A 54,964-nucleotide genomic window follows, 5' to 3' on the forward strand; every position below is an offset into this window, starting at 1 on the left:
TGCTTGGCGACCATAGCGTTTTGGACCCACCTGACTCCATTCCGAACTCAGAAGTGAAACGAAATAGCGCCGATGGTAGTGTGGGGCTTCCCCATGTGAGAGTAGGACATCGCCAGGCTTTTAATTTAGACTTAGGTCTAACCAGTGCGGAGCGGTAGTTCAGTTGGTTAGAATACCGGCCTGTCACGCCGGGGGTCGCGGGTTCGAGTCCCGTCCGCTCCGCCACTTATTTGAAAGCCCTGCTAGAAATAGCAGGGCTTTTGTCGTTTTAGGCTGTCATTTTCCCTTCCAAGAGAAGTCATACCAACCTTGAAAATTAACTGGTTAGGTCTATCCATTTTTACGAATGCATTTTGGTGACTCTTTTTGAGCTATCCAAAAACCGATTCCATGCATCACAGACTTTGGAGATGATACTGTCGTAATCAGTAAAAGATTGGTGGATAAATCGCGTTGCTTCAACCAACTCCAGACTTGTTCGATAGAGTATAGCTCTAGAGAATAGGACGGAAGTTTGATGATACTGACATTTTTAAAGTCATTGGCTTTTCTTGTCGTCCTTCCTGCCCTTCTTCAAGAAAGGTTTGAACCTACTTATTGACACTGGTTCGGCTTACCTTGAGAAACCTGGCAATTTGTGTGCGTGAGTGTCCATTTTTGAAATGAGCAAGGGCCAGTGGTCTCATTTTCATCTGAATGGATTTTTGCTGACTTGCGAGTTTTTTAAAGTCGATATTATTGAGGCTGTCCATAGCGAATCAGTTCTGTTGTTGGACAGCCTCAATTGGATCATGTTTTTACTTAGATTGGTATTACTTGTCTGTTGAGTGGTGCTCATTGGCGCGGGTGGAGAAAAGCCAAAAAACGATAAGGGTCAAACGGTAGCGAGTGGTTTAAGAGAGGGGGGCTGGGTTTCTAGTTAATTTAATACGTGTTGATGGTTATGGATAAATGGTAGGCAATAAAAAAGCCGACAGTAAACTGTCGGCTTGATAATGTTGTTACTGGTTAGTCGTGCTGAACCAGCATCAGAGCTTTACGAGAGACTTCATGAGCTGCTTTGGTTAGATTTTGCTTCTCTAGTGTGTCTGCTAGGAAAGCATAGTCAGATACGTCTGAGCGAAGTTTTAGAGCTATTTCAAAGTGCTCCTGAGCTTGTTGCCATTTCTCTTGACGGAAGTAGAAGTGTGCTAGAGCGCTGTGTGCCGCTGCGTTGTCAGCTTCTTTCTTTACTACGCCTTCTAGGAAGACTACTACAGGATGGATATCTGGTAGGTTTAAGTCTGGCAGTAGTCGGTAAAGTTCTGGTTCAGGCTGCTTTTTCAGTGCTTCTTTTAGTACGGTAAAGGCTTCGGTATCGGCTTTACGAGCAATAAGCTCACGTGCAAAACAAGCAATAAGATGCGTGTCTTGCTTCACTTTACGAGCCAGACTGTTCCAATGAGAAATTAGCCCTTCGCTACCTTGTTGTTGCGCGACTTCATGCAGTAAACCACATTGTGCTTTCTGAATCAGTTCTGCTTGCTCTTCTTCCGTTACTAGCTTTGCTTTCGCCAGTTGTGGCATTAGGTCAATCAATGGCTGCCACAATGTAAGCTGCATGTAAGTTGTTTTGAGTAAGTTCAAGACAATCGAGTTATTTGGGTATTGGCCTTTTAGCGATTGCAGGGTATCGAAAGCGGCTTCGAACTCATTATCACGAATAAATTGCTTGGCTCGAGTCAGTTCGACAGCGAGATGAGCATTCTCCTGTTGGCTAGCTAATGCAAGATAATGATCGCGTCTTGCTTTATCACCTTGACCTTGGGCTGCTTCAGAAGCAACGAGGTAGCAAAGTAGTGGCATATCGTGGTGATTTGCCCAACGAGTGACTTTCTTTTCAGCACCTTTCCAATCACCTTCAAGGAGCTTGATAATGCCTTCATTGGTGTAGCGACGAGAACGACGCATTTTACGTACGCTGAAGTAGTTCCAAGTGCTTGAGCTTGCGTAAACCAACTTTTTAATCAGGTATTCAAGGAGGAAAAGACCAGCTAGCGCAGCGATAACGAAGATCATCAAAGTGGTTACGCTCATTTCGATGGTCTTGTTTGCTATTGAGATCAGTACATATCCTTGTTGACCAGAAAACTGAGTACCGGCAAATAGACCTGCACCTAGAACGACAAATAGGAAAATAAGGCGAATCATTATTTATCCCCCGTACCTGTCATTGTTGTGACTTCACGACGTAGTCGCTCACGAATCACATCCGATAGCTGAGATTGGCTTTCCAGTTTTGCAGGGTACTCAACTTGAATATTTTGTTGGCTTAATTGGTTGAGTGCTTTGTTGAATTCTTTCACCGCATTGTCGTCTTGATTGAAGAAAGCCATCGCCCACTTGTCAGCTGTCGTTAACGAAGTGGTGTAGATTTCGCCTTGCTCTTGGTAAACCGCTTTGATTGCTGTTTCCAGTTTGGCCTTGATGTTTTCTTTTAAATAGAAATGCTGCTCTGGAGACAATAATGGGATGACGTTGCCATCGCGAGTACGGAAAGTAATAAAGTTCTCAGAGAAGTCTTTCAGAGAGGTCATCAAATTATCTTGCCAGTTTGAAATGTCTTCTGATACTTCATGTTGAGCAACGACTTGGGCTTCCGGCAGTAGTGCATTTGCTAGAGGCAACTTATCTACTTGCTGCTGTAGAGCGGTTAAACGCAGAACAAGACCGTCACGGTCAATCAATGGGACAGTGCGCAGTTTGGTAATGTCGTTTGCCATCGCTTTACGCAGTTTAACTAAGCTTGGATCGTTTAGCGCGGCAATACGTTGGTCTGCGCTTTCCATTAGTTGAGTTGCGCTTTCTACGTCATGCTCTAAGAACAGTTTACGACCAGCCAACTTCACAAGGTAATCCGCTTCTGCCAATAGCCAGTCGTTTGGACGTCGGCCTTTCACATCTGCGACGGCGAGTTGTAAACTTTCAATGCTCTTTTGTTGTTGACCAAGCACCACTTCTGCTTTGTGCGTTACTGTGGTCGCTTTCTCGATGGTTTCTTCTTTAACTTGGTTTAGCTCTTGCTTCATCGAAGCTTGCGCTTTTTCTAGTTGGTTTTGTAGCTGAGCGATTTGGGTTTGGTAATCGGCTTGTTGCTCATGAAGTTTATAAGCGAGACCGCCACCGAAGATGATTGAAAGAATGATCGCTACGGTGCCGAGCTTGACGCCACGTTTGCCTTGCTTCTCTTCAAATTCAACCTTTGTTGGCTCTGCTGGTTTTGCAGGCTCAACCGGTTTAGAGGCTTCCTTTTTAGATTCAGCATCCTTTTTCGGTGCGTCTTTTTCAGCTAGCGGTGCCGATGAGGTTTCTTCGGAAAGGTTTTTATCGTTATTTTTTTGGTCGTTATTTTTACTTGTCATGCCTATATCCTGTGTAGCTAGGGCTGGAGAGCAGCCAGTAATTCTTGGTTGGATGCGCTTCCTGTGCACCTCACCCGAGTGAACCCCCTTTGAATTGCAATGTCAGCGATGCGCTGGCTGGGGATATACAACTCTTGTTGATTAAGCCAAGTCAATTGCTCTGACGTCAATTGGCTGCACAAATAATCCAGTTGTTCACCACTGGTGACGACGATCTGGTCAATTTGTAGGGTTTTCCATAGTGAGACACAGCTTACTGGATCGAATGGGATGAATTCTCTCTTGTAAGTCTCACTATAGTGAACTTTTGCTCCGCGTCTCACCAATGCATCTTTGATCAGTTCTCTTCCTCCGTTACCACGAAGGATAAGAACCTGCTGCTGTTCTACATTCTGTAACGCTGGAAGTCGCAATAAGTGTTCACTATCACTGACTTCGGGATAGTGTACTTTCTGTTGGGTGCATTTGCTTAAATAGTGTGCTGTTTTTTGACCAACGGCAAGGTATACCGCTTGTTTCGGCCATGATGCGCCATTGCTGGTTAGGATTTGCTGGGCGCATTGCACGGCGTGTCGGCTAACGGCGATAACTATTTGAGCTTGATGGAGATGAGTCGTGAGGTGCGTGTCCGTGAGATCGGCAACAATGTCGATCAGCGGATGGTGGTGTGCGGAAATGCCGTGCCTTTCGAGCAGAGAGCAAAGCGCGCTGCCTTGCTCTCCCGGCCGAGTGACCAACACTGCCATGATTAATCGTGGTCTGCGTACAGCTTGGTTAGAATGTCGCGGGCACCGTTATCAAGTAGCTCGTTAGCCAACTGGATACCGAGCGCTTCTCCATCTTTACGGTGACCACGCACTTCGCCACGCACAATTTCGCTGCCATCTGGTTCTCCGACGAGCGCGCGAAGCCAAATTTCATCACCTTTAAGTAGCGCGTAGCTACCGATAGGCACCTGACAGCCACCTTCAAGAGTTAGGTTCATGGCACGTTCGCACAACACGCGATCGGCGGTGTCTTTATGGTTGAGTGGCTCCAGAAGTTTGAGTAAGCGTTCGTCGTCTGCGCGGCATTCAATACCGACTGCGCCTTGGCCAACCGCTGGCAGTGATTGTTCTGGTTCGATAAAGCTGCGAATTCGGTCTTCCAATTTCAAGCGCTTTAGACCTGCGGCTGCAAGAATGATAGCGTCGTACTCACCCGCATCCAGTTTGCCAAGTCGAGTCCCCACGTTGCCACGCAGTTCTTTGATAATGATGTCTGGGCGGTATTCTTTCAGTTGGCATTGGCGACGCAAACTGCAAGTACCGACGACCGCACCTTGAGGGAGTTCATCAATGTTGCTATAGGTATTAGAAACGAAGGCGTCGCGAGGGTCTTCGCGCTCGCAAATGGTCACGAGGCCAAGGCCTTCAGGGAAGTCGACAGGTACGTCTTTCATTGAGTGCACGGCTAGATCGGCGCGGCCTTCAAGCATGGCAACTTCAAGTTCTTTAACGAACAAGCCTTTGCCACCAACTTTAGCCAGCGGTGTATCCAAAATCACGTCACCTTTGGTCACCATGGTTACCAACTCGACTTCCAAGCCAGGATGAGCGGCTTGAAGAGCGTCTTTAACAAAATGAGCTTGCCATAGTGCAAGTGGGCTTTTTCGAGTTGCAATGCGAATTGGTGTGGATTGGGTCATGATCTTCTCAATGCTGTTTGGATTTGGCTTTATCCTACCATTCTCATAAAGAAATGCTTACTGTTAGTTAGTTATCTCGTGGGGCTAAGGAAGGATTTACATAAGGTTGTGAAAATAGTGTGACTGGATTCTCAATTAGACTAAGGACTATTATTAGTTAGAGGCGATTACAAGCGACACTACCGCGTCTTCATTTTTGTGACTAAAGTATGGTTTTACGTCCGGTGCGAATTACGGGTGGAAAACTTTACCAACTCCAATGAAAGTGTTAAATTGATCACGTTTTTAGGCCGTTTTGGTTTAAAACATCAGCAGATGTCCGTGATTGTTCAACCAAGGAATTACCCTTGCAGGCTTACACCTATACCATCATTCAGCGATTAGACAATTTGAACCAGCAGCGTATCGATCGCGCGCTGGCGCTTATGGATTCGCAAAGCCAGCAAGTTTTCCACTTGATTCCTGCCTTACTGAACTACAATCACCCAGTCATTCCGGGCTACTACGACGCTGACGTTCCATTCGGCGTACACGGGCTTGAACTCAATCCTATCCAACAGCAATTCATCGACGACATACAACTCGCCATTGGCCAGCCACTCAAGACGGCAGAAAAGCCAGCGATCTTGGGCTTATATACCATGGGTAGTACGTCATCGATTGGTCAAAGCACTTCCAGCGATTTAGACATTTGGGTATGTATTTCGCCAGAGATGGATTGCGACGAACGTGAACTGCTCACCAACAAATGTTTGCTGATCACCGATTGGGCGCAAAGCCAAGGGGTGGAAGCGAACTTCTTCTTGATGGACGAAGAGCGTTTTAGAAGTAACCATTCTGAAGAGATGACGGGTGACAACTGCGGTTCCTCACAGCACTTGCTTTTGCTTGATGAGTTCTATCGCAGTGCGGTGCGTATCGCTGGTCAGCGCTTGTTATGGCAAATTGTGCCACCAGAAATGGAAGAGTGTTACGACGAGTACGTTTCTCAATTGTGCAGCGATGGCTACATCGACTGTAGCGAGTGGATCGATTTTGGTAAGTTGAACCGCATTCCTGCCGAAGAATACTTTGGTTCGAACTTGTGGCAACTGTACAAAAGTATCGATTCGCCATACAAATCGGTATTAAAAGCCATTCTGCTAGAAGCTTACTCGTGGGAATACCCGCACACACAACTGTTAAGTATTGATACCAAGCGTCGATTCTTTGCCCATGAGCCAGATCTCTATGGCATGGACGCATACTACTTAATGTTGGAAAAAGTTACGCGCTATTTAGAACGAATCCAAGACGATACACGTTTGGATTTGGTGCGTCGTTGTTTCTATCTCAAAACCCATGAAAAGCTATCGCGTGAACCCGATGTCGGTTCGGTGGCTTGGCGTCGTGAAGCGCTGAGCGACATGATTGCGAAATGGAATTGGGATTCCAGCGTGGTTGCCGAGCTCGATGACCGCCGCAACTGGAAAGTTGAACAGGTGAAAGTCGTGCATCATGCGTTGCTTGATGCGTTGATGCAGAGCTACCGTAACTTGATTCAGTTTGCGCGTCGCAACGACATCACATCCGCGATCAGCCCGCAAGACATCAGCATTCTTGCGCGTAAGTTGTACGCTGCGTTTGAAGTGTTGCCGGGCAAAGTGACGTTGCTGAACCCACAAATTTCCCCTGATTTACATGAACCAGATTTAAGCTTCATCGAAGTTAAAGAAGGTGGGGTGAACAAGTCGGGTTGGTATCTCTACAAGCAACCATTGATCGCACATCGCATTCTTGGTCAGCCATGTCTTGAGCATCACGAGTACTTGAGCAAACTGGTCTCGTGGGCTTTCTTTAATGGCCTCATCACTGAATCTACGCGTTTGCATGCCGTGGTGCGTGAAGCACAGCTAGATATCGATAAGTTCTACCAAATGGTGAGTGACTTACGAAATACCTTTGCACTGCGTAAACGTCGTCCGACGATGCAAGCGTTAGCGAGCCCGTGTGAAATCAGCCAGTTGGCGATGTTCATCAACTTCGAAAATGACCCTACGTCAGAGCTGTCCGGGCGTTCACTGAAGGTGGATGTGAAAAACACCGATATCTTCAGCTTTGGCCCTGAGCATAAGAACTTAGTCGGCAGTGTCGATTTGGTTTACCGCAACTCCTGGCATGAAGTGCGTACACTGCATTTCAAAGGCGAAACGGCGATGTTGGATGCGCTAAAAACCATTTTGGGCAAAATGCACCAAGATGCGTTGCCACCAGAATCGGTTGATGTGTTCTGCTACGCGAAAAACATGCGTGGAGTGATGCGTAATATGGTGTATCAGCTTCTTGCGGAATGCATCGACTTGCGTTTGAAGCCGGTGGAGCAAGAAAAACGCCGCCGCTTTAAAGCGATGCGTCTTGGTAACCAAACCTACGGATTGTTCTTTGAACGCCGTGGTGTGTCGGTGCAGAAGTTAGAAAACTCCATCGATTTCTACCGCAGCATTTCTACCAATAAGCTAAAAGGCTCGCCGCTGTTAATGCTTGACCGTGAGCAAGAATACCAATTACCAGAAGCGGTGGATGGTTTTGCAAGTGAAGGTTTGGTGCAATTCTTCTTTGAAGATAACGAAGACGGTTTCAACATCTATGTATTGGATGAGTCGAACCAAGTGGAAGTGTATCACCAGTTCAGTGGCTCAAAAGATGAGATGATCGCCTCGGTCAACAGCTTCTACACTTCGGTTAAAGACGACAGCCGCGTGGCGTCTAAGTTTATTAACTTCAACTTACCGCAGTACTATCAGATCATTCACCCTGAAGAGGGTAACGCTTACATCATTCCTTATCGCAATGATGGGTGCTCACCGCACCGTCCTACTAAAGCGGTAAACGCGTAACGCAACCATATCCATAAACAAAAAGAGCACCGAGGTGCTCTTTTTGTTTTGGTGTTCATTGAGAGGATTTACGCCCAATCAATCTCTTCGCCAGCGTGTTTTTCACACTCTTGCTTCACCATTTCAAACAGTTCCATACCCGTTTTTGAGCAGGTCCATTTGTCTTCCACTAACTTGAAGTGGAAACCACCCGATTTTGAGGCCAACCAAATCTCATGCATTGGCTCTTGGCGGTTGATTATGATCTGGCTGCGGTCTTCAAACTCTAATGTCATTACGTTGCCAGACACCTCGTAATCAATGTCTGCGCCTGAATCATCGATGGATTCTTCGATGATTTGCATCTGCGCATCCACCAGTTGATGAAATTCAGTATCGTTCATCCGTCTATCCTATTGCTTTTCCTGAGTGTGGTGCGATTATAGGGGGCATTGATTCAATAATCACGATATGCCAAATGAAAAAATTAGTAACTGTGTTGTTTGTGATGGCTGCCGCGATGCTGGCAGGGTGTGGCCAATCTGGCTCGCTGTACATCCCAGATGACGCACAACAAAACGAGCAATCACAATAAATAACCGCACCTTAGGGTGAAATTAGGGTTCAGCAGTCGAATTAAATAAGGGAAGCGAATTTTGGATTACTTCAACTATCAGGATGATGGCCAACTTTGGGCCGAAGACGTCCCACTTCAAGCTCTTGCCGAGCAATATGGCACTCCTCTTTACGTATATTCTCGAGCCACGCTAGAGCGCCACTGGAAGGCGTTTGATAGTGCTGTGGGTCAACATCCTCATCTTGTGTGCTACGCAGTAAAAGCCAACTCAAACTTGGGCGTACTGAACGCGCTGGCTCGTTTGGGTTCGGGTTTTGATATCGTATCTGGTGGTGAACTAGAGCGTGTGATTGCTGCGGGCGGTGATGCGAAGAAAGTCGTGTTTTCTGGGGTGGGTAAAACGCCAGCAGAAATGAAGCGCGCACTAGAGCTTGGCATCAAGTGCTTCAACGTTGAATCTGAGCCGGAACTCGAACGCTTGAATAAAGTGGCGGGCGAGCTTGGTGTGATTGCGCCTATTTCGCTACGTATTAACCCAGATGTTGACGCGAAAACTCACCCTTATATTTCGACTGGTCTTCGTGACAACAAATTTGGCATTGCGTTTGACCGCGCGCCAGAAGTGTATCAATTCGCCCAGAGCCTACCTAATCTGAATGTGCAAGGTATCGACTGCCATATTGGTTCTCAGTTAACGAGCATTGACCCATTTATTGATGCAACCGACCGTTTGCTGGCTTTGATTGATGACTTGAAAGCACAAGGCATCAACATTCGTCACCTCGACGTTGGTGGTGGCTTAGGCGTGGTATATCGTGATGAATTACCGCCTCAGCCGTCTGATTACGCGAAAGCGTTGTTGGGGCGCCTTGAAAATCATCAAGACCTAGAACTGATTTTTGAACCAGGCCGTGCGATTGCAGCAAACGCCGGTATTTTGCTCACCCGTGTGGAGTTCCTAAAACACACTGAGCATAAAAACTTTGCCATCATTGATGCGGCGATGAATGACTTGATGCGTCCAGCACTGTACCAAGCTTGGCAAGATATTGTGCCTGTTTCCCCTCGCAATGGTGAGCCACAAACTTACGATTTGGTTGGCCCGATTTGTGAAACTGGTGACTTCTTGGGTAAAGATCGCGCGCTCGTTTTGCAAGAAGGTGATCTACTCGCGGTTCGCTCAGCAGGTGCCTATGGTTTTGTGATGTCTTCGAACTACAATACTCGTACCCGAGCGGCAGAAGTAATGGTGGATGGTAATCAAAGCCACCTTGTTCGCCAGCGTGAAGAGCTGACCAGTTTGTGGCAGCTGGAACAGATTCTACCGGAGTAACACACAACAAATGCATTTCCACTTTTCCAAAATGCACGGTTTGGGCAACGACTTCATGGTCGTCGACTGCATTACCCAGAACGTGTTTTTCTCGCAAGACTTGATCCGTCGTTTGGCGGATCGTCACACTGGCGTCGGTTTTGACCAATTGCTTGTGGTAGAAGCACCTTATGATCCTGAAACCGACTTCCACTATCGCATTTTTAATGCCGATGGCAGTGAAGTGGAGCAATGCGGCAACGGCGCGCGCTGTTTCGCGCGTTTTGTTCGTTTGAAAGGGTTGACCAATAAATACAGCATCAGCGTGAGCACCAAGAAAGGTAAGATGATTCTTGATGTGGAAGACGACGGTGAAGTGACGGTCAACATGGGTGTGCCAGAGTTTGAACCGAACAAAATTCCGTTCAAAGCGAAGCAGAAAGAAAAAACCTACATCATGCGCGCGGGTGACAAGACGCTGTTTTGTGGCGCTGTCAGCATGGGTAACCCGCATGTGGTGACAGTAGTGGATGACGTGGATACCGCAGATGTGGACACTCTAGGTCCGCTGCTTGAATCACACGAACGCTTCCCTGAACGTGTGAACGCTGGCTTTATGCAAGTGGTGAGTCGTGACCACATTCGTCTTCGAGTTTACGAGCGCGGCGCAGGTGAAACACAAGCTTGTGGTAGCGGTGCATGTGGCGCGGTGGCTGTGGGTATTTTGCAAGGACTTTTGGATGAGAGTGTGAAAGTATCGCTACCTGGTGGTGAGCTGCATATTTCTTGGCAAGGCCCGGGCAAACCACTCTTTATGACCGGCCCTGCTACTCACGTATTTGATGGTCAACTGTCGTGCTAGTCAAAGAAAAAGGAAACGGAAACGGTTTGTCTCAAGTTGAAGCTGACGCATTAACGGCAGAAGTGGTGGCTGAATACCTAAAAGATCACCCTGATTTTTTTGTTGAGCGCCCTGAGCTGGTGGATCGTCTGTCTTTTCCACATTCGGATTTAGGTACGGTTTCGTTGGTGCATATTCAAATGAATCGCCAGCGTCAGCGTATTGAAGAGCTTGAAGAAGAGATCACCACGTTAATGTCGCTTGCGGCAAACAACGATCGTACCTTCTACGAGTTCATGGATTTGCAGGGCTCGATTCTAAAGTGCGGTGACTTCAAGCAAGTTATTAGCGCGATAGAGCTAAAAGCCAAAGATCTCGGACTGCGTGCGTATGTTCGCTTGTTTAGCCAATGTGATGCATCGACGCAACTTAGCAAAGAACATTACCAGCGTTTTGCGACCAACCACCTCAATGGCAAAGAGGCTTATTTGGGCCGCTTGCGTAAAGTGGATCGTGAAGCGTTGTTTGGCAATATGGATGTGCCAGAAATGGGTTCCTATGTGGTACTGCCGCTGGTGAAGAAGCAGACGCTTGGCGTGCTTGCGTTTTCTAGCGAAGATGGCGGTCATTTCCAACCAGATATGGATACCTTGTTTTTGCGTCACCTATCCTTAGTAGTGGCACATCTTGCTCAAACATTGGTATGGCAAAGTTACGATGACGACAACACCCAACACTCCTCTGCCAAATAGTCTTCAAAAGCCTCTTGAACGCTTCTACGAATTCTTGCGAAGCGAAAAGGGGCTCAGCTTGCACACTCAACGCAATTACAAGCAACAGTTGGAAACCATGGCGCAGCATCTTGCCGAAATGGGATTGAAAGATTGGTCTCAAGTTGATGCTGGCTGGGTTCGACAACTTGCGGGTAAAGGCATGCGAGAAGGCATGAAGGCCAGCAGCTTAGCTACGCGCTTGTCTTCGCTGCGTAGCTTTTTCGATTTCTTGATTTTGCGTGGTGAGATGTCAGCCAACCCAGCCAAAGGGGTGTCTGCACCTCGTAAAAAGCGCCCGCTGCCAAAAAACCTCGATGTGGATGAAGTGAATCAACTGCTCGAAGTGAATGAAGATGACCCATTGGCGATCCGCGATCGCGCAATGATGGAGCTGATGTACGGTGCCGGCCTGCGTTTAGCCGAGTTGGTCAGTGTGGATGTGCGAGATGTGCAGCTGCGCAGTGGTGAGCTTCGTGTTATCGGTAAAGGTGACAAAGAGCGTAAAGTGCCTTTTTCGGGGATGGCAACGGAATGGGTTGGTAAGTGGCTGCGCGTTCGTGGTGACTTAGCAGCGCCAGGTGAACCTGCATTGTTTGTGTCTAAACTCGGAACCCGTATTTCGCACCGCAGCGTGCAAAAACGCATGGCCGAGTGGGGGCAAAAACAGTCTGTAGCCAGCCACATTAGCCCACATAAATTGCGTCACTCATTTGCCACGCACATGCTGGAGTCGAGCAACAACTTACGTGCGGTGCAAGAGCTTTTAGGTCACGAGAACATATCGACGACCCAAATCTACACACACTTGGATTTCCAGCATCTAGCGCAAGCGTATGACCAAGCCCACCCACGCGCCCGCAAAAAGAACGGGGAGTGAGCCAAAGCATGAAATTTTACCGCCGTATCGAGCCGATTAAGGCCATGACATTCGATCTAGATGACACGCTGTATGACAACCATCCAGTGATTGTCCGTATGGAGCGCGAGTTACTGACCTGGTTGCAACAAACGCATCCTGCAGTGGCGCACATGGAAAAGGCCGATTGGTTGCAGGTAAAAAAACAGGTGCTCCAGCAAAGTCCTGATCTCAAAAGCGATGTGACGCTTTGGCGACTAGTGCAGTTAAAGCATGCTTTTCTATCCGTTGGCTACGATGAAGCGCAAGCTCAAGTTGCAGCGGAAGAGGGCGTGCAACTGGCGTTGGAATGGCGCAGTCAGTTTGACGTGCCGCAGCAAAGTCTCGATGTATTGGCGGAGTTGGGAGAACGCATTCCTCTGGTGGCGATCACCAATGGTAACGTCGACTTAGATAAAATCGGTTTGACGCCATACTTCCAATGCGTATTAAAAGCGGGCCCTGACGGTCTCGCCAAGCCTGCTGCTGATTTGTTTGTCAAAGCGCAGCAGTTCCTCGATTTACCTGCCGAAAACATTTTGCATGTTGGTGACCACCTCACGACGGATGTACATGGTGCAAAGTTAGCGGGTTTTGCCGCATGCTGGTTTAATGATATGAATAAAAATGTCATTAGTCATTCAAGAACACGTACGTTACCTGACATTGAAATCAATAGTTTGCAGCCGTTACTCACACTTTTTTAATTGCTTTCGCATTAATCCATTCTAAAGTCATTTTGTGCCTAGAAAAGCATCAAAAAGAAACGTAAATTACTAAGCCTAAAGTAAAAATAACGACGCCACTCATCGTGGTGAAAATAGTGTTACGGCAGTAGTAGGGTACATGCGAGCTTTTTCCAAACGGGTCCACGATGTAAGTCAGCTTAATGACTTTTTAGTCACTTCTCAGTTGCACCCAGATAAACAGTATTTGGTGCAAATTTTGTCTACGCAATCGCGAGAATGTGCGGCTGCGCTCGCCAAAGCGGTTTTGTCGATGTTGCCCAATGCTCATGTCATCGGTCACAGTACTCGCAATGTAATTTTGGATGGCGACATTTTTACCTCTGGCTGCCTCATCAACCTGATTGAGTTTGACCAAACCAAGCTAACGTCTGCCGTCCAAGCGTATTCTTTCTCTCCCGATATAGACGGTGGCGAGCTCAAACGTTCGCTGCAGTTACAAAGCAACTCTCAAGTCATCATCAGTTTTGCCGTGCAAATCGAACGTCGTGATTATCCTTTGTATCAAACTTTTGCGACCGAAAACGTGCGAGTGTCTGGTGGATTAGCGCAGACCATAGAAGACGGCTGTTGGGTGCTCTATCAAAACCAGACATACGACAACGCCGTAGTGGCAGTGGCTTTGCACAGTGATACTTTGAAAACTTGGACAGACGCGTATTCCGAGTGGAACCCAATCGGCATGCCGCACAAAGTGACGCATGCGAAAGGCACGCGCTTGTATTGCTTAGGAGAGCGTAAAGCCCTCGATGTTTATAAGCATTATCTTGCCGACGGTCACGACGTGACGATTAACCAATTACTCAGTTTCCCGTTGTATCGAGAAACGTTGGGGCGCAAGGAAGTTTGTACCGTCACAGAACTTCACGCCGATGGAAGCATGAGTTTCGATAGGCCGTGGTGCCTCGGTGATGAGGTTCAGTTTTGCTATAACCATCCTTCTCTGACGTTAGAACAAGTGCGTCATGGGGTGGTTGAACTTGCCATGCATCAGCCTGAAGTAGTGATGATTTACAACTGTGCCTCGCGGTTGGATTTTATTGATAGCAGCGATGAAGTGCAGGCGTTTATGGATATTGCCGCGACCTTTGGCAGCTACTGTATGGGTGAAATACATGGTGACATTGGCCAGCCAGAAATTCTTCACCACAGTTTGACGTACCTTGCGATGCGCGAAGGAGAAGAAGTGCAATCGCTGAATTTGCCTAAACCGCAAGTGAGTGCTTCGATTTCACCGCTGTTTAGCTTAATACGTAATGCGATTGGTGATTTGAACCATATGAACGCTCACATGGGCTATCAACTTGATCGTCAAACTCGCAAGCTACAAGAAAGCTACCGTCGCGACAGTCGCACGGGGCTGCAAAATCGCGTGGCGCTGCAAGAGCGCTTAAGTTACATCGATAGTGACGAGCATTTGTTAACGCTTAAGCTACTCAATTTCAGCCATATCAACGAAAAGTACGGGTATCGAGTCGGAGACCAGCTGCTCAAAGATCTGTCGATGCATTTTACCAATCGATTGAGAAAGCGCTTAGGCATGCCAGCGGCGCTGCAACTGTACAGCATTGGTGTAGGTGAGTGGGCTTTTGTGTTTAAGGCTGAACAAAGCAGCGAGACGATAAAACAGCACTTTACTCGTTTTGCTGATGCGGTTGAGCAAACTAACTTTGAGCCGCTCGGCCTGCGCGAAATTGATTACCTGTCTATTTCCTTGTGTGGTGGCTTGGTTAGCCGTCGTGATTTTCCATCGGCTTCTCCTGATGAGCTCTTATTAAAAGGCATAGAAGCGCGTCGTTCTGGCGTTCGCAGCAACACACATATTTGCAACGCTAAAGACATCGAAGTCAGTGAAGATGTACGTAAAGAGCAACTAGGGTGGTTGAGTTGCGTCAGCCGCGCGATTCTCAAGCAGAACATCATTACGTATAGCCAACCGATTGTGCACGCTTACAGTCATCTTCCTGCCAGCCAAGAATGTCTGGTGCGGATTTTAGAAGAAGATGGAACAGTGATTGCGCCGGGGCGATTTTTACCGATCATCTCAGACACGCATTTGTACACCAGATTGAGTCGTCACATGATCCGCTCGACGCTGCATTACATGCGAGATAAGAAAGGAGATTTCTCGATTAACCTGTCTCCGCAAGATTTGTTGAGCGACAAAACGTTGATGTTGCTGGAGCATGAAATCAGCCAGTTGAATGACCCGACGCGGATAGGGCTGGAAGTACTGGAGTCTGAACAGATTAAAGATTACGGTCGTATGATAGAAGTGTGCAGCCATTTCAGAAAACTGGGTGCGCGCATTATCGTGGACGATTTTGGTTCTGGATACTCCAATATTGATGAGATCTTAAAGTTAGAGCCGGAAGTGATAAAGCTGGATGGCAGCTTGATTAGAGACATCGATAAGGATTTAAAGCAGCGCAAAATAGCTTCTCAGTTGGTGCGTTTGTGCCAGGTGTTTAATGCAGAAACGGTCGCAGAGTTTGTGCACAATCGAGAGGTGTGCAAAATCGCGCAGGATATGGGCGTCGATTATCTGCAAGGCTACTACTTAGGTGAACCTACGCGTCTGTTTTAGTCGTGTTTCACGTGAAACAATGCCAATAAAAAAACGCAGCCTTGGCTGCGTTTTTTGTTTCGTCGATTGGGTTTATTCGAGAGAGCGTGGTGACGGCTTGAGAGCATGGCCACTTTTCTCAGCTTGGAACAGCGCAAGGTAGTGAGCAAAGAACGTATGCATTTGCTGTTGGTTATCTTGTTCACCAAGTTGACCTAATAAGTGGGCAGCAACCTCAAAGGTGCACAAGTTGCCTTGTTGCTGATTACGTCGCAGTTGATATTGAGAATCGGCGAGTACGGAAAGTCCCATGGTAGGGATACCTTCTAACCAGCGACTCTTATTGATCATCTTGCGTGCTTCTTGCCAAGTGGCATCCAAAATAATGTACAGCGGCATTTTGGCTTGTTGCTGGCTTTGCATTTCCACATGTTCGAGTGTGACGCTTTCTTCACTTGGGAATAGAATTACCGGGTACAGCGAAGGATCAGCCAAGCGAGTGAGCAACTCTGCTGGTGGTTGTTTGCGATCCCAGATTGCTTGCTCGACGTTGAGTTGGCAATGCTGTAACAGCTGGCCCGTATTGGTGTCACGAGTTAGCTCATTTGGGTGCATCAATAGCAGTATTTCGTGCTTGCTGGTGAGTTTCGGCACCAGCGAGCAAATACAGTTGAACTGAAAGCCGCAATGGGGGCACGGTTGTGACATTACAGTCGAACCCCTTCACGCACAGGGCTAATACCATCCGAGAACAGACGAACACCACTGATTTGTCCTGGTGTGGCTGTTGGTGCCATGCTCGGGTTCAGAGGGTAGCTTACGCCAGTGTATTGCATGACATGTTTTGCTGGTGTTGCGCCGCCGCCACTAACATCGAAAATCAGGTCGCGCCAACCGTGCGACGTTTGTTGGCCGAGCATCATTGGGCTTCTTACCAGTGTAATTCGACTGTTGAAGCGCCATTCTTTTTCATGGTTTTCGAACACCAAGAGCGTACAACCGCCTGAGCCGCACCAATCCAATTGAACCAGCAGTTCTTCATTACCATCACTATTGAGATCGTACGTTAGCCAGCGGTATTGGTTATTGCTTGGGTCGGTTTGATGGATGAAGAAGTAGTTACGTACCGCAGCATCGACTTTGGAATCGAAATCGGCACTGGATGGGATGTCAGCACTGCCGATAGGTTGGTCTGCACGCTTCGCCGCCGGTTGTTGAACGCCTGCGTCACGAGCGGTTGCTGGGTAAAGCACTAAGCCACCATCGGCGATCGGGTACACCATGCTGCCCACTTTTTCCTTGGTGGCTTTGAGTTGGTTACCTTCGCGCGTAAAGAGTCGCTCAGACATCAAACGTTGTTGCTGGTGGTGGGTCATCACAACTTGAACTTGCGACGGGCTCAACTGTTGCCAGAAACCGCGTTCCACTAATGGGTCTTGACCGTTTGAGTAGCTGTATTTCGTCGTGGCGCTGTGGTCAGGGTTTAAGGTCATTTGCACCTCAAAACCTTGTGATTGCGTTGAGGTGGCTACATAGGTATTTGCCCAGCCAAGCGTTGCATCAACGTTCGCTGCCATGCCACACCCTTGGTAAGTGTTTCCATCGTGTTTGAGAGTTGCTTTCCAGCCATATAAAGAGTCGCTCATGGTGTCTGAACAGAGGTTTTCCGTCATGCGCAGTTCGCCATCATCAAGCCTATAAGTGCGTTGGCGTGGCTGCAGTTGACTGCTTTTAATAGACAGCATTTCGGTGGTTTTACCCATTTGTTGGAACTTAAGCGCATTGGCTTCAAAACTGGCTGCCCAAGACGGCTCGTTGCCAAATACACGCGTTGGTTTTTGCGGTTGGCTGCAACGATTTGGGTTTTCGGTAGTGAGGAAGTTCACTTGCTCAACCACAAAGTTGGCGTCGAAATCCGCAGAGAAACCATCAATGCCCGGAGGATTAAGATGACCGATGACTTCGCCATACATGGTTTGGTAGGGTTCGTTGCCGAGCTTAATGGCGCGTTGAATTTGTTGTGGTGACAGTTGCAACCAATATTGTTTGTCGCTGCCGCAAGGCATGATGTATTGGCTTTCATGGCCGATGATTACTTTGCCGCGCAACATAAAAGTTTGAGGTTGAATAGTTTCAGGCTTATCTAATGATGCTGGTGGAGAGGTTGGTGTTTCCGCGCCAGATTGTGGCGGTTGCGAACTACATGCTTGCAGAACCAGCAGAGTGGCGAGTGCCACTGGGTTTTTCAAAGCCTTCATGTTATATCTTCCTCATTATTGTTACTCAATCGGCATCGGATGGCATTATGGCATATTGGTTATTTAAAACAGAACCAGATACCTTTTCTATTGACACGCTTAGAACCCAAAAGGTTTCATGTTGGGAGGGAGTTCGTAATTATCAGGCGCGCAATATGATGCGTGACCAAGTAAAGGTGGGCGATTTCGTCCTGATTTACCACTCTTCCTGTAAAAATGTTGGCGTGGCGGGGATTGCCAAAGTCGTGCGAGAAGCCTATCCCGACCATTTTCAGTTCGACCCAGAAAGTGATTATTACGACCCAAAATCGGACCCAGATAACCCTCGTTGGATCATGGTCGATATTGAGTTTGTGCGTAAAACCGCGCGGGTGATCCCTCTGTCGGTCATGAAAGCGATGCCTGAACTTGAGAACATGCCGCTGGTGAAACGCGGAAATCGTCTTTCGATCATGCCTGTGACCGAAGATGAGTGGGAAGCGATTCTTGGCAAAGAGAAGTTACCAAGCCAGAGATAAAAAAAGGGCTGCAAATTGCAGCCCTTCGTGATTTTGTTGTTAACCCAAGGGTTAGAGCAGGTGATCTTGCAGGTAATGCGCCACGGCATCGTCTGCGTTGCTGCCAATCACTTCATTGTTTGGCAGCGCTTTCATCACTTTCTCGTGCGATGTGCCCATTACTAAGCCTTTGCCTGCCATTGATAGCATTTCGACATCATTCATGCCGTCGCCAAATGCAATGCAGTTTTCGAGCGCTAAACCCAGAGTTTCTGCGACTGCTTGTAGCGCGTGGCCTTTCGAAACGCCCGCACTCATTACTTCTAAGCACCAAGGAGTAGAAAACGCGATATTCAATTTATCGCCAAACTGTTCACGCAGTTTGTTTTCAAACACCACCAAACGTTCATGATCTTGCGCTGGATGGGTGAAGAAAATTTTCGCAATGCCGTCGGTTGGCGCTTGGTCTTCATCGAATAAGACGTATGTGAATTCGTCATGGAAATCACGCAGTGTTTCGTCGTCTTTGTTCATCAGCCAACTGTCGTTTTGATACATGTGGATAAGTATCTCGTGATCATGTTTGATCGTGTCGATCACGCCTTGAACCAAATCCGCAGGTACGTTTTCACTGTACATCAGTTGATCGTTTTGGTCATGAACACGCGCACCGTTTGAGGTGATCATGTAAGCCGGAATGCCCACTTGGCGACGAATGCTTGCAACGTCTACGTGGTGGCGACCCGTTGCAAAGACAAAGGTGTAACCCTTTTCATGCAGCGCTTTTAGCGTCTCTTTTGAGTAAGCACTTAGCTGATGGTTTGGTGCCAGTAACGTGCCATCCAGATCTGAGGCAACGATTTTAGTGATCTCTTTGCAAGGTAGCGATGTGCTCATGAAGCCCTCGTAAACGGTTTGGATAGAGTGGAACAGGTTGATTGCAAACGGAGTACAGTAGACTGACTAGATCATACTGCTCCGAATGCGGGGGAACTTAATGCTGCCTGCTTTCCTCGTTAAACGTGCGAGGTGGGCGAAACAGACGCAAGCAGTGTACGCCAAAATAAGGATGAAAAAGAGGGTAAATCGTTTGAGAGACATTTCCTCTTTAATCATTGCGGTGAAGTGGTCGCCTACAACTCTTATTGCATTTTTTCGTCTGACGACGAAGTAGGGTCATCCATAAAGCGGAAGATCGCATCGAGCGCTTGATTGCGGTACTGGTCTGTTTCGAACAAGATTTCATGCTGTGCGCCTTCAATAGAAAGCAATGCCGCATGAGGATTGGTTTTACGCAGCTTCTCGATAAAGCGTTTTTGCGCGAGATTGCTGACGATACGATCATTGCCGGCTTGAACCAGTAGCACAGGCACTTTTACTTGGCGAGTTAACAAAAAGCACTGTTTCGCTGCCATGAGTCCTTGCCATACCCAGCGCGTGCTTGGTCCGCCGACTTGCAGTTCCGGTTTTTCTGTATAGAGATTGCGAAACCACTGGTAGCGGCCTGCGCTTTGGCTGAGAGGATTGTCCTCAAAAGGCTTGGGAAAGTACGGCTTGTGGCCCGGCGCATAACGCGGCAGTGGTGACACGGCAGAAAGAATTTGCGTCACTGGGATAGCGATAGGTGATAAGTACCACGGCAAGTTAATGCCAAACATGGGTGCGCTTAAAATCAAACCAGTGAATGGGTGCTCTGGGTGGGTTTGCAGGTAGCGCGTCGCGATGGCACCGCCCATGGAGTGCGCGATGATAAAGCACTGCTGATATTGTTTAAGGTCGTGTTGTTTGATCACCACGTCCATATCATCAATATAGTCAGTAAAGTCATAGACGTGACCCATATCAGAGTCAGATAATAGGCGATCTGATAAACCTTGTCCTCGGTGGTCAAAGGAATACACATCGTAACCTTGGCGGTAGAGATCGTAAAACAGCTCTTGGTACTTCCAGGAAGATTCGATGCGGCCATTGACGATCAGCACGGCTTTTTTGTGTTCAGGGTGGGTGAGTTTGCACCAGTAGATTTTCTTTTTCTCTGTCCCTTTAACAAAGCCCTCTTGGCGAGTTTGCCAAAGTGCTGCGATCGGACCACCAATTGTTTGCTCAAATAAAGTCTCTTGAGTATAAGTCAAAGGTGAATGGTTAGTAGCCATTAGTCGATTACCTGAAGATACATTGTAGACGCGATGTATCATCGAAGAATTAGTGAGGAAATGCAATGGATACCCACGTTTGGTTGGCCTATGTGGTAACTGCAATCGTTTTTAGTTTGGCTCCGGGTTCTGGCACGGTTAACTCAATCAGCAATGGCTTGAGTTACGGTACGCGTAAATCGCTTGGCGCGATTGTTGGTCTGCAAATCGGACTCGCGATTCACATCGCCTTGGTTGGCGCTGGCATCGGTGCGCTGGTGGCGCAATCGGCAACTGCGTTTACTATCATTAAATGGGTAGGTGCGGCTTACCTTGTATGGTTGGGTATTCAGAAATGGCGTGATACTTCCGGCTTGATTGCCAATGAGAGTCACAAAGAGATGTCAGGTAGCGCATTATTGTATAAAGCCGTTTTAATTAACCTGACTAACCCTAAATCGATCGTCTTTTTGGTGGCGTTGTTCCCACAGTTTATCGACCCTGCAAAAGACCAACTGACGCAATTGTTGGCGCTAGGGGTGACGACAGTGGTAATTGATGCGTGCGTAATGTTGGGTTACACCACGTTAGCGGCGCAGATGGGACGCTTTATCCGTTCAGACAAGATCATGGGTAAAATTAACAAAGTATTCGGTTCAATGTTTATGGGTTGTGGCGCATTATTAGCGGCTGCAAAATCCTAAGCCATTTATAGGTAGTTCTATCGCATGAATACAACGTATGTCGCTCGTCAGCCGATTTTTAACCGTAAAAGACAGACGCTGGGTTATGAATTGTTATTTAGAGATGGAGAAAGCAACGCCTATCCCGCTCATATCGAATCAAACCGAGCGACATACCGATTAATCGTCGAGAACTTTCTATCACTGGGTACTAACCCAGTGATTGCGTCTTCGCGATGCTTCATCAACTTTCCTCATCAGAGCTTGGTACGCCGTTTGCCTCGCAGCTTGCCAAAAAACAAAATCGTCGTAGAAGTCTTAGAGACTTGCCAACCTACCGATGATCTTCTCGATGCAATTCGCGAGTTATATCGAGAAGGTTATTTGATCGCGCTGGATGATTTCACCTTAACGCCGGAGTGGCGTCGCTTCTTACCTTATGTGCACATCGTTAAACTCGATATCATGGCGATGGGGCTAGAAAAAGCGTGTGAACTGGTTAAAACCCACCTCGCCAAGCGCGTCAAATATCACTTTTTAGCGGAACGCGTCGAAACCGCAGAAGAGTTTGAGCAAGCCAAAGCGGCGGGCTTTAAATTCTTTCAAGGCTACTTTTTTAGCAAGCCATTGGTGTCACAAACCAAATACGTCAGTCCGGAGCAGGTGTTAGCGTTACAACTGTTTCGGGAAGTCTGCGCGCCAGAGCCGGATTTTGACCGCATTGAAAGCATCATTACGCAAGATGTGGCCTTGTCGTACAAGTTACTGCGTTTTGTGAATACCCAGATCACCACATTAGAGGTGGAAATCAGCTCGTTCCGTCAGGCGCTGATTTACCTTGGTCAAGACAAGCTGAAGCAATTTGTCTCTTTGGTGGTGGCGTCTTACATCTCAAGCAACAAACCGCGTGAGTTGTACAACCTCTCTTTGCAACGTGCCCAGTTCTGTGAGCTGATGTCGCGTTACCAACCTTTTTCTCATCTTAATGAGCAAGGCTTTATGGTCGGCTTATTGTCGATCTTAGATGCCATGCTCGACTTATCGATCGAAGCCTTGGTGAAGCAACTGCCGTTGAGTGATTCTGTGCAGCAAGCGTTACTGCATCGCAAGGGTGAATACGGCGTGCTGATCTCGCTAGAAGAATGCTACGAGCGAGCTGATTGGCATGGCGTCGAAAAGCTCTCGGGTCAGTTGGGTTTGTCATTCGATGAAGTCAAAGCCTCGTTAAGTGAAGCGGTTCGCTGGAGCCAAAGCGTCGTCACGGTCTAATTCTCTCAATTAGTATGAAACTTTTATGAAGGCAAGGGCGAGGCTCTTGACGCCTTGGCACAATTAAATAAACATATACGCATATCCATATATAGGTATGTTAACTATGCTTCCACATCAGTTTTTCAAGCTTTTATCTGACGAGACTCGTGTGCGCTGCTTAATGCTGGTGGCCCGCGAAGGAGAAATTTGCGTAGGTGATTTGGCGTTTGCATTGCAAGAGAGTCAGCCGAAAGTTTCTCGTCATCTTGCTCAGTTAAGATCGAGTGGCATTTTAGTCGATAAGCGTCAGGGACAATGGGTGTACTACGAGTTATCGCAGCAATTGCCAGGATGGATGCGCAAGTTGATTGAAGACTTAGTAGCATCGAATTGCTTGAAGCAAGAATACCAAGACGACATTACACGCTTGCACGATAAAAGTCGTGAGGCTTGCTGTTAACAGCGAACAAAGATTCAAGGTTGAAGATTAAAGGGTAAGACTATGACGATTAAAGTTGGGATTAACGGGTTTGGGCGCATTGGGCGTTTGGCGCTGCGCGCGGCATTCGATTGGCCAGAATTGGAATTTGTGCAAATCAATGATGTTGCGGGCGATGCAGCAACGTTGGGGCACTTATTGGAGTTCGACTCTGTTCAAGGCCGTTGGCACCATGAAGTGCAGGTTGAGGGAAATGAACTCGTCATCAATGGCAAGCGCATCGCGACGACGCAGCATCGCGACATCGATGCAGTGAATTGGTCTGGTTGTGATGTTGTGATTGAAGCGACAGGCGTGCACCGCAAAACATCGTACCTTGACCAATATCTCGATCAGGGCGTGAAGCGAGTGGTGGTTAGCGCACCAGTGAAAGAAGAAGGCATTGCGAACATCGTTGTTGGCGTGAACGACCACATTTTCGATCCTGACAAACATCGTATCGTGACAGCGGCTTCGTGCACGACCAACTGCATCGCACCAGTAGTAAAAGTCATTCATGAGAAATTGGGCATTGAGCAATCCTCTTTCACGACGATTCATGATTTGACCAATACGCAAACCATTTTGGATGCACCGCACAAAGATCTGCGTCGTGCCCGTGCGTGTGGTATGAGTCTTATCCCGACCACCACGGGCAGTGCGACTGCGATTGTGGAAATTTTCCCTGATTTAAAAGGCAAGATTAACGGCCACGCAGTGCGTGTCCCGTTGGCGAATGCGTCACTGACAGACATCATCTTCGATGTGAAACGCGATACCACCGCAGAAGAAGTGAATGCTTTGCTGAAAGAAGCGTCAGAAGGTGAGCTAAAAGGCATTCTTGGCTTTGAAGAGCGTCCGTTGGTGTCGATCGATTACAAAGGCGATCAACGCTCAACCATCGTTGATGCACTCTCAACAATGGTCGTTGGTTCTCGCATGGTGAAGATTTACGCGTGGTACGACAATGAAATGGGTTACGCAACGCGCACCGCAGAACTGGTTCGTAACGTTGGTTTGGCTTAATAGGAGTTCACAATGTCTCATCCTACATGGCAATTAGATTTGGACTCTGGTGCATTAGTCCTAACACCGTGCCCGGGTACGAAAGGCGTTGATTTGCAAACGTCTTTACAGCAATTAAAAGAGCAGGGTGTTCAAGCGGTGGTTACGGCATTGGACAATGCTGAGCTAGCATCGAAAGACGTCGCGGATTTGGGTGAAGTTACCCAACAACTGGGCATGAAATGGTTCCAGATCGAGATTGAAGATGATTGCGCACCCAGTGAGGATTTCGCGGTGAAGTGGCAACAAGCTAGCCCTGAACTGCATGCGATTCTTGCTCAAGATGGCAAAGTTGCGATGCACTGCATGGGCGGCTCGGGTCGCACTGGTTTGCTCGCAGCTCACTTACTGCTAGAAAAAGAATGGACGCTGGACGATATCGTGCGAGAAGTTCAGGCACTACGCCCAGACGCGTTTACCAAACCAGTGCAGCTTGAGTACATCGAACGGGTGGCAAAAGACGCGTGATCAGCTTAAATAGCTTTTGGAACATCATGATCCAAAAGCTATTGTCTGGCTTTTATAATGGAATATAGCTCAGCGATAAAGCGGAAGGTGGTAATTTAACCTTTTGTTTTTATTGATTATTAATTTTAAATTATAAATGCCAGCGTGTTTGTAAACTTGAACTAAGGTTGTATCGCCTTATGGCTGGTGTGCAGGTTAATCAGTATTTAGAACATGATGATCTAAATGCGTCTATCGCTGTACATAAGAGGTCAATATGATTTCTCAATTGAGCAAAAGTATTCGTCAGTACATGTTAGTGACGTTTAACTATTGGAACTTTACCGTAACCGACGGAGCGCTGCGTATGCTGGTGGTGCTCTATTTTCACGACTTGGGTTATTCAACGTTAGCCATTGCCTCGCTCTTTCTTTTCTATGAATTTTTTGGCGTGGTGACCAATCTGATTGGTGGTTGGTTAGGGGCCCGTTTAGGCCTGAACAAAACCATGAATATTGGCCTAGCGATGCAAGTGTTTGCGTTGTTAATGTTGGCTGTGCCCAACGCTTGGCTGACGATTCCTTGGGTGATGGCTGCGCAAGCTTTGTCTGGTATCGCTAAAGATCTCAACAAGATGAGTGCAAAGAGTGCGATTAAGACGCTAGTACCAGATGAGCAGCAAGGCGCACTTTACAAATGGGTGGCGATTTTGACGGGCTCGAAGAACGCACTCAAAGGGGCGGGGTTCTTTGTCGGTGGCTTGTTGTTGTCTTGGGTGGGTTTCCAAAACTCGATGTTTATTATGGCGAGTGTGCTCGCGGTAGTGTTCATTTGCAGTATGATCTGGCTAGAAGCCGACATGGGTAAAGCGAAAAATAAGCCTAAGTTTAGCCACATTTTTTCTAAGTCTGAATCGGTCAACATTTTGTCCGCAGCGCGTATGTTCCTGTTTGGTGCGCGGGATGTCTGGTTTGTAGTGGCTTTGCCGATTTATCTCGGCAGCGTATTTGGCTGGGATCACTTGTGGGTTGGTGGCTTTTTAGCATCATGGGTGATCGCGTATGGCTTTGTGCAAGGTTTTGCACCGCGTATTACGGGTAAAGCGCAAGGTCGCGTGCCTGATGGAAGTGCGGCATTAGTGTGGGCGGGGATTCTTGCCTTAATCACGGGCGGGATTGCTTACGGAGTACAAATTGGTTGGCAGCCGGAAATCGTGATTGTGGTTGGGCTGATGATTTTTGGTGCGGTCTTTGCCATTAACTCTTCGCTGCATTCGTATCTGATTGTGAGCTATGCCAAAGGCGACGGCGTCTCGTTGGATGTCGGTTTTTACTACATGGCCAACGCCATGGGACGTTTGATTGGCACGGTATTGTCGGGGTGGATTTACCAAGAAGCAGGACTAGCGGCGTGTTTGTGGGTCTCTTTCGCTTTCTTGGCGCTGACAACGTTGATTTCGATTAAGTTGCCTAAAGCTAATATCGCCACGGCTTAGTTCTGATGAATGTGATGGGTTGAACAGAACATTGTGAATAAAAATGGCTCCAATCGGGAGCCATTTTTTATGTCTGCATATTATGAGCAGAAGCGTCCAAGTTTTGCAGGTTGCGTCATCTTGATTTCGTCGTCTAACGAGCGGTAGACAATCGTATTCCAGATTTCGCCATTATCCATTTCAAATTCAATCGCGTAATTCATGCCGCTTACCACCTGAGTGCGAACACTGAGGATTTGCTTTAACTTAGCGGAAGTGTTCATTTGCGCGAGTACCACATCAAGCAATGGTTGAGCTTCATCGGTCATGTCACTTTGCGACCATCCGCCGGGCAGTTTTTCTAAGTTACAGATTGGGTTCGCTTCCGGTTGCGATTGGGCAGGTGCCTCGGTCTCTTCCTTTTGATTACATCCAGCTAAAGCCACTACACATACGAGTGACGCCAATAATGTTTTCTTCATAACAAGACCTTTCTTTGTAATGTGCTCAGTATCCTAGGAGGTTCTGTTCATTATATCTATTTCATATTCGAGAAAGTGTTGGTCACATATCGCTTCGTTTCAATTGATTCTGTTCAGCAGTATTTATCGGTTAAATACAATTAACAGGTCATTGTTGGGTTAAAAATAAGCAAAAACAGATTGTTAACTATTTAATTGAGTGAAAATTGCCCTATGCTATAAACGATAAGCGATCCAAGGTAGGAAAGGATATGAGAGAAAGGGTTCTGTTTTTTGATTTATTGCGCTGCGTCGCCGCAGTGGCCGTGATCGCTATTCATGTCTTGGCGCCTTATCGAAACGAGTTGGGCGTGATCCCAATGGACCAATGGCTCACCGCCGTTGGAGTGAACAGCGTGACCCGATGGGCGGTGCCGGTATTTATTTTGATTACGGGCGCTCTGATGCTCAGTGATACACGTCCTTTTGATGGTAAGTATTACGTGAAGCGGCGTTTGGGGAAGGTGTTGGTGCCTTTTCTGATTTGGTCGATGTTTTACGCGTATCTATCGGGTTGGACGGCACACGGATTCGATTTTGAAACCGTCAAAGAAGTGCTGAGTAATAGTCCGTTTCATGCCACCTATTACCATTTAGGCTTCTTCTATTACTTTATTCCTCTGTATTTCGTGATTCCTCTATTCCAATGGATGGCACGTAATGTCGATGACAACGTCCTCTATACCTATCTGGCTTTTTGGATGTTCACTAGCACGTTATTCCTGTTCAAGATTGATGGGCCATGGAGTAACCAAATGTGGCTCTATATGGGCTATCTGCCTTTGGGTTATGTACTGTTTCAAAAAGTGCCACTAAATCGCTCTATGGTGACGTTGTTCACTGGGTTTGGATTGGTGGCGTTAGCCGTGACATTCACCATGGTGGTGACCAACAGTTTGGAAGCGGAGAAATACACCGTGGGGCGTTGGTTGTCATACAAAACATTGAACGTGATTTTGGCGGCATCGATGATTTTTATGCTGTGTCGGTATTTTGGGGAAGGGTTGCCGAAGAACGTGCAGAAAGTGGTGAGTTTTATCAGCCAGCACAGCTTGGGCCTTTACTTACTTCACCCAATCTTCTTATGGCCGATGAAAGAGTTCGGTTGGTATACCGGTCATCCGGTATGGGTGATCCCTGTGTGGATTGTGTTAAGTGGGGCGGGAGCCTTGGCGATGAGTTATTTGTTCTCGAAATCAGCCAAGACTCGTTGGTTACTGCCGTAAGTTAGCGTTTGATGGCGAAATGTAGGAATTTGTCGCCGCAGTAGGTCAGGGTGCCTTTATCGCCTGGATTAAGCGCGTGGTAATAGTGCACGCCAATTTGGAATTCTCGTTTCGGGCCGATTGGGCCACGTTGCACATAAATCCAATATTCTTGGTCGTCCTGTCCCGGCTGCGCATCCGGCACATCGATCGCTTGTTTGTCTAAAATCGTGACTTGAACACTTTGTTCTGGCGCATCTTCACCAACGTAATGTTTGCTGTAGAAACGAAAGAACACCCATGCGCCAAGGGCGATGAGGGCAAAAATGGCCAAGATAAGTGAGATTGGCATGATAACCTCCAATGTTTCATTGGGCCCTATTCTACAGAACTCCCTGATTAAACTATGAGTTGAGATAAACTATTCGTGATCTAATAAAAGGGGTGTAGATTTTATTCGGCGGACTTCACAGTTTATATGCGTGCAAGGGCACAATTTGAAAGGAAAATTGCACTTAACCGCTCGAAAAAGCTCTAAATTTATAGAAGAATGAAATGACTAACGAAGGGAAGGTCAGTAAAGGAGGGTTACGATGTCAGATATCGAAAAAGTAGTCATGCGTACCCGAACGATCGAAAAGCTTTTGCGTACTCAATATCACGCAGAAGGGAAAGGGTTGCACCAACTTATCAGCAGTTGTGAAGAGCGCTTACCTCATGATGTGATCGCGAAATTGCGTTTTATCGCCACTGTGCGTAATAAAGTTGTGCATGAGGACAACTATAAGCTGGATGATCGAAAAGGTTTCATGGCAGCGTGTGATGACTGTGAAAAAGAGTTAACGCCAAGAAGTTCCCGTTTTATTTGGCGAACCGCTATTTTGCTAATGGCGCTAATCACACTCGCTGCACTCGGTTTTTACTACATGCATTGGGACATCTTGTCAGAGCACATACAGTAAACCTAAAAATTGAGAAATAAAAAAGGACGCGAAAGTGTCCTTTTTTATTTTTAATCAGTGACTTAGTACATCATTGGCAGTGTCATTAAACCCACAACCACTGCAATCATAACCAGCCCTTGTTTTTGAGAAGATGAAATCATAACACTACCCCTTAAATCTTTGATGAACTCGATGGGATAAATATAGCACTGTTTTTGGCTGTTGATCAACGTATCTGTAGAAAACTTTTCAAAACTCATACTTAACTTGGCTGTTTTTACTTTAAATTGACCAATAAAACAGTGTTTTTTGGGCTGTATTCAAAGTGTTCGCTTTGGGGTTTAATTATACTTTTTTGTTTTAAGTTGTTGATTTTTATGTGTTATAAATGGTTAATAAGTGGCTGTTATATTGTTTTTTGTCTCAGTTTGGTGGTTGATTTAGTATTTAGTCTGTATTTCTCAAAAGTTGAGAAAAGTGAGTGTTGTTCTATGGCGGTGGTTAATGAAGGCACTAGGATGGTGCAAGAATTTCTTATCTGATGAGAAAATCTGGCAAGGAAGTATGATTGGTGAGGCGTGGAGCGGCTAATGGTGTTTTTGCCCTCATTAACGTTAATGTGTTTTTATTTATCATTGGGTTACGTTGTTTTAATGATATTTTTAATACAAACAAATCTACTTGGAGAGTGATGTTTAGATGGGCTTATCATGGCATTCTTTCCCATATCAGGATGAATAGGGGTAACCAGACTTTTTGTGGTTGATGTTTGTCCGTGTTGATGGTCATACACACAAGTTGGCTTTTTTACACACACTATGAAATCGTGTGAACACTAACCACGAATTCCAATCCACATCATTTTTGCTAGCGCTAGAGAGGGTTACAAAATGTTTCGAATCGCTAGCGAGATCCAACTTTCGTAGATTGTGTCTTTACATCAAAACTGGTCTACCTAGACTAGCGGCGAGTTTAAGTAAAAGGTATGTACGGCATGTGGAGTTGGCTGGCGATAGGGTTATCAGGTATGTATTCCGTGTTGGGTGCAAAGCAAGCGAACCCGACACAATCCTTAGTGTTTAAAATCTTTACGCTATTACTTCTTCTTATTTTGGTGCTAACCCAAGGGCCGTCGGCCGATCACAGCTACTGGATTGCTGGTGGTTTGGTGGTTTCTATGTTCGCCGATACGCTGCATTCGTTTAAAACTCGCAAGCTGATCTATTTTGCTGCCTATCTCGCAGCGCAAGTGTGCTACAGCAAATCTTTTTGGGTTCAGCTCAATGGCGATATCGTGTGGTGGTTGTTGGCTTTGTTGCTTGCCGCCAGTATCGTGGCGTTTTTCCTTCTTTTACCGCAGTTAGATTCGCTCGTTTTTCCCGTTGTGACTATGGGCATAATGCTAGTGCAGCTCGCTTGGGCGGCGGGTGAGGTTTGGCTACAAACGCCTAGCTACGCGAATGCCATTGGCTTTAGTGGCACCGTCATCATGACGTATTCCGCGCTCGCTTACGCCATACACGGATTCCGTAAACCAATGAAGCGCGCGTATGTTTGGGTAAGTGGTAGCTACTTTCTTGCTCATGCACTCATTGTTGCTTCTATCATTTACTAACGTAAGTCAAAGCAGTGCTCGACGATTTCAGTACACTGGTCGGGTTCTATTTGCTAACTGGAGTTAATGATGAGTGGCATTCATGCTCACAACTTACTAAACCTACTACGTGAAACCCCAATGAGCCGCGACGAGCTCGCACAACATTTTGGCGCAGACGTACGCTTTCATACCTGTAAGTTGAATGATCTAGACTTAGATGCATTGCTAACCTTTTTATTACAGCGCGATAAGGTTCGCGAACTCGAAGGCAAGTTCGTCGTCAACATGGCGCGTATTTGCAACCATTAAGCGGCGTCTGAGGTTGTTTCGGTAATCGGGGGCGAATTATCTGATTTCGCCCTTAGCCGTATACTCGCGCAATCTCCTTACTATACACTGGTCGCCATTTTTTTCGTCGAGGCCAGAACATGGATATTCTTTCTGCAGCGACCATGCTGTTTCTTATCATGGACCCTCTTGGCAATTTGCCCATTGTGTTGTCCATTCTTAAACACATCGATCCCAAACGTCGTCGTAAGGTGCTCATCCGCGAGTTGATTTTTGCCTTATTGATTTTGATGTTGTTCTTGTTCGCCGGACAAAGCATCCTGAGCTTTTTGCACGTACAGCCGGAAACCTTGAGTATCTCTGGTGGCATCATCTTATTTATCATCGCAATTAAGATGATTTTCCCAAGTGCAGGGAGCATCACCGGGTTAGCGGCGGGTGAAGAGCCGTTTATTGTGCCGATGGCGATTCCAATGATTGCCGGCCCATCAGTGATTGCCGCGTTGCTTCTGCTTTCTTCCCAGCATCCCGACAAACTGGTCGAACTCTCAGCGTCAGTGGTGATTGCGTGGGGCGCGACCTTCTTTATTTTGATGTTCTATGGCTTTTTCAATCGTCTGTTGGGCGAACGCGGCCTGAAAGCGGTGGAACGCTTGATGGGCTTGTTATTGGTGATGATTTCCACCCAGATGTTCCTAGATGGTGTGAAAAGCTATTTGGGATAAATCAAAGACAACAAAAAGCCGCTCCAGTGAGCGGCTTTTCTTTATAACGATGTTTACATCATGTGTTTACGACGAATGTCGAGCAGGGCAAAAATACCAAAAATCAAGATGGAATACTTTTCCCAACTGCTCATCTGAATCTTATCGCCAAATGCACCAATGAAGATTGCCATTTGCAAACCGTGCATGATGAACAAGAAGGCTGTCATGATGTACAACGCAATCGCAGCATTACCTGGAAATGGCATCACAATATTCAGAATCAAAACCAGCCAAACAAAGGCAATCGCCGCTTTAGCTAGGATAAGTAGTGCTTTCATTTTAGTGTCCTTTTAAATCGAGGCGTTAGGCTGAGGTACGTTCATACAGACGGTAACTGACTTGGCCTGCGGTTTTTTCTCTGTGCAGGTGCCAATTTTCCGGAAGCCCAGCAATGCTCAGCTCTTTTTCCGTTTCAATATAAATCATTGCATCTTCTGCAAGCCAACCGTTTTGCTCTAACAAGGTCACGGTTTCATCCAATAATCCCTTACGGAAAGGTGGATCGATGAAAACCACGTGATGTGGTGTGCCTGGTTGTTTCAGAAAGCTCAAGGCATCGGTGTTCACCACTTGGATATTAGTGGCTTTCAACGACGCGACGTTTTTTTGTAACTGCTGAAAAGCTTGCGGGTTGAGCTCAATCATGGTCACGAGTTCTGCTTGGCGTGAAGCCGATTCAAAACCCAAACCACCAGAGCCAGCAAATAAATCGAGGCATTTTGCTTGCGGCACATCTTGTGCTAACCAGTTAAACAGGGTTTCTTTCACGCGGTCAGTGGTTGGACGCAAACCTTCAGCGTCATGAACAGGGAGTTTTCTGCCTCTCCATAAACCACTAATAATGCGAACAAAGCCCGTTGTTGGCTTTTTTTGTGATGTGTTTTGCTGGCGACGTCTTACCATAGATTTTTTGACCGCTAATAAAGTGATACTATACCCAATCGCCCAAGCTTTGAGCTTGGATACAGCCCAGAAAATTCAAGATGACAGAGTGTAACACTAATAAGATTAGAATCACCTAATTGGAAAGTTTTCACAACTTTGTCATTAGCCTTTTTTAGACAGATAATAATCTTGTCCAAAAAGAGTCATTAATAGATATAAAGACAATCTAGGATAGCCCCAGATGACGGAAAAAAAGAAGCGCGGATTACTTTCGTGGCTAGGTTTTGGTGACGAAGAACAAAGCCCAAAACCAAAAACTGAAGAAACAGTAACAGAAGAAGCAGTGGAAGCGCCTTCTGAAGAGCAGCAAACCGAAGAGGTTGCTGAGCAAGCGCAACAAACTCAAGAGCTTGAACAAGAGCCAGAAAAAGCTGAGGCTGCCCCAGCAGAAGCAGAAGCAGAAGCAGAAGCAGAAGCAGAAGCAGAAGCAGAAGCAGAAGCAGAAGCAGAAGCAGAAGCAGAAGAGCCACAAGTATCGGTTGCGCCTCGTATTCAAGAGCAAGAAAAGCCGACAGAAAGCTTCTTCGCTCGCCTTAAGCGCAGCCTAAGCCGTACGAAAGCAAACATCGGTGCTGGTTTCTTTGGTCTGTTCAGCGGTAAAAAAATCGATGACGACCTATTTGAAGAGCTAGAAGAGCAACTGCTCATTGCCGATGTGGGCATGGACACCACCACAAAAATCATCAACAACCTGACAGAAAAAGCCTCTCGTGGTGATCTGAAAGATGGCGAAGCCCTTTATGGTCTGCTGAAAGAAGAAATGGCGGAGATTCTATCTAAAGTAGAACAGCCTCTAGATATCGACAGTAGCAAAACACCTTATGTCATCTTGATGGTTGGTGTGAATGGTGTGGGTAAAACCACCACCATCGGTAAACTTGCGAAGCAGTTCCAAAGCCAAGGCAAGAAAGTAATGTTAGCGGCAGGCGATACTTTCCGAGCGGCTGCAGTTGAGCAGCTACAAGTGTGGGGCGAGCGTAACAATGTTCCTGTGATCGCGCAGCATACTGGCGCAGACAGCGCATCGGTTATCTACGATGCGATTGAAGCGGCAAAAGCGCGTGGCGTCGATGTGGTTATCGCCGATACGGCGGGTCGTCTACAAAACAAAGCCAACCTAATGGAAGAGCTACGCAAGATTGTACGTGTGATGAAGAAAATTGATGATTCTGCACCACATGAAATCATGCTGACGCTGGATGCGGGTACTGGTCAAAATGCGATTAGCCAAGCGAAACTTTTCAGTGATGTAGCTCCTCTAACCGGGATTACATTGACTAAGCTGGATGGTACAGCGAAGGGCGGCGTTATTTTCGCTATCGCTGATCAGTTTGGTATTCCAATTCGCTACATTGGTGTTGGCGAAGGCATTGAAGACTTGCGTCCTTTTGAAACTCAAGAGTTTATCGACGCTTTGTTTAGCCGTGAAGAGTAATTGAAGTTAGAGGAAATCAACGGTGATCAAATTTCAACAAGTGAGTAAAGCTTACCGAGGTGGTCGACAAGCACTACAAAAAGTCGATTTTCACCTGAGGCGCGGAGAAATGGCGTTTTTAGGCGGGCACTCCGGCGCCGGTAAAAGTACCTTGTTGAAATTGATATGTGCGATAGAGCGTCCAACCGATGGCAAAATCCATTTCAATGGTCACGACATCACGCGCATCCCAAGCAAAGACATTCCATTTTTGCGCCGCAATATTGGGATTGTCTTTCAAGATCACCGTCTATTAATGGACCGCAGTGTGTACGACAACGTCGCACTGCCGATGCGTATTGAATCTATTTCCGAAACTGAAATTAAGCGTCGCGTTTCTGCGGCGTTAGACAAAACGGGCTTACTCGATAAAGCCCGTTGTTTGCCGAGCCAGCTCTCTGGTGGTGAACAACAACGCGTTGGTATTGCCCGTGCAGTGGTAAACCGACCAACGTTATTAGTGGCAGATGAGCCAACGGGTAACCTTGACCCAGAATTATCCAATCGTGTGTTGCGTTTATTCGAAGAATTTAACCGTGCGGGCGTGACCATCCTACTTGCCACGCACGATGTTGGGTTAGTAAACACTCGCCCACAATATCGTCATTTTGAATTGAACCAAGGCTTCCTAAGTGAGGTAGAAGACTATGGCAGGTAACAAGCACTCCCAAAAGAAAGGGAAAGGCCGCAGTGCCAAGCGTGCAAATACCGATGGTTTTTTCTCTGTCCATGCAAAACAAGCAAAATCCTCTTTTAGCGCCTTATGGCAACGACCACTAGGCAACATTCTGACTCTAGCGGTCATCTCCATGGCACTTGCCATGCCAGCTTGTTTGTATCTATTGGGCAAAAACGTGGCAGGCGCTGCCGAAGATGTGGCATCTCCCTCGCAAGTTAGTGCTTACTTAGTGGAAGGCATGCCGGATGCGCGTGTGATGGTTCTCAAAGATCAAATTGAAACTTGGCCTCTTGTAAAAGAAGTGGAATATATTTCTCCACAGCAAGGTTTGGCCGATTTAAGCCAGTACGCGGGTTTTGACCAAGCACTGAGCTTGCTAAGCGGTTATGCGTTACCGGGCGTGTTGGTGATTACGCCAGAATCTGATATCAAAACAGACATTCAAGCCCTAGCAAAAGAAGTAGGTCAACAACAAGATGTGACCGATGTTAGGCTAGATGAAGACTGGCTTGCGCGCTTAAATGCCATCAAAACACTAGCAGGCATTATTGTCGTGACTCTGACAATCCTGATGTTGGGTGCGGTATTTTTAATCGTTGGTAACACATTACGTTTTAATGTACTGGCGAATAAAGAAGAGATTCAAACCATGAAGCTTATCGGTGCGACCGACGGCTTCATTTTGCGTCCGTACCTATACACAGGTATGTGGTTTGGTGTACTAGGTGCTGTCATTGCTTGGTTTGTTACGGCGTTAGTGACCATTGTGATGAACAGCGCCGTAGAAGATCTTGCCGCGTTGTACGACAGCCAATTCCGTTTGATTGGCCTAAGTTGGGATGAATCTTTGCTGCTGATTATCACCGGTAGCCTTTTAGGTTGTATTGCCGCGCGCATTTCAGCGCAGCGCCACTTAAAAGAAATTGAACCAGTTTAAGTGATGAAGGTCTTATACTTGGAATTTATTAGCACAAGCTAATTTTTACCTCTTGTTTAGACCAATTGTTTATGGATAATTGCTCGCCCTTCTTGAAACTTGTTCATTTTGAGTTCAAGATATCGAAGCTAAATTGCAATGTAATGCTCCAGATCAGAGATTGATGAGGAATTGAATGACAAAAGAAGCGTATCCGATGGCTCTAGTCACGCAAGATAGCCTTGATAGCTATATTCGCTCTGTAAACAGCTACCCAATGCTGACAGCAGACGAAGAGCGTGAACTGGCAGAACGATTACACTACAAAGGTGAGATTGAGGCTGCGAAAGGCCTGATCCTGTCACACCTAAGATTCGTTGTTCACGTTGCTCGAGGTTACTCAGGCTACGGTTTGCCAATGGCAGATCTAGTACAAGAGGGCAATATCGGTCTAATGAAAGCCGTTAAACGTTTTAACCCAGAAGTGGGCGTACGTTTGGTGTCTTTTGCTGTTCACTGGATCAAAGCAGAGATCCATGAGTACGTACTACGTAACTGGCGTATCGTTAAAATTGCAACAACTAAAGCGCAGCGTAAATTGTTCTTCAATCTACGCAAATCGAAAAAACGCTTAGGTTGGTTTAACAATGGCGAAGTCGAAACCGTAGCTCGTGAGTTGGGCGTAGAACCTTCCGAAGTTCGTGAGATGGAATCACGTCTTGCGGCGGTCGATTCAACGTTCGATATGCCAACTGACGATGATGACAGTGTGACTAGCTCATACACTGCACCGATGCTGTACCTAGAAGACAAATCGTCGGACGTGGCTGACAACATCGAAGCTGCAAACTGGGAAATGCACACCAATAATCGTCTTGGTCACGCACTAGCAAGCCTAGATGAGCGTAGCCAACGCATTGTGCGCTCTCGTTGGTTAGACGATGAGAAAGCAACATTGCAAGACTTGGCTGATGAGTTTGGCGTTTCTGCAGAGCGTATTCGTCAGTTAGAAAAGAATGCGATGAAGAAGCTGAAATTGGCCGTTGGTGAGTTCTAACTTCAGCCTCTAATATAAAGTAAGATTTTCATAGAAAGCCGAGATCATGTGATCTCGGCTTTTTTATTTTCGATCGAAAATAGATAGCGTTTGCGATCTAAATTTTCTGTGCTGCCTGTGTATAACTCTGTGAGGTAATTATTTATCAACTGTTCGAAACCCAGACAAAATAAGGGTGATAGCGGTTTTGTCGCTTGGGGATAGTTATAAATATACACACAGCTAGATCAGGATCATCACTACATCTTGTGGATCAAAAGATCCAAATATACTTTATCAACGCAATTCACAGCTTTATCCACAAATGGTTGGAATGTGTACAGTTTTAAAAGCCCTGATTATCCTTGTGTCTAAGTTTGCCACTGGATAGGTTACAATGGCGGCAGTATACCCAAATGACTTTTTCCGACTTAATACACCGAGCAGCTGAGTTTTTAGTTCGGGTGCCAAGGTTATTTGGGTATATTCATAACGACAGAATGAGAAAGTAAATGGACCAGTTTCAGCATATCGATGTACAAGGTGCACAGGCTTTGCTTGAGCAGGGCGAGGCAAAGCTTGTAGATATTCGTGATCCTCAATCGTTTGCCGTGGCACATGCTGAGTCGGCTTATCATCTAACCAACGATACGATTGTGGCGTTTATGGAAGATGTAGAGTTTGAACAGCCGATCCTCGTGATGTGTTATCACGGAATTAGCAGCCAAGGCGCAGCGCAATATTTAGTTAACCAAGGTTTCGAACAGGTGTACAGTGTAGACGGTGGCTTTGAAGCCTGGCAGCGAGCACAACTACCGATAGTGAGAAGTTAATGAAGAGATTGGTAACGTTAAATAATCCACGCATGGCGCAAGCCTTTATCGATTATATGGCCTCTCGTCAGATAGATATTGAGATGATGCCCGAAGGTGAAGGACAATTTGCACTTTGGCTTACGGACAGCCAGCATGAAGTTGAGGCAGAGGCCGAACTGAAGCAATTTTTGGCGAATCCATCCGCTAGCAAATACAGCGCCGCTTCCTGGGACGTTGCCGATACTCGTAAGAGCCAATTTCATTACGCTAGCCCAAGCATCATGGGAATGATCAAAGCCAAAGCCGGTCCAGTGACCTTATTGATCATGACCGTATGCGCCGTGATTTATGGTTTGCAGATGTTAGGCTTTGGAAATGGGGTATTTGCTCTGTTGCACTTTCCCGCGTTTGAAGGCCAGCAATGGCAATTGTGGCGTTGGGTGAGTCATGCATTGCTGCATTTCTCGGTAACACACATCATCTTTAACTTGTTGTGGTGGTGGCAACTTGGTGGCGATATTGAACGTCGACTTGGTTCTGGCAAGTTACTGCAAATCTTTGTGGTATCTGCGGCACTCTCTGGTGCTGGCCAGTTCTATGTTGAAGGTGCGAACTTCGGCGGGTTATCTGGTGTTGTGTACGCGCTACTCGGCTATTTGTGGGTTTTGGGTTACCGTTTACCTCATTTAGGTTTAACGCTGCCGAAATCCATCATTGGTTTTATGTTGGTGTGGTTGGTACTTGGTTTTGTGCAACCGTTTATGGCCATTGCCAATACGGCTCACCTAGCTGGCTTGTTAGCCGGGATGGCGATTGCGCTGTTCGACTCGGGCAAGCAGAAATACCAACAACAAGCGTGATAGCAAAAACAAAAAAAGACCGCTCGAAAGCGGTCTTTTTGTATCTAAAGCAGCGTTCCTTACTGATAGAGGTATTTGGTAAACAGCAAATCAGCAATGACGGTTTTCCCTGTCTCTGGCAGTAAGGTTTCGTTTAGCTCTTTTACCAACGTTTTGCGTAGGTCTTCTCGGCCAGAAAGCGACTTGATCGTATCTTCGGTTTGTTTGCCTAGGAGTTCGATGACCGCATCGCGAATCAAGGGTTGATGGTGCTCAACAATCGCTAGGTCTTGTTGGCTCATCACCATGATGTCGATACGCACTTGTACATAGCCTAATTTTTTACCTTTGGTGTAAAAGTTAGTGGTTAAATCTGGCTCTAGGGTGAAGTACGCTAATTTTGGTCCAGTCTCTTCCGTTTCAGCCCAACTTGGTGCGGAGATCAGGATTGTTAACGCAAAAATAATTTGGGCTACATAACGTTTGTACATATTTCTAACTTTTCTTTCTCTGGATCGCGATATTCGAATCGCTTCAGTCTTGATACAATAGACCGTCTATAACAAATAACGGAACTTACGGTTTCAATAAGACGGTAAGTTGTTGCTTTATTGTACGCATAAAGCCTCCAATTGAATACTAGTATGAATCAGCCAACATCACTCTATCTTGCTTCTTTATTGGAAGTAGAGTGGCAAAAGCCCGAAGAATTTGAATTTCCAAACGAATTTGCCAAGCATTGGCTGGAAGAACAAGGGTCTTTGTCACGTCGTTTAAAGCAGCACTGTCAGGAATTGACGGTAGAGCTGCTGCAAAATCATATCGTCACAGCGAAGACACTGAAATCGGATGAAAGTCAGTTACTGTCTGAGCAAGATTGCCTCCTAAGAGAGGTCGTCCTGTGTGGAGACGACTGCCCTTGGGTTGTTGGTCGTACTTTGATCCCACGTACTACGTTGGTCGATCAGCAATACGACTTAGCGCAGCAAGGCGATATCCCACTAGGGCTCACCGTCTTTAGCGCCGATAATGTCGAGCGCGACTCGCTCCAAATGGGTTGGGTTCACTTGCCTCAAGGCCGTTTTCTCGCACGACGCTCAAGGTTGTGGATGAATCACAAACCTATGTTAGTCGCTGAGTTATTCTTATCGAATTCACCTATTTACGCCAAGGAGAGAGGGTAAATGTCCGCAGAAAAAGCCAAAGCATATTGGCAGCTGATGCGAATGGATCGCCCAATTGGTTCACTATTATTGTTGTGGCCAACGGTTTGGGCTCTGGTCATTGCAGCCCAAGGCATACCGAGTTGGGATGTGCTCATTGTATTTGTGTTGGGTGTATTTTTAATGCGTAGTGCAGGCTGCGTCATTAACGATTTTGCAGACCGCAAAGTCGATGGTCATGTGAAGCGTACTAAACAGCGTCCATTGCCTTCGGGTAAGGTCACGGCGAAAGAGGCGATTGGCTTATTTTTGGTTCTGGCCGTGAGCTCATTCTTACTTGTGTTGACCATGAACCCCTTAACGATTCAGCTCTCTTTTGCGGGCCTTGTCTTAGCCTTTATTTACCCTTTTATGAAGCGTTACACGCATATCCCGCAGCTGTTTTTGGGATTAGCGTTTAGCTGGGCGATTCCTATGGCGTGGGCGGCACAAACCGGTGAGCTACCAGTGATGGTTTGGTTTGTGTTTGTGATTAATGCATTGTGGACGATTGCCTACGACACTCAGTATGCAATGGTGGATCGCGATGACGATTTAAAAATCGGTATCAAATCGACAGCGATTCTGTTCGGTCGCCACGACAAGTTAATTATTGGAGTGTTACAGTTAGTGACGTTGGCGATGTTGGTGGGGCTAGGGCAGTTTTATCAATTAGGCCAAAGTTACTACTGGACGGTGCTGATTGCCGCATCATTGTTTGTTTATCAGCAGCATTTGATCCGCCACCGCGAGCGCGATTTGTGTTTCAGAGCTTTCCTTAACAACAACTACGTTGGCATGGTGATAGCGATAGGTTTATTAGTCGCGTTCTGGTAATCAATCCGAAGATCAAAAAAGGCATCCAATTGGATGCCTTTTGTTTTTTTGTGTTTGTTATGCCTGAAGTTGGTGGATACTTTCTTCGATGGTCAACTTCACTTCTGGGTACAGCAGCGTAAACAGTAGCTTGGCAAATTTCTGCGTTTTCTTCTTATCGCAGTTACCGTCGCTATCGAGGTACTCTTGCTGTTTGAGCGTATTGAACATGGCGGTAAACACACCTTTGTCGAAGAACTCCGGCGCGTTGATACCGTGCAGGCGACCTAAACGTTGCGCGATGTCTTGGCTCTTCTGTTCCAGATCCGATTTACCCAATTCAGGGTACGCAACCAATAGGTTCATGGCGATGGAGTAACGCTGCAGCGTCTCAGTAATCGTGCGACCAAGTAGAACCAGCGGTTGGTTGTTTGATTGGTTGATTTCCAATTTGTTGCCATCAAGACAGATCATTTTCTGTTCGGCAAACTCATTCAACGTTTTCACCACAAGGTCGTTTAAATCTTCCTCTTGGTAGCTTAGGAACAGCTCTTTCTTCAAGAATGGGTAGATTTGCGCGACGTTCTCTTGGATTTTCTCCACGGTGAGATTGCGCTGACGAATAATCATCTGGGCAATCAATGATGGCAGCGCAAACAAGTGAATGATGTTGTTGCGATAGTAAGTCATCAGAATCGATTGACTACGATCAAGAGAAATGATGTCGCCCATGCTGTCTGTTTCAATCACAAACTTATCTAACGAGATAGCGTGATCAACCAACTCTTCAGCACTTTCCGTTGGGATGGTTGAAGTGCTTGAGTATGGGTTGTTCTTCAGTAGCTTCAAGTAGCACTCAATCTGATTGATCAGAGAATCACGAGACAGTGCACGTTGACGAGAAGCCAACAATGCTGTTGCACAAAGCGTTAAGGCGTTTGCCGCTGCCGCATCGTTAATGTGCGTCATCATCTTGTTCGCTAGCTCATTGACCACAGGGTTCATCCACTGTGGTTTGCTACCGCCCATGCTATCGATGTCTTTTGTCCACTCTGGCGCGTGCTCGTTAAGGTATTGGTTGAGCTGAATTGGCTCACCGAAGTTCACGTAGCCCAAACCAAAGTTACGCAGTTTACGTAGAGTGCGCAGAACAAGACCTGCGTTTTCTTTCTCTTTACGTTTACCGCGCAGCTCTTTGGCGTAAGTGCCAACTTCCATTACGTGCTCGTAACCGATGTAAACCGGTACCAGCGTTACCGGACGGTTTAGACCACGCAGCATCGCTTGAATCGTCATGGCCAACATACCCGTTTTCGCTTGCAGTAAGCGGCCGGTACGTGAGCGACCACCTTCGCTGAAGTACTCTACCGAGTAACCTTTTGCAAACAGCTCGGCTAGATACTCACGGAAAATCGTGGAGTACAGTTTGTTGCCTTTAAAGCTACGACGAATAAAGAACGCACCACCACGACGGAAAATCGGACCCGCAGGGAAGAAGTTCAGGTTGATACCCGCAGCAATGTGCGGTGGCACCATACCTTCATGGTACAGAACGTAAGACAGCAGTAGGTAGTCCATGTGACTACGGTGACACGGCACGTAAACGATCTCATGGCCATCTTGCGCCAAGCGACGTACTGTCGAAGCGTTGTTGATGTGCAGGCCTTGATACAGTTTGGTCCACAGCCAGCTCAGGATGCGATCGCCGTTCTTCACCAGACCGTATGAGAAGTCGGCTGCGATTTCATCCATGATGTCATGGGCTTCTTTGCGCGCTTTCTCAATCGAAATGTCTTTGCTTTTTGCCTCGTCTTCAATCGCTTGTTCAATTGCAGGTGACTTTAACAGGCGAGCAAATAGCACTTGGCGTTGCGGTAGGTTTGGACCTGATGCCGCCAATTTTTGACGAGAAAAGTGGATACGTGCCACGCGCGCCAATTTATGCGCAATAGCACTGTCTGTACCGTGAGAATCCGCCATATAACGCAGTGAAACCACCGGGCTAAAGCGCACCAAACAGTCACGACCTGCTGCCATTACCGCTTTCGCTTTTTGTGGCCCATTCATTGGTTGCAGGTACGGGCGATGGCTCTCTTCTTTACCTGGTTTGCGTCCCCAAAGTACGGTCGCAGGGATCATCTGCACATCAAGCTCGCTATCAAGCTTGTGCAGTTCCAGCAGCTCAGTAAATAGAGAAACAGAATCTGTCGGGATGTCGTTGTCATTGCCCATCACGGTTGGACGTGAGGCAATAAAGACGAAACGATTAAGCGTTTTGCCATTGATTTCCAGCGGACTGAGCGGGTCTGGTAGCCCAAGGCTCATGGCTTGTTTTTGCAGTGTCAGCAAATCCACGTTCGAACGGAACGGCAAGGCATACACAATCGGCTTAGTTAGGTCGATGTTGAGATCGTCAATCGGATTCGATGGGATTGTGGTGCCCTTTACCATTACCGATAAAGGTAGTTTTAGTAATGAACGTGAAAATGATTGTCCAGAAGACATAAAGTTCACAGCCTCAATAGGTATTCAAACAGGCCCAACCTTAGTTCTGTGTCCGCGTGGCTCAACTTCTTGGCAAAGAAATGAGTACGGCAATAGAAATAAGCCTAGGCAATAAATTTTAAGCGCAGCAAGGATACCAGAAACTGGTCAAACCTTTTAATTTTATTGAGTGGAAATTAGTCGAACTCCTAAGTTGTTGCTTTACTTTGATTAACTTCAGACACGGTGTTTTAAACGCGCTTTGCGCCACAGTTTGTGGGCAAGTTCAGAAAGCGAAGCAAATAAATTAAAAAACAACCAATTGGGTTTCCATTTGACCATTTACTGGATATACTCACAGTTAACTGTATAAAAAGACAGGTGAGACATGAAGCCGTTAACGCCACGCCAACAACAAGTCTTCGATTTGATTAAAAGCAAAATCGATGACACCGGAATGCCACCAACTCGTGCAGAGATTGCGCGTGAGCTTGGCTTCCGCTCTGCGAATGCCGCAGAGGAACACCTAAAAGCGCTTGCTCGTAAGCAAGCCATTGAAATTATTCCGGGCGCATCGCGTGGGATCAGAATCCTGCTTGAAGATGCGGCCAATGACGAACAGGGCTTGCCTCTGATTGGTCAAGTCGCTGCGGGTGAGCCGATTCTGGCTCAAGAGCACGTAGAAGCGCACTACCAAGTTGACCCTGCGATGTTCAAGCCGCAAGCGGATTTCTTACTTCGTGTAAACGGCGAAAGTATGAAAGACATCGGTATTATGGACGGTGATTTGCTTGCTGTGCACAAAACACAAGATGTTCGCGATGGTCAGGTTGTCGTTGCTCGTGTTGATGACGATGTGACCGTCAAGCGCTTGGAACGTAAAGGTTCAACCGTTTTATTGCATGCAGAGAATGAAGAGTTCGCACCGATTCAAGTAGACTTAACGTCTCAGCATCTGACTATTGAAGGCTTAGCCGTTGGTATTATTCGCAATACCGATTGGATGTAAGTTTATCGCAACAGCCCAGCTTCGCTGGGCTGTTGCCTATTTGTCTTAGCACTTTTTTTCTCATCCGCTTTGAGCTCCTGCTCTCTGTTTACTTCTAATATTCTTATCGCCCCTATCTCTGTGCTTGATAATGCAATTGACATTCATTATCATCCTTTCCAGTGTCCACTCTTTCTCACTGGCGCAGGAAATGCCCATGTCTAAGCCAAAACATCAAGTTCCTAATCATCTATTGAAGCCTTTGCTATTACGCAGCCGTGAAAGCATGGTCGACAATGGTTTGGTGTATGACCCCATTGCAGCGAAAGCTTGTCTAAGCTGCAAGATGGCACCTGATTGTTTAAGTGGTGATATCGCGCAAAAGCAGCTGCTACACGTGACGTTGACTCAACTGTGCGACCAACAGGTAACGCAGTTTTTGCAGCAAAATCCGGACGCTTGGATCATCAATGTTGGAGCTGGACTCGATACCCGTTTTTACCGTTTGGATAACGGCCGCTGTCACTGGATTGAATTGGATGTTACGGAGAATCTAGTTTGGCGTCAGCGTCTATTCCATAAAAACGAACGCTACGAACATCGCAGTGGGAGTGTGGAAGACATGTCGTGGCTCGAATCTCTGACCATTCCAGATAAATCACCCGTATTGATTCTGTGCGAAATGGCATTGTTGGATTGCTCTGAGCGACATGTTGCGCGGTTTATTCAAAACTTAGGTCGCCATTTTGTCTCGGCTGAGGTCTGTATGGTACTCGCTGGAGACTTAACAGAAAGCAAGTGGGGGCAAAAGCTTGGCTCGGATTGCTATGCCCATGGATTTGAGGCACCGGCGGAACAAGTTCTGAGATGGTTGCCGTGGGCACAATGGGTGAAAGCGCTCTCGCCATTCGACCGATTCTGTTCACGATGGAAAGCTTGGCAACGCTGGCTCAATAAAATTCCAATGCTAAAGCATCGTCTCACGCCAGTGCTTGTTCACATCAAGTGGTAATTGGCTAGTCATTAAGCACTCAGGTACACTCGTCGATCTAAACAACGAGGTGCCTGTGACAAACTCTATTTTCTCTCCTTTATCGAATCCTCAAGTGCATCGTCAGGTGTTAGCGCTCGCGATCCCGATGGTGCTGTCGAATATTACCGTTCCACTATTAGGCTTAGTCGATGCGGCGGTGATTGGCCACCTAGAGCACGCGTGGTATTTGGGCGGCGTTGCGCTGGGCAGTACCATGATCAGCGTAACGTTCTGGCTGCTTGGCTTCTTACGCATGTCGACTACAGGGTTGGCGGCGCAGTCCTATGGCGGCGAAGACCGAAAACAGCTCGCATTGGTGTTCATGCAGGGCTCATTCATGGCTTTGCTGTTTGCTTTTGTGTTCCTCATAGTCCATAGCCCACTTGCTGATCTGATTTTTGGCTGGAGTGATGCCAGTGCTGAAGTGAAGCACTACGGCATGCAATATTTCTCTATCCGAGTGTGGAGTGCGCCGGCGGCACTGATGAATTTTGTGTTGTTGGGCTGGTTGCTCGGCACGCAAAACTCCAAAGCGCCTATGTGGATGGTGATCATCACCAATGTCACCAACATCGCTCTCGATTTGTTATTTGTGATGGGCTTAGGTTGGAAAGTTGAAGGTGCTGCGCTTGCATCCGTGATTGCTGATTACTCAGGCATGGCGTTTGGTTTGGTCTGCGTTTGGAAGACATGGCAAGCACGTCAGTTGCCGTTACCCAAGCAATTACTTGCTGACACTCAGCATGGGTTAGGGCGATTTGTGAAACTCAATCGCGATATCTTTCTTCGTTCATTATGTTTGCAAGCTGCGTTTAGCTTTATGACGTTTCAGGGCGCGAGCTTTGGTGATGATGTTGTCGCGGCAAACGCTGTGTTGATGAGCTTCTTGATGATGATTTCCTATGGCATGGATGGCTTTGCCTACGCGATGGAAGCGATGGTGGGGAAAGCGATTGGCGCGAAAGACAGAGCTCAGCTTAGTGATTCTCTGGTGGGCACATTCTTTTGGAGTCTGATCATCTGCTTAGGGCTTACTGCGGTATTTGGCTTAGCGGGATCGAATTTGATCGCCATGATCACTTCTATTGCGATTGTGCAGCAGCAAGCAGCGATCTATCTACCTTGGCTGGTGGTGATGCCGTTGGCATCCATGTGGTGTTTCTTATTCGATGGCATTTTTGTTGGTGCCACTAAAGGCAAGGACATGCGGAATAGTATGTTTGTCGCAACGTGCTGCTTCTTCGCAATCTTCTTTTTGTTCTCTGGCTGGCAAAACCATGCGCTTTGGTTGGCGATGACCAGCTTTATGGCGATGCGAGGGATTGGTCTCGGAGCGATATTCTTCTATCAATGGCGTAAAGGAACGTTCCTCGCGTAAATAAAAACAGCAGGTCGAAAACCTGCTGTTTTTGCATTTGGATCATGGCAACCCAAATACTCATTTAACCTCATTATCTCAGCATTGTATGGCTACTAGAACAATCGGTTCAGCCCATTCAATGCCGCTACACGATAGGCTTCAGCCATGGTCGGGTAGTTGAAGGTAGTATTCACGAAATATTCAATCGTATTGGCTTGGCCTTTCTGTTCCATGATGGCTTGACCAATGTGGATGATTTCCGCTGCACGTTCACCAAAGCAGTGAATGCCAAGAATTTCCTTGGTTTCACGATGGAACAAAATTTTCAAACTGCCGACATCTTTGCCTGCAATTTGCGCACGTGCCAGATGCTTGAAAGAAGAGCGGCCAACTTCATAAGGCACTTTCGCTGCCGTCAGTTCTTGTTCTGTTTTACCAACAGAGCTGATTTCTGGAATGGTGTAGATGCCTGTTGGGATGTCTTCAATCAGATAGTTTTCTGCCTGACCTTTGGTGATCGCTTGTGCGACAAATCGTCCTTGGTCGTAGGCTGCGCTCGCAAGGCTAGGGTAACCAATCACATCACCCACTGCGTAAATGTGCTCAACCGCCGTTTGGTAGTTGCGGTTCACTTTAAGCTGGCCGCGAGAATCCGATTCTAGACCGACGACATCCAAACTGAGTTTGTCGGTGTTACCGGTTCTGCCGTTCGCATACAGCAAACAATCGGCGCGCATTTTCTTGCCTGACTGCAGGTGAATAATGACGCCATCTTCTGTGCCTTCGATTTTCTCGTAGGTTTCGTCGTTACGAATGACAACGCCGCTGTTCCAGAAGTGGTAAGACAGTGCATCAGACACTTCGTTATCCAAGAACTCCAACAAACGATCCCGGGTATTGATCAGGTCGGTTTTCACACCAAGTCCACGGAAGATAGAGGCGTACTCACAACCGATAACGCCTGCACCATAAATGATGATATGACGAGGGTCGTGTTTCAGGCTCAGGATAGAGTCACTGTCGTAGATTCGTTCATGCAAGAAGTCGACATCGTTTGGTCGGTAAGGACGAGAGCCCGTCGCGATGACAAATTTATCGGCCGAGTAGATTTCTTCCGTACCGTCATTTTGCATTACCGCGATAGAGTGCGTATCAATAAAACGTGCAGTACCGAACAGCAGCGTGCAGTCATTGCGGTCGTAAAACCCCTGACGAAGGCAAGTCTGTTTATCGATGACCGTTTTCGCATGGCCTAAAATGTCAGAAAATGTTGCATGAAGGCTGGTGTTGTTTCTGCAAAATAGCGGGTTGCTATTGAATTCGATGATACGGCTTACTGCATGGCGCAGCGCTTTCGATGGAATGGTTCCCCAGTGCGTACAGCCGCCGCCCACACTGCTTTCTTTCTCGACGATGGCAACATTCAGTCCCGCTTTGGTTAACCCCATTGCAGCCCCTTCTCCGCCAGGGCCACTACCAATTACGATCACGTCATAGTGATTAACATGCGCCATGATGCCTTCCTTGTTATATTTGCTTAACATTGCTTTAGCGCGATTTTAACTCATTTGCTCTATACGTACACGTAATGGCTGCGAGAGAGTGGAAGTGATCACGCAGAATCGAACAAAAGGATGAATTGGTATGTTGTATGTCTATAAATTGACTCGAGAACATTGCAATTAGATGCATGCTAATAGTAACGTTCTCGCCGCTTACCTTGGGTGAGGCAACATATCTTTCTCCGTAGGGGTGAATTGCGTTATATTGAAGCTCTTGTACCCTACAGAAAAGAGCAAGTTAAGAATGAAATCGATGGGAATCCGCGCGCAACAAAAAGAGAAGACACGTCGATCGCTGATCGATGCGGCATTTAGTCAATTAAGTGCGGATCGCAGCTTTTCCAGTCTCAGCTTGCGAGAAGTTGCCCGAGAGGCAGGAATTGCACCCACTTCTTTTTATCGTCACTTCAAAGACATGGATGAGCTAGGCTTAACAATGGTTGATGAAGGAGGTTTACTATTACGTCAACTGATGCGTCAGGCACGTCAACGTATTGTCAAAGAAGGCAGTGTGATTCGAACTTCGGTTGAAACCTTTATGGAATTCATTGAAAGTAGCCCTAACGTATTCCGCTTATTATTGCGTGAGCGCTCTGGCACTTCTTCTGAATTTCGTACTGCCGTCGCTCGAGAAATTCAGCATTTTGCGGCAGAATTAACCGAGTATTTAATGAGCACCGGTATGACCAGAGAAGAGGCGTATACTCAAGCAGAGGCGTCGGTGACTTTGGTCTTTAGTTCGGGTGCTGAAGCTTTAGATTTAGATCGACGTGAGCGCGATGAACTCGCCGAGCGATTGATCATGCAATTGCGAATGATAGCCAAAGGGGCCTATTGGTATCGCAAAGAACGTGAACGTAACCGATTAAAAGGCGGGATAGAATAATGTCGAATGGAAATAAATCTGAAAAGAAAACGCTGATTTTGGCACTGGTTGCAGGTATGTGTGGTGATGCTTTATTGTCATGGTTGACCATGAGTGAAGTGTCTTTCTCAATCTTCCCACTGATTGCACTCGTACTGGCTGTACAAGCTCTTTACCAAGAGTACTTAAACAACCCGGTATCGGAAGATATTCCCTTAGTGGGCTTAGCGTGTTTCTTTGTTGGTGCCTTTGGTCACTCTGCGTTTATCAAAGCGCAATACCCAGAAGCAGGCTCAAATTTCTTCGCAATCATGGTGTCGATGATCCTATTGGCATGGATTGGTAAAAAGCTGGGTTTCATGGAAAAGAAAACTTCTGCTGAATAATTGAAAAAATTCCAACAAAAAAGCGAGCTATTGAGCTCGCTTTTTTTATGTCTTTCGCTGGTGGCTTACGCTTTACGTTCTAGTAAAACGCCGGCTTCCATGTGGTGGGTGTAAGGGAATTGGTCAAACAGAGCAAAGCGCGTCACATTGTGAGTTTCACTTAGAATGTCCAAGTTTTCTTTTAGGGTCTCTGGATTACAAGAGATGTACATGATGCGCTCGTAACATTGCACCATTTTGCACGTATCCACATCCATACCTGCACGTGGTGGATCGACAAAAATCGTGTTGCAGTTGTAGCTCTTCAGATCGACACCATTGTCTTTTAAACGACGGAATTCGCGCTTACCTTCCATTGCTTCTGTAAATTCTTCTGCCGACATACGGATGATTTGTACGTTGTCGATCTTGTTCGCTGCAATGTTGTATTGTGCTGATTCTACCGAAGGCTTAGCAAGCTCAGTAGCAAGTACACGGTCGAAGTTTTGCGCTAATGCTAACGAGAAGTTGCCGTTACCACAGTAAAGCTCTAGTAGGTCGCCAGTGCTCTCTTGAGTACAGTCAACCGCCCATTCCAACATCTTCTCTGCTACTTTGCCATTCGGTTGGGTGAAGCTGTTTTCGACTTGCTGGTAGATGTAGCTTTGGCCATTTACGTCCAGTTTTTCGATCACGTAGTCACGGTCTAGGATGATTTTCATCTTACGTGCGCGACCAATGATGTTTAGGTTAAAGCCTTCATCATTTAAACGCTGTTTAAGGGCTTTCGCGTTTTCAATCCACTCTTCATCAAGTTGGCGATGGTAAAGCAGTGAAACCAGAATCTCACCGCTTAGCGTCGATAGGAAATCGACTTGGAATAGTTTACGGCGTAGGGATTCGTTGTCTTTCATCGCTTCAACCAATAGCGGCATCAAATCGTTGATCAGACGGCTGGCTGCTGGGAATTGGTCTACGCGGTATTTCTCACGAGTCTCTTGGTTGAACATGATGTAGTACAGGTCTTCACCTTCATGCCAAACACGGAACTCAGCACGCATACGGTAATGCTGCTCTGGTGATTCAAACACTTCCAGTTCTGGCACGTTGTATGGCGCGAACATATCAGTGAGACGTTCGACTTTTTCAGCCAGTTGTTCTTGGTAGCGTTGTGGATTGACATCAAGAGTAGCCATGATCTTACCTTTTATGGTGCATTCAATTTAAGAGCGCAGATTTTATTCAATCTCAACAGTATGTCCAGTTTTGTACGGGAATTGATTTAAAGATAGTGCGTACAGGTTGAGGAGAAAGCAAAATTAATCAAAACGTTACAATTTCTATGGGCAATATTGGCTGGACAAATAATCAATAGCTGAATAATATTTGCCTCAAGCTGGTGGCATCTAGCAATCTAGATGGCTGAAATGGGAATCTGGTGAAAATCCAGAACTGACGCGCAGCGGTAAAAGAGAACGAACGCTCATCACGACACTGCATTAGTTTATGTGGGAAGTCGAGCAACTAGGTGGTGTAAACCTCGCTCTTCAGTCCGAATACCTGCCAGCAACTGAGCCACAGCATTGGACTGCCTAAGGAGGCAGGGCTCGGAAGGAATTACGCGATTTAGGACAATATAATGAAAAAATCCGCATTGGCGATCACCCTGGCATCGCTGCTTTCACCTGTCTCTTATCTACAGGCCCAAGAAACTTCTGTTGACGAAACCATCGTAGTTACTGCGAATCGATTCAAGCAAATCGATGGTGCTGTTCTAGCTCAAACCGTGACAGTAACGAAAGAAGATATTCGCCGTCAGCAAGCTGACAGTTTGTTTGATGTGTTCCGTACTTTGCCTAGTATTGAGGTTGCTCAATATGGTGGCCGTGGCCAAAGCGCATCGATTTTTGTTCGCGGTGGCAGTGCCACCCAAGTGTTGGTTTTGGTTGATGGTGTACGCATGCCTCGCGCAATCATGGGCGGTATCGATTTCAACCAATTTCCAATCAACTCTATTGAACGTATCGACTACATTCGCGGCGCACGCGCATCTATCTATGGCTCAGAGGCGATTTCCGGCGTAATCAACATTATTACTCGAGCAAGTATTGATGATGATGCAAGCCGAGTGTCGGCGGGTTATGGCTCCAACAATCATAAAAAAGGCACGTTTGCCGTATCTAAACCTGTAGGTGAAGGTAAGCACATCAAAGGGGTATTAGGTTACGAGAAAACGGATGGTTTTAACGTTAAACCTTTGCCGGGTTTGAATGATGGCGATGAGCACGGATTTGAAACGTTGAACCTTAAATTAGGTTACCAGCAAAACTTTTCTGATAATTTTTCTGGTTACGTTGGCTTTAGTACATACAGCAACGAATACGACTATGACAACAGCAGTTATGGCAATCCTGGGTGGGGAACAGTAGATAAGCACGAAAAGAAAACGGGTGAAGTGGAATACGTAGGTGCAGATTTGTCACTTGAGTATTCTAAAGATGTTTACACTTCTGAGTTGAAGTTAGCTTACGGTCAACAAGACAACTATGACCTTAAATCGGGCCAAAGTAAGTCGACCGGCGATCACGTGGCCATCGAACAGTTCAATGCAATTTGGCTAAACTCATACAGCATCAATGATGAACTGAGTATTGGAGGCGGCTTAGATTACCGTAATGAGAAGTTAGCAAAAGGCTACCTTGCACCAAGTGACTGGGGACCAGCGAAAGACTACAACCCAGAGAAGAATCCAAGAACAAACATTGGCATCAGCGCAATTGCTCAATATGCATTGAATGCATGGACCTTCGAAGCCAGCGTACGTAATGATGAAAACAACCAGTTTGGCAACAACACTACGTGGCAAACCGCAGCAGGTTGGAAAGTTTACGAAGGATACGAATTAACGCTGAGCCACGGCACTGCATTCCGTGCGCCTAGCTTTGTTGACTTGTATTACCCTGGCTATGAAATGCCGAACTTAAAGCCTGAAGAGTCAAAAAACACGGAACTATCGTTATCTGGTGTGGCATCGATTGTTGATTGGACTGTAACTGGGTATTACAACCAAATTGAAAACATGCTGATCTGGAAAGGTGCGGGCATGCAAAACATTGGTGAAGCTGAGATTAAAGGTATCGAACTAGAAGTTAAACTCGATACTGATATTGTCTCTCATGAGTTCTACCTAGATTACAAAGATCCTGTCGACAAGTCTGGTGCAGAAGATACCCAACTAGCATACCGCTCCAAGCGTGGTGCTAAGTGGAATGCTTATGCGACATTTGACCAATGGACGTTGGGTTCGCAGTATCTTTACCAAGGTGAGCGCTTTAATGGTAGTACAAGACTACCGAGCTACAGCCTATGGAACTTCACCGCTTCTTACGCTGTAAACTCAAGTTGGGACATCAACGCCAAACTAAGCAACGCTTTCGATAAGAACTACGAGATGTACTCAGGTTACGCAACTCCTGGGCGTCAGTACTTTGTATCCGCTGACTATCGATTCTAATTGCGTTTGATACAACAAAGGCCGCCTTATTGGCGGTCTTTATCATTATTGGTGTGCAGAAAATGGCTGGAAAACAAAATGACGAAACCAAAACGTGTCGTAATCAGCTGGTCGAGCGGTAAAGACTCTACACTAACGTTAGAGCGTTTAAACGAAAACCCGGACTATCAGGTGGTTGGGTTATACACGACTTACGTAGGGAAAGAAGTCCCTTTCCAAGCAACTCCGCTTGAGGTCGTGCAAATGCAAGCAGACTTACTTGCTCTTCCGCTCATTACTATAGAGCTGCCTGAAGTCTTTCCGAGTAACGACATTTATCAATCGGCCATCGTTAATGCATTACAAAGTAGTGGGCTGAACGTAGAAGCTGTCGCATTCGGCGATATGTTCTGCAATGGTATTGCCGATTATCGTCGTAGCTACATTGAGCCAGCAGGATGGGAATGTGTCTTTCCTCTCTTAGGGGAGAATAGTTTGAGCTTAGCGATGGAAGTCATAGCACGTGGAATTAAAACTATGTTGATTACCACTGATGGAAAGGCACTTGCTTCAGAATGGTGTGGTCGTTGGTATGACCAAGTATTAATCGAGTCATTACCACGTCATATTGATCCATGTGGAGAAAATGGTGAGTTCCACACATTGGTGACATCAACCCCATCATTTCAAGGACATATAGAACTGACTAAGCTTGAAGTGGAAATAGGGGAGCGATTTAGCCATCAAAGATACCGCGCCAAAGCATTGCCAAAACAAATCTAACCAGTATGATCGCCGAGTCTCTATTCATCAGGTAAGACTCGTGCGAGCATCAAGTAAGAAAAAAGTTCTAGTGTTTGATTCCGGTGTCGGCGGACTATCAGTTTTCCAAGAAATTCACCAACTCCTTCCACACTTAGACTACTTCTATCTGTTCGATAACGAAGCTTATCCTTACGGCGAACTCGATCAGAATGTGCTTATCTCGCGCGTCAATCAGCTGGTTTCCGCATTGGTAGCAGAGCATCACATCGATATCGTCGTCATTGCGTGCAATACTGCCAGTACAATCGTATTGCCGTCATTGCGTGACAACTTATCAGTGCCAGTTGTTGGCGTCGTGCCTGCCATCAAACCGGCCTCCTTACTAGCGACTCAGGGAGTAGGGTTAATCGCAACGCCTGCGACCGTCACTCGTCAATACACTCATGAGCTGATCCGCGATTTTGCGCAAGGTAAGCCAGTTGAACTGCTAGGTTCGACGCGTTTGGTTGATATGGCAGAAGAAAAGCTACGTGGTGATAGTGTTCCTTTGGATGAACTGAAAAGTATCTTATCGCCGTTATGCAATAAAGTAGACGTCGCTGTACTTGGTTGTACACACTTCCCATTAATCAAAAGCGAAATTCAGCAAGTGCTGGGTAGCAACGTCGTTTTGATTGATTCTGGGGAGGCGATAGCGCGCCGGGTTAAAGCATTACTTTCTTGTGGTGAGCTTGAAGAGAAAGAAGAAGGGATAAAACGAATCTTTGCCAGTGCACCTCCTTGGCAAGAAGATGCACTGAACATTTGTCTGGCGAAATTAGGATTTAATCCAGTCCAGATTTATCGCCATCTGGGTGTTTCGGATCGTTAGCAATACGAACTTTAAGTGTTCGCTCCATGTATTCCCTTTCATTTAACTTCGCGATAGCCGGTTCTGCATCAGCAGCGGCCATAACGACAAAACCAAACCCTCTTCTTTTACCTGTGCGTTTATCTTTCATTAAGCGCACAGCAAATACCTGCCCATACTCTGCAAATAAATCACGAACGTGACTTTCATTTGCTTTATAAGGAAGGTTACCGACATACAGCGTTTTAGTTGAAGGATCAGATTCCGTTGGTTGAATAGATGGTGTTTGGCTAGAAAATGAAAATAGAAAAGCAGTAGCAGCAACACCGATAAGAAAGCTCAAAGCTGGTGGAATAGCGAATTGAGAGAATAGCACTCCCCCAATGACGGCCAGCCCAGCACATAGGATCAGATTTTTTTTAGACGTCATTTTGATTACTACATATAGATAATAAAGAGATCGATTGTCTATTTAACAGAATAGACACATGAATCTTACGTATATGGTTGGTGTTTTTCCAACCAATTGCTGTGATATGTCTCAAATGTGACGAAGAAATATGCAAATTTCGGCGTTTTGATGGATTAATGAACGGTTGAAAGTTTTTTTTGCAAAAAACGCTTGTACTAATTTCTCAACTCCCTATACTGCGCATCCACCGACACGGAGTGAGACGAAAGTCACACAGCGAGTCGGAAATTGAGAGAAAAGAAATTTGAAAAAAATGCTTGACTCTCTCACGGCGTGAAGTAAGATACGCACCCCTAACGACGAGCAACTAAGTTGCTGAAAATGTTAGAAAAGCTCTTTAAAAATAAGAACCTATCAATCTGTGTGGGCACTCGTTGATGATAATCCAATTCGATACCTCGGTATCAAATTAGGTTTCAATGAAACGAAGTGACCATTGAATCTTCGGATTCAGCACAGTCAATTCAAACATTACTTTATGTAATGTTCAGTATTCATTGAGCCGAACAAAATCTTAAATTGAAGAGTTTGATCATGGCTCAGATTGAACGCTGGCGGCAGGCCTAACACATGCAAGTCGAGCGGAAACGAGTTATCTGAACCTTCGGGGGACGATAACGGCGTCGAGCGGCGGACGGGTGAGTAATGCCTAGGAAATTGCCCTGATGTGGGGGATAACCATTGGAAACGATGGCTAATACCGCATGATGCCTACGGGCCAAAGAGGGGGACCTTCGGGCCTCTC

The 54,964-nt window shown here is 46.5% G+C and carries 55 protein-coding genes, 1 tRNA gene, 2 rRNA genes and 1 riboswitch; of the genes, 39 read left to right on the forward strand and 19 right to left on the reverse strand.

What is annotated here, in order from left to right; all coding sequences use genetic code 11:
• The first annotated feature begins 2 nt into the window (after nucleotides 1–2).
• Nucleotides 3–118 (forward strand): 5S ribosomal RNA (gene rrf, locus UF05_RS04895).
• A 30-nt stretch (nucleotides 119–148) separates the two neighbouring features.
• Nucleotides 149–225: transfer RNA gene (locus UF05_RS04900), tRNA-Asp, on the forward strand.
• A gap of 783 nt (nucleotides 226–1,008) precedes the next feature.
• On the opposite strand, the gene UF05_RS04910 is transcribed toward UF05_RS04900, so the two are convergent.
• From UF05_RS04910 to hemC, 4 genes are read right to left on the reverse strand one after another with little or no spacing between them, the layout of a single operon-like run.
• The gene (locus tag UF05_RS04910) at nucleotides 1,009–2,190 is read right to left on the reverse strand and encodes a heme biosynthesis protein HemY (protein ID WP_045545919.1); all 1,182 of its coding nucleotides are present in this window, start codon (nucleotides 2,188–2,190) and stop codon (nucleotides 1,009–1,011) included.
• Nucleotides 2,190–3,401 carry a uroporphyrinogen-III C-methyltransferase gene (locus UF05_RS04915; RefSeq protein ID WP_005496369.1) on the reverse strand — a complete coding sequence of 404 codons (1,212 nt, stop codon included), beginning with the start codon at nucleotides 3,399–3,401 and terminating at the stop codon, nucleotides 2,190–2,192. Before UF05_RS04915 ends, UF05_RS04910 begins: the two co-directional genes overlap by 1 nt.
• 17 nt (nucleotides 3,402–3,418) lie before the next feature.
• Nucleotides 3,419–4,147 (reverse strand): uroporphyrinogen-III synthase, encoded by a 729-nt coding sequence (locus UF05_RS04920; protein WP_005496371.1) that lies wholly within the window; start codon nucleotides 4,145–4,147, stop codon nucleotides 3,419–3,421.
• Nucleotides 4,148–4,149: 2 nt separating this feature from the next.
• Complete coding sequence (gene hemC, locus UF05_RS04925; protein ID WP_045545918.1) at nucleotides 4,150–5,088, reverse strand: hydroxymethylbilane synthase; 939 nt, start codon at nucleotides 5,086–5,088, stop codon at nucleotides 4,150–4,152.
• A 347-nt stretch (nucleotides 5,089–5,435) separates the two neighbouring features.
• On the opposite strand from hemC, the gene UF05_RS04930 reads away from it, so the two are divergent.
• Complete coding sequence (locus tag UF05_RS04930; RefSeq protein ID WP_045545917.1) at nucleotides 5,436–7,964, forward strand: class I adenylate cyclase; 2,529 nt, start codon at nucleotides 5,436–5,438, stop codon at nucleotides 7,962–7,964.
• Nucleotides 7,965–8,032: 68 nt separating this feature from the next.
• Here the strand turns inward: UF05_RS04930 and cyaY are convergent, their stop codons facing one another.
• Nucleotides 8,033–8,347 (reverse strand): iron donor protein CyaY, encoded by a 315-nt coding sequence (cyaY, locus tag UF05_RS04935; RefSeq protein WP_005459084.1) that lies wholly within the window; start codon nucleotides 8,345–8,347, stop codon nucleotides 8,033–8,035.
• A 74-nt stretch (nucleotides 8,348–8,421) separates the two neighbouring features.
• On the opposite strand from cyaY, the gene lptM reads away from it, so the two are divergent.
• From lptM to UF05_RS04970, 7 genes are all read left to right on the forward strand, one after another.
• Complete coding sequence (gene lptM / locus UF05_RS26805) at nucleotides 8,422–8,538, forward strand: LPS translocon maturation chaperone LptM (RefSeq protein ID WP_005459128.1); 117 nt, start codon at nucleotides 8,422–8,424, stop codon at nucleotides 8,536–8,538.
• 61 nt (nucleotides 8,539–8,599) lie between these two features.
• Nucleotides 8,600–9,853, forward strand: a complete 1,254-nt coding sequence (lysA, locus tag UF05_RS04945; RefSeq protein WP_005459130.1) for a diaminopimelate decarboxylase — start codon at nucleotides 8,600–8,602, stop codon at nucleotides 9,851–9,853.
• Nucleotides 9,854–9,863: 10 nt separating this feature from the next.
• Nucleotides 9,864–10,694 carry a diaminopimelate epimerase gene (gene dapF / locus UF05_RS04950; protein ID WP_005459097.1) on the forward strand — a complete coding sequence of 277 codons (831 nt, stop codon included), beginning with the start codon at nucleotides 9,864–9,866 and terminating at the stop codon, nucleotides 10,692–10,694.
• Nucleotides 10,688–11,425 (forward strand): DUF484 family protein, encoded by a 738-nt coding sequence (locus tag UF05_RS04955; RefSeq protein ID WP_197065566.1) that lies wholly within the window; start codon nucleotides 10,688–10,690, stop codon nucleotides 11,423–11,425. The genes dapF and UF05_RS04955 overlap by 7 nt, the downstream gene beginning before the upstream one ends.
• The gene (gene xerC / locus UF05_RS04960) at nucleotides 11,391–12,323 is read left to right on the forward strand and encodes a tyrosine recombinase XerC (protein ID WP_005459099.1); all 933 of its coding nucleotides are present in this window, start codon (nucleotides 11,391–11,393) and stop codon (nucleotides 12,321–12,323) included. Before UF05_RS04955 ends, xerC begins: the two co-directional genes overlap by 35 nt.
• Nucleotides 12,324–12,331: 8 nt before the next feature.
• Nucleotides 12,332–13,048: a 5-amino-6-(5-phospho-D-ribitylamino)uracil phosphatase YigB gene (gene yigB / locus UF05_RS04965; protein ID WP_045545920.1), complete on the forward strand. Its 717-nt coding sequence runs from the start codon at nucleotides 12,332–12,334 to the stop codon at nucleotides 13,046–13,048.
• A 139-nt stretch (nucleotides 13,049–13,187) separates the two neighbouring features.
• On the forward strand, nucleotides 13,188–15,674 hold the full coding sequence (locus tag UF05_RS04970; RefSeq protein ID WP_045545916.1) for a bifunctional diguanylate cyclase/phosphodiesterase: 2,487 nt from the start codon (nucleotides 13,188–13,190) through the stop codon (nucleotides 15,672–15,674).
• Nucleotides 15,675–15,746: 72 nt separating this feature from the next.
• Here UF05_RS04970 and UF05_RS04975 read toward each other — a convergent pair whose 3' ends face one another.
• Nucleotides 15,747–16,361 (reverse strand): tRNA-uridine aminocarboxypropyltransferase, encoded by a 615-nt coding sequence (locus UF05_RS04975; protein ID WP_020839833.1) that lies wholly within the window; start codon nucleotides 16,359–16,361, stop codon nucleotides 15,747–15,749.
• Complete coding sequence (locus UF05_RS04980; protein ID WP_045545915.1) at nucleotides 16,361–17,911, reverse strand: COG3650 family protein; 1,551 nt, start codon at nucleotides 17,909–17,911, stop codon at nucleotides 16,361–16,363. The genes UF05_RS04975 and UF05_RS04980 overlap by 1 nt, the downstream gene beginning before the upstream one ends.
• A gap of 47 nt (nucleotides 17,912–17,958) precedes the next feature.
• Here UF05_RS04980 and UF05_RS04985 point away from each other — a divergent pair, with 47 nt between their 5' ends.
• Complete coding sequence (locus UF05_RS04985) at nucleotides 17,959–18,429, forward strand: EVE domain-containing protein (protein ID WP_011106124.1); 471 nt, start codon at nucleotides 17,959–17,961, stop codon at nucleotides 18,427–18,429.
• Between the two features lie 51 nt (nucleotides 18,430–18,480).
• On the opposite strand, the gene UF05_RS04990 is transcribed toward UF05_RS04985, so the two are convergent.
• The gene (locus tag UF05_RS04990) at nucleotides 18,481–19,305 is read right to left on the reverse strand and encodes a Cof-type HAD-IIB family hydrolase (protein ID WP_025607035.1); all 825 of its coding nucleotides are present in this window, start codon (nucleotides 19,303–19,305) and stop codon (nucleotides 18,481–18,483) included.
• A gap of 245 nt (nucleotides 19,306–19,550) precedes the next feature.
• A complete protein-coding gene (locus tag UF05_RS04995; protein ID WP_045545914.1) occupies nucleotides 19,551–20,561 on the reverse strand; it encodes an alpha/beta fold hydrolase in 1,011 nt (336 codons plus the stop codon).
• 65 nt (nucleotides 20,562–20,626) lie between these two features.
• Between UF05_RS04995 and rhtB the strand changes: the two genes are divergently transcribed.
• The 6 genes from rhtB to arsJ all read left to right on the forward strand — a co-directional run bounded on the left by rhtB (nucleotide 20,627) and on the right by arsJ (nucleotide 25,959).
• Entirely contained in the window at nucleotides 20,627–21,244 is a 618-nt protein-coding gene (gene rhtB, locus UF05_RS05000; protein WP_005459098.1) for a homoserine/homoserine lactone efflux protein, read from the forward strand.
• 24 nt (nucleotides 21,245–21,268) lie between these two features.
• Complete coding sequence (locus tag UF05_RS05005) at nucleotides 21,269–22,492, forward strand: EAL and HDOD domain-containing protein (RefSeq protein WP_005459079.1); 1,224 nt, start codon at nucleotides 21,269–21,271, stop codon at nucleotides 22,490–22,492.
• 106 nt (nucleotides 22,493–22,598) lie between these two features.
• The gene (locus tag UF05_RS05010) at nucleotides 22,599–22,934 is read left to right on the forward strand and encodes a metalloregulator ArsR/SmtB family transcription factor (RefSeq protein ID WP_005478993.1); all 336 of its coding nucleotides are present in this window, start codon (nucleotides 22,599–22,601) and stop codon (nucleotides 22,932–22,934) included.
• A gap of 42 nt (nucleotides 22,935–22,976) precedes the next feature.
• The gene (locus UF05_RS05015; protein WP_005459102.1) at nucleotides 22,977–23,978 is read left to right on the forward strand and encodes an ArsJ-associated glyceraldehyde-3-phosphate dehydrogenase; all 1,002 of its coding nucleotides are present in this window, start codon (nucleotides 22,977–22,979) and stop codon (nucleotides 23,976–23,978) included.
• Between the two features lie 12 nt (nucleotides 23,979–23,990).
• Nucleotides 23,991–24,485: a cyclin-dependent kinase inhibitor 3 family protein gene (locus tag UF05_RS05020; RefSeq protein ID WP_045545913.1), complete on the forward strand. Its 495-nt coding sequence runs from the start codon at nucleotides 23,991–23,993 to the stop codon at nucleotides 24,483–24,485.
• A 256-nt stretch (nucleotides 24,486–24,741) separates the two neighbouring features.
• Nucleotides 24,742–25,959 (forward strand): organoarsenical effux MFS transporter ArsJ, encoded by a 1,218-nt coding sequence (gene arsJ, locus UF05_RS05025; protein WP_045545912.1) that lies wholly within the window; start codon nucleotides 24,742–24,744, stop codon nucleotides 25,957–25,959.
• Nucleotides 25,960–26,039: 80 nt separating this feature from the next.
• Here the strand turns inward: arsJ and UF05_RS05030 are convergent, their stop codons facing one another.
• The gene (locus UF05_RS05030; RefSeq protein WP_020839828.1) at nucleotides 26,040–26,420 is read right to left on the reverse strand and encodes a cystatin family protein; all 381 of its coding nucleotides are present in this window, start codon (nucleotides 26,418–26,420) and stop codon (nucleotides 26,040–26,042) included.
• Nucleotides 26,421–26,671: 251 nt separating this feature from the next.
• Between UF05_RS05030 and UF05_RS05035 the strand changes: the two genes are divergently transcribed.
• The gene (locus UF05_RS05035) at nucleotides 26,672–27,685 is read left to right on the forward strand and encodes an acyltransferase (RefSeq protein ID WP_045545911.1); all 1,014 of its coding nucleotides are present in this window, start codon (nucleotides 26,672–26,674) and stop codon (nucleotides 27,683–27,685) included.
• Nucleotide 27,686: 1 nt separating this feature from the next.
• On the opposite strand, the gene UF05_RS05040 is transcribed toward UF05_RS05035, so the two are convergent.
• A complete protein-coding gene (locus tag UF05_RS05040) occupies nucleotides 27,687–28,016 on the reverse strand; it encodes a DUF2500 domain-containing protein (protein ID WP_015297474.1) in 330 nt (109 codons plus the stop codon).
• A 241-nt stretch (nucleotides 28,017–28,257) separates the two neighbouring features.
• Between UF05_RS05040 and UF05_RS05045 the strand changes: the two genes are divergently transcribed.
• The 4 genes from UF05_RS05045 (at nucleotide 28,258) to UF05_RS05065 (ending at nucleotide 31,218) form a co-directional block, all read left to right on the forward strand.
• Entirely contained in the window at nucleotides 28,258–28,626 is a 369-nt protein-coding gene (locus tag UF05_RS05045; RefSeq protein WP_005489749.1) for a hypothetical protein, read from the forward strand.
• 976 nt (nucleotides 28,627–29,602) lie between these two features.
• Nucleotides 29,603–30,223 carry a lysoplasmalogenase gene (locus UF05_RS05055; RefSeq protein WP_005481960.1) on the forward strand — a complete coding sequence of 207 codons (621 nt, stop codon included), beginning with the start codon at nucleotides 29,603–29,605 and terminating at the stop codon, nucleotides 30,221–30,223.
• Between the two features lie 69 nt (nucleotides 30,224–30,292).
• Nucleotides 30,293–30,514 carry a YecH family metal-binding protein gene (locus tag UF05_RS05060; protein WP_025795794.1) on the forward strand — a complete coding sequence of 74 codons (222 nt, stop codon included), beginning with the start codon at nucleotides 30,293–30,295 and terminating at the stop codon, nucleotides 30,512–30,514.
• A gap of 119 nt (nucleotides 30,515–30,633) precedes the next feature.
• Nucleotides 30,634–31,218, forward strand: a complete 585-nt coding sequence (locus UF05_RS05065) for a YhgN family NAAT transporter (protein WP_005455144.1) — start codon at nucleotides 30,634–30,636, stop codon at nucleotides 31,216–31,218.
• 53 nt (nucleotides 31,219–31,271) lie between these two features.
• On the opposite strand, the gene UF05_RS05070 is transcribed toward UF05_RS05065, so the two are convergent.
• Nucleotides 31,272–31,538, reverse strand: coding sequence for a DUF1145 domain-containing protein (locus UF05_RS05070; protein ID WP_005496405.1), 267 nt, complete (start codon nucleotides 31,536–31,538; stop codon nucleotides 31,272–31,274).
• 25 nt (nucleotides 31,539–31,563) lie between these two features.
• Nucleotides 31,564–32,163: a 16S rRNA (guanine(966)-N(2))-methyltransferase RsmD gene (rsmD, locus tag UF05_RS05075; protein WP_005455148.1), complete on the reverse strand. Its 600-nt coding sequence runs from the start codon at nucleotides 32,161–32,163 to the stop codon at nucleotides 31,564–31,566.
• Nucleotides 32,164–32,386: 223 nt separating this feature from the next.
• Between rsmD and ftsY the strand changes: the two genes are divergently transcribed.
• From ftsY to glpG, 6 genes are all read left to right on the forward strand, one after another.
• Entirely contained in the window at nucleotides 32,387–33,640 is a 1,254-nt protein-coding gene (gene ftsY, locus UF05_RS05080; protein ID WP_045545910.1) for a signal recognition particle-docking protein FtsY, read from the forward strand.
• A gap of 22 nt (nucleotides 33,641–33,662) precedes the next feature.
• Nucleotides 33,663–34,337, forward strand: a complete 675-nt coding sequence (gene ftsE, locus UF05_RS05085; RefSeq protein WP_005481953.1) for a cell division ATP-binding protein FtsE — start codon at nucleotides 33,663–33,665, stop codon at nucleotides 34,335–34,337.
• Complete coding sequence (gene ftsX, locus UF05_RS05090) at nucleotides 34,327–35,295, forward strand: permease-like cell division protein FtsX (RefSeq protein ID WP_005481956.1); 969 nt, start codon at nucleotides 34,327–34,329, stop codon at nucleotides 35,293–35,295. The genes ftsE and ftsX overlap by 11 nt, the downstream gene beginning before the upstream one ends.
• Nucleotides 35,296–35,470: 175 nt before the next feature.
• Complete coding sequence (gene rpoH / locus UF05_RS05095) at nucleotides 35,471–36,331, forward strand: RNA polymerase sigma factor RpoH (protein WP_020839826.1); 861 nt, start codon at nucleotides 35,471–35,473, stop codon at nucleotides 36,329–36,331.
• A 491-nt stretch (nucleotides 36,332–36,822) separates the two neighbouring features.
• Nucleotides 36,823–37,143, forward strand: coding sequence for a thiosulfate sulfurtransferase GlpE (glpE, locus tag UF05_RS05100; protein ID WP_005460380.1), 321 nt, complete (start codon nucleotides 36,823–36,825; stop codon nucleotides 37,141–37,143).
• Nucleotides 37,143–37,985, forward strand: a complete 843-nt coding sequence (gene glpG, locus UF05_RS05105; RefSeq protein ID WP_005496414.1) for a rhomboid family intramembrane serine protease GlpG — start codon at nucleotides 37,143–37,145, stop codon at nucleotides 37,983–37,985. The genes glpE and glpG overlap by 1 nt, the downstream gene beginning before the upstream one ends.
• Before the next feature lie 59 nt (nucleotides 37,986–38,044).
• Here the strand turns inward: glpG and UF05_RS05110 are convergent, their stop codons facing one another.
• Nucleotides 38,045–38,455, reverse strand: coding sequence for a flagellar basal body-associated protein FliL (locus tag UF05_RS05110; protein ID WP_005460376.1), 411 nt, complete (start codon nucleotides 38,453–38,455; stop codon nucleotides 38,045–38,047).
• Between the two features lie 153 nt (nucleotides 38,456–38,608).
• On the opposite strand from UF05_RS05110, the gene UF05_RS05115 reads away from it, so the two are divergent.
• Both UF05_RS05115 and ubiA read left to right on the forward strand, forming a co-directional pair.
• The gene (locus tag UF05_RS05115; RefSeq protein WP_021448417.1) at nucleotides 38,609–39,148 is read left to right on the forward strand and encodes a chorismate lyase; all 540 of its coding nucleotides are present in this window, start codon (nucleotides 38,609–38,611) and stop codon (nucleotides 39,146–39,148) included.
• Nucleotides 39,149–40,003: a 4-hydroxybenzoate octaprenyltransferase gene (gene ubiA / locus UF05_RS05120; protein WP_005460372.1), complete on the forward strand. Its 855-nt coding sequence runs from the start codon at nucleotides 39,149–39,151 to the stop codon at nucleotides 40,001–40,003.
• Between the two features lie 57 nt (nucleotides 40,004–40,060).
• Here the strand turns inward: ubiA and plsB are convergent, their stop codons facing one another.
• Nucleotides 40,061–42,487 carry a glycerol-3-phosphate 1-O-acyltransferase PlsB gene (gene plsB, locus UF05_RS05125; protein ID WP_005460370.1) on the reverse strand — a complete coding sequence of 809 codons (2,427 nt, stop codon included), beginning with the start codon at nucleotides 42,485–42,487 and terminating at the stop codon, nucleotides 40,061–40,063.
• 367 nt (nucleotides 42,488–42,854) lie between these two features.
• Here plsB and lexA point away from each other — a divergent pair, with 367 nt between their 5' ends.
• Nucleotides 42,855–43,475, forward strand: a complete 621-nt coding sequence (lexA, locus tag UF05_RS05130) for a transcriptional repressor LexA (protein ID WP_005480871.1) — start codon at nucleotides 42,855–42,857, stop codon at nucleotides 43,473–43,475.
• 2 nt (nucleotides 43,476–43,477) lie between these two features.
• Here lexA and UF05_RS26280 read toward each other — a convergent pair whose 3' ends face one another.
• Complete coding sequence (locus UF05_RS26280) at nucleotides 43,478–43,618, reverse strand: hypothetical protein (protein WP_197065567.1); 141 nt, start codon at nucleotides 43,616–43,618, stop codon at nucleotides 43,478–43,480.
• Between the two features lie 53 nt (nucleotides 43,619–43,671).
• On the opposite strand from UF05_RS26280, the gene UF05_RS05135 reads away from it, so the two are divergent.
• A complete protein-coding gene (locus UF05_RS05135) occupies nucleotides 43,672–44,466 on the forward strand; it encodes a class I SAM-dependent methyltransferase (RefSeq protein WP_045545909.1) in 795 nt (264 codons plus the stop codon).
• Nucleotides 44,467–44,521: 55 nt separating this feature from the next.
• Entirely contained in the window at nucleotides 44,522–45,865 is a 1,344-nt protein-coding gene (gene dinF / locus UF05_RS05140; protein WP_045545908.1) for an MATE family efflux transporter DinF, read from the forward strand.
• A 95-nt stretch (nucleotides 45,866–45,960) separates the two neighbouring features.
• Here dinF and sthA read toward each other — a convergent pair whose 3' ends face one another.
• A complete protein-coding gene (gene sthA / locus UF05_RS05145; RefSeq protein WP_082063955.1) occupies nucleotides 45,961–47,391 on the reverse strand; it encodes a Si-specific NAD(P)(+) transhydrogenase in 1,431 nt (476 codons plus the stop codon).
• Nucleotides 47,392–47,653: 262 nt separating this feature from the next.
• Between sthA and fabR the strand changes: the two genes are divergently transcribed.
• On the forward strand, nucleotides 47,654–48,295 hold the full coding sequence (gene fabR, locus UF05_RS05150; RefSeq protein ID WP_005480868.1) for an HTH-type transcriptional repressor FabR: 642 nt from the start codon (nucleotides 47,654–47,656) through the stop codon (nucleotides 48,293–48,295).
• Nucleotides 48,295–48,660, forward strand: a complete 366-nt coding sequence (locus UF05_RS05155) for a YijD family membrane protein (protein ID WP_005460363.1) — start codon at nucleotides 48,295–48,297, stop codon at nucleotides 48,658–48,660. The genes fabR and UF05_RS05155 overlap by 1 nt, the downstream gene beginning before the upstream one ends.
• A gap of 65 nt (nucleotides 48,661–48,725) precedes the next feature.
• Here the strand turns inward: UF05_RS05155 and trmA are convergent, their stop codons facing one another.
• Nucleotides 48,726–49,835, reverse strand: a complete 1,110-nt coding sequence (trmA, locus tag UF05_RS05160) for a tRNA (uridine(54)-C5)-methyltransferase TrmA (protein WP_045545906.1) — start codon at nucleotides 49,833–49,835, stop codon at nucleotides 48,726–48,728.
• A 186-nt stretch (nucleotides 49,836–50,021) separates the two neighbouring features.
• A riboswitch (cobalamin riboswitch) is annotated at nucleotides 50,022–50,221 on the forward strand.
• 57 nt (nucleotides 50,222–50,278) lie between these two features.
• On the opposite strand from trmA, the gene UF05_RS05165 reads away from it, so the two are divergent.
• From UF05_RS05165 to murI, 3 genes are all read left to right on the forward strand, one after another.
• A complete protein-coding gene (locus UF05_RS05165; RefSeq protein ID WP_024703592.1) occupies nucleotides 50,279–52,153 on the forward strand; it encodes a TonB-dependent receptor domain-containing protein in 1,875 nt (624 codons plus the stop codon).
• A gap of 78 nt (nucleotides 52,154–52,231) precedes the next feature.
• Nucleotides 52,232–52,915, forward strand: coding sequence for an ATPase (locus UF05_RS05170; protein ID WP_045545905.1), 684 nt, complete (start codon nucleotides 52,232–52,234; stop codon nucleotides 52,913–52,915).
• Between the two features lie 40 nt (nucleotides 52,916–52,955).
• The gene (murI, locus tag UF05_RS05175) at nucleotides 52,956–53,768 is read left to right on the forward strand and encodes a glutamate racemase (RefSeq protein ID WP_021454392.1); all 813 of its coding nucleotides are present in this window, start codon (nucleotides 52,956–52,958) and stop codon (nucleotides 53,766–53,768) included.
• Here the strand turns inward: murI and UF05_RS05180 are convergent.
• Entirely contained in the window at nucleotides 53,722–54,177 is a 456-nt protein-coding gene (locus tag UF05_RS05180) for an RNA-binding protein (RefSeq protein WP_045545904.1), read from the reverse strand. The two genes, murI and UF05_RS05180, sit on opposite strands and share 47 nt — an antisense overlap.
• Before the next feature lie 558 nt (nucleotides 54,178–54,735).
• Between UF05_RS05180 and UF05_RS05185 the strand changes: the two genes are divergently transcribed.
• Nucleotides 54,736–54,964, forward strand: a 16S ribosomal RNA gene (locus tag UF05_RS05185); the annotation flags it as partial.

Source organism: Vibrio sp. S457-15, from assembly GCF_000960545.1.
Lineage (GTDB): Bacteria > Pseudomonadota > Gammaproteobacteria > Enterobacterales > Vibrionaceae > Vibrio > Vibrio parahaemolyticus.

Bases quoted from the DNA above. Each gene is read 5' to 3' on its own strand.
- UF05_RS04910 (WP_045545919.1), bottom strand. From the start codon at position 2,190: ATGATTCGCCTTATTTTCCTATTTGTCGTTCTAGGTGCAGGTCTATTT.
- UF05_RS04915 (WP_005496369.1), bottom strand. From the start codon at position 3,401: ATGACAAGTAAAAATAACGACCAAAAAAATAACGATAAAAACCTTTCC.
- UF05_RS04920 (WP_005496371.1), bottom strand. From the start codon at position 4,147: ATGGCAGTGTTGGTCACTCGGCCGGGAGAGCAAGGCAGCGCGCTTTGC.
- hemC (WP_045545918.1), bottom strand. From the start codon at position 5,088: ATGACCCAATCCACACCAATTCGCATTGCAACTCGAAAAAGCCCACTT.
- cyaY (WP_005459084.1), bottom strand. From the start codon at position 8,347: ATGAACGATACTGAATTTCATCAACTGGTGGATGCGCAGATGCAAATC.
- lptM (WP_005459128.1), top strand. From the start codon at position 8,422: ATGAAAAAATTAGTAACTGTGTTGTTTGTGATGGCTGCCGCGATGCTG.
- dapF (WP_005459097.1), top strand. From the start codon at position 9,864: ATGCATTTCCACTTTTCCAAAATGCACGGTTTGGGCAACGACTTCATG.
- xerC (WP_005459099.1), top strand. From the start codon at position 11,391: ATGACGACAACACCCAACACTCCTCTGCCAAATAGTCTTCAAAAGCCT.
- yigB (WP_045545920.1), top strand. From the start codon at position 12,332: ATGAAATTTTACCGCCGTATCGAGCCGATTAAGGCCATGACATTCGAT.
- UF05_RS04970 (WP_045545916.1), top strand. From the start codon at position 13,188: ATGCGAGCTTTTTCCAAACGGGTCCACGATGTAAGTCAGCTTAATGAC.
- UF05_RS04975 (WP_020839833.1), bottom strand. From the start codon at position 16,361: ATGTCACAACCGTGCCCCCATTGCGGCTTTCAGTTCAACTGTATTTGC.
- UF05_RS04980 (WP_045545915.1), bottom strand. From the start codon at position 17,911: ATGAAGGCTTTGAAAAACCCAGTGGCACTCGCCACTCTGCTGGTTCTG.
- UF05_RS04985 (WP_011106124.1), top strand. From the start codon at position 17,959: ATGGCATATTGGTTATTTAAAACAGAACCAGATACCTTTTCTATTGAC.
- UF05_RS04990 (WP_025607035.1), bottom strand. From the start codon at position 19,305: ATGAGCACATCGCTACCTTGCAAAGAGATCACTAAAATCGTTGCCTCA.
- UF05_RS04995 (WP_045545914.1), bottom strand. From the start codon at position 20,561: ATGGCTACTAACCATTCACCTTTGACTTATACTCAAGAGACTTTATTT.
- rhtB (WP_005459098.1), top strand. From the start codon at position 20,627: ATGGATACCCACGTTTGGTTGGCCTATGTGGTAACTGCAATCGTTTTT.
- UF05_RS05005 (WP_005459079.1), top strand. From the start codon at position 21,269: ATGAATACAACGTATGTCGCTCGTCAGCCGATTTTTAACCGTAAAAGA.
- UF05_RS05010 (WP_005478993.1), top strand. From the start codon at position 22,599: ATGCTTCCACATCAGTTTTTCAAGCTTTTATCTGACGAGACTCGTGTG.
- UF05_RS05015 (WP_005459102.1), top strand. From the start codon at position 22,977: ATGACGATTAAAGTTGGGATTAACGGGTTTGGGCGCATTGGGCGTTTG.
- UF05_RS05020 (WP_045545913.1), top strand. From the start codon at position 23,991: ATGTCTCATCCTACATGGCAATTAGATTTGGACTCTGGTGCATTAGTC.
- arsJ (WP_045545912.1), top strand. From the start codon at position 24,742: ATGATTTCTCAATTGAGCAAAAGTATTCGTCAGTACATGTTAGTGACG.
- UF05_RS05030 (WP_020839828.1), bottom strand. From the start codon at position 26,420: ATGAAGAAAACATTATTGGCGTCACTCGTATGTGTAGTGGCTTTAGCT.
- UF05_RS05035 (WP_045545911.1), top strand. From the start codon at position 26,672: ATGAGAGAAAGGGTTCTGTTTTTTGATTTATTGCGCTGCGTCGCCGCA.
- UF05_RS05040 (WP_015297474.1), bottom strand. From the start codon at position 28,016: ATGCCAATCTCACTTATCTTGGCCATTTTTGCCCTCATCGCCCTTGGC.
- UF05_RS05045 (WP_005489749.1), top strand. From the start codon at position 28,258: ATGTCAGATATCGAAAAAGTAGTCATGCGTACCCGAACGATCGAAAAG.
- UF05_RS05055 (WP_005481960.1), top strand. From the start codon at position 29,603: ATGTGGAGTTGGCTGGCGATAGGGTTATCAGGTATGTATTCCGTGTTG.
- UF05_RS05060 (WP_025795794.1), top strand. From the start codon at position 30,293: ATGAGTGGCATTCATGCTCACAACTTACTAAACCTACTACGTGAAACC.
- UF05_RS05065 (WP_005455144.1), top strand. From the start codon at position 30,634: ATGGATATTCTTTCTGCAGCGACCATGCTGTTTCTTATCATGGACCCT.
- UF05_RS05070 (WP_005496405.1), bottom strand. From the start codon at position 31,538: ATGAAAGCACTACTTATCCTAGCTAAAGCGGCGATTGCCTTTGTTTGG.
- rsmD (WP_005455148.1), bottom strand. From the start codon at position 32,163: ATGGTAAGACGTCGCCAGCAAAACACATCACAAAAAAAGCCAACAACG.
- ftsY (WP_045545910.1), top strand. From the start codon at position 32,387: ATGACGGAAAAAAAGAAGCGCGGATTACTTTCGTGGCTAGGTTTTGGT.
- ftsX (WP_005481956.1), top strand. From the start codon at position 34,327: ATGGCAGGTAACAAGCACTCCCAAAAGAAAGGGAAAGGCCGCAGTGCC.
- rpoH (WP_020839826.1), top strand. From the start codon at position 35,471: ATGACAAAAGAAGCGTATCCGATGGCTCTAGTCACGCAAGATAGCCTT.
- glpE (WP_005460380.1), top strand. From the start codon at position 36,823: ATGGACCAGTTTCAGCATATCGATGTACAAGGTGCACAGGCTTTGCTT.
- glpG (WP_005496414.1), top strand. From the start codon at position 37,143: ATGAAGAGATTGGTAACGTTAAATAATCCACGCATGGCGCAAGCCTTT.
- UF05_RS05110 (WP_005460376.1), bottom strand. From the start codon at position 38,455: ATGTACAAACGTTATGTAGCCCAAATTATTTTTGCGTTAACAATCCTG.
- UF05_RS05115 (WP_021448417.1), top strand. From the start codon at position 38,609: ATGAATCAGCCAACATCACTCTATCTTGCTTCTTTATTGGAAGTAGAG.
- ubiA (WP_005460372.1), top strand. From the start codon at position 39,149: ATGTCCGCAGAAAAAGCCAAAGCATATTGGCAGCTGATGCGAATGGAT.
- plsB (WP_005460370.1), bottom strand. From the start codon at position 42,487: ATGTCTTCTGGACAATCATTTTCACGTTCATTACTAAAACTACCTTTA.
- lexA (WP_005480871.1), top strand. From the start codon at position 42,855: ATGAAGCCGTTAACGCCACGCCAACAACAAGTCTTCGATTTGATTAAA.
- UF05_RS26280 (WP_197065567.1), bottom strand. From the start codon at position 43,618: ATGTCAATTGCATTATCAAGCACAGAGATAGGGGCGATAAGAATATTA.
- UF05_RS05135 (WP_045545909.1), top strand. From the start codon at position 43,672: ATGTCTAAGCCAAAACATCAAGTTCCTAATCATCTATTGAAGCCTTTG.
- sthA (WP_082063955.1), bottom strand. From the start codon at position 47,391: ATGTTAAGCAAATATAACAAGGAAGGCATCATGGCGCATGTTAATCAC.
- fabR (WP_005480868.1), top strand. From the start codon at position 47,654: ATGAAATCGATGGGAATCCGCGCGCAACAAAAAGAGAAGACACGTCGA.
- UF05_RS05155 (WP_005460363.1), top strand. From the start codon at position 48,295: ATGTCGAATGGAAATAAATCTGAAAAGAAAACGCTGATTTTGGCACTG.
- trmA (WP_045545906.1), bottom strand. From the start codon at position 49,835: ATGGCTACTCTTGATGTCAATCCACAACGCTACCAAGAACAACTGGCT.
- UF05_RS05165 (WP_024703592.1), top strand. From the start codon at position 50,279: ATGAAAAAATCCGCATTGGCGATCACCCTGGCATCGCTGCTTTCACCT.
- UF05_RS05170 (WP_045545905.1), top strand. From the start codon at position 52,232: ATGACGAAACCAAAACGTGTCGTAATCAGCTGGTCGAGCGGTAAAGAC.
- UF05_RS05180 (WP_045545904.1), bottom strand. From the start codon at position 54,177: ATGACGTCTAAAAAAAATCTGATCCTATGTGCTGGGCTGGCCGTCATT.